Source organism: Novosphingobium sp. Leaf2 (assembly GCF_001421325.1).
In the GTDB taxonomy this organism is placed as follows: domain Bacteria; phylum Pseudomonadota; class Alphaproteobacteria; order Sphingomonadales; family Sphingomonadaceae; genus Novosphingobium.
In genome coordinates this window covers 395,777-451,665 of the sequence record NZ_LMJY01000001.1, presented here as the reverse complement: position 1 = coordinate 451,665, position 55,889 = coordinate 395,777, and the positions used below count along the sequence as shown (strand labels likewise).

General features: G+C 66.1%; 56 protein-coding genes (2 of these 56 running past the window's edge). 30 read left to right on the top strand and 26 right to left on the bottom strand.

The genetic code is table 11. The features are described from left to right. Window positions 1–921: the 5' portion of a L,D-transpeptidase family protein gene (locus ASE49_RS02260; protein ID WP_056768338.1), read on the bottom strand. The gene continues 519 nt to the left of window position 1, outside the view; the window shows 921 of its 1,440 coding nt (coding positions 1–921); it begins with the start codon at window positions 919–921; its stop codon lies beyond the left edge, outside the window. A gap of 207 nt (window positions 922–1,128) precedes the next feature. On the opposite strand from ASE49_RS02260, the gene ASE49_RS02255 reads away from it, so the two are divergent. Together ASE49_RS02255 and acnA are read left to right on the top strand one after the other, a co-directional pair. After that, complete coding sequence (locus ASE49_RS02255) at window positions 1,129–2,019, top strand: DMT family transporter (protein ID WP_056768337.1); 891 nt, start codon at window positions 1,129–1,131, stop codon at window positions 2,017–2,019. A 154-nt stretch (window positions 2,020–2,173) separates the two neighbouring features. Beyond that, window positions 2,174–4,861: an aconitate hydratase AcnA gene (gene acnA, locus ASE49_RS02250; protein ID WP_056768336.1), complete on the top strand. Its 2,688-nt coding sequence runs from the start codon at window positions 2,174–2,176 to the stop codon at window positions 4,859–4,861. Between the two features lie 126 nt (window positions 4,862–4,987). Here the strand turns inward: acnA and ASE49_RS18000 are convergent, their stop codons facing one another. From ASE49_RS18000 to ruvA, 3 genes are all read right to left on the bottom strand, one after another. Beyond that, entirely contained in the window at window positions 4,988–5,965 is a 978-nt protein-coding gene (locus ASE49_RS18000) for a hypothetical protein (RefSeq protein ID WP_056768335.1), read from the bottom strand. Window positions 5,966–6,213: 248 nt separating this feature from the next. Further along, window positions 6,214–7,242, bottom strand: coding sequence for a Holliday junction branch migration DNA helicase RuvB (gene ruvB, locus ASE49_RS02240; protein ID WP_056768334.1), 1,029 nt, complete (start codon window positions 7,240–7,242; stop codon window positions 6,214–6,216). A gap of 3 nt (window positions 7,243–7,245) precedes the next feature. Further along, the gene (ruvA, locus tag ASE49_RS02235; RefSeq protein WP_056768333.1) at window positions 7,246–7,851 is read right to left on the bottom strand and encodes a Holliday junction branch migration protein RuvA; all 606 of its coding nucleotides are present in this window, start codon (window positions 7,849–7,851) and stop codon (window positions 7,246–7,248) included. 103 nt (window positions 7,852–7,954) lie between these two features. Here ruvA and ASE49_RS02230 point away from each other — a divergent pair, with 103 nt between their 5' ends. After that, a complete protein-coding gene (locus ASE49_RS02230; RefSeq protein WP_056768329.1) occupies window positions 7,955–9,439 on the top strand; it encodes a hypothetical protein in 1,485 nt (494 codons plus the stop codon). 17 nt (window positions 9,440–9,456) lie between these two features. Here the strand turns inward: ASE49_RS02230 and ASE49_RS02225 are convergent, their stop codons facing one another. The 4 genes from ASE49_RS02225 to ASE49_RS02210 all read right to left on the bottom strand — a co-directional run bounded on the left by ASE49_RS02225 (window position 9,457) and on the right by ASE49_RS02210 (window position 12,850). Then, window positions 9,457–10,113, bottom strand: a complete 657-nt coding sequence (locus tag ASE49_RS02225) for a VIT1/CCC1 transporter family protein (RefSeq protein ID WP_056768326.1) — start codon at window positions 10,111–10,113, stop codon at window positions 9,457–9,459. A gap of 103 nt (window positions 10,114–10,216) precedes the next feature. After that, on the bottom strand, window positions 10,217–10,804 hold the full coding sequence (locus tag ASE49_RS02220) for a Smr/MutS family protein (RefSeq protein ID WP_056768322.1): 588 nt from the start codon (window positions 10,802–10,804) through the stop codon (window positions 10,217–10,219). Then, entirely contained in the window at window positions 10,801–11,988 is a 1,188-nt protein-coding gene (gene mltA, locus ASE49_RS02215) for a murein transglycosylase A (protein WP_082456276.1), read from the bottom strand. Before mltA ends, ASE49_RS02220 begins: the two co-directional genes overlap by 4 nt. Window positions 11,989–12,163: 175 nt before the next feature. Further along, complete coding sequence (locus ASE49_RS02210) at window positions 12,164–12,850, bottom strand: Tim44/TimA family putative adaptor protein (protein ID WP_056768320.1); 687 nt, start codon at window positions 12,848–12,850, stop codon at window positions 12,164–12,166. Between the two features lie 334 nt (window positions 12,851–13,184). Between ASE49_RS02210 and secB the strand changes: the two genes are divergently transcribed. From secB to trpS, 3 genes are all read left to right on the top strand, one after another. Then, the gene (gene secB / locus ASE49_RS02205) at window positions 13,185–13,697 is read left to right on the top strand and encodes a protein-export chaperone SecB (RefSeq protein ID WP_056768645.1); all 513 of its coding nucleotides are present in this window, start codon (window positions 13,185–13,187) and stop codon (window positions 13,695–13,697) included. Between the two features lie 126 nt (window positions 13,698–13,823). Further along, window positions 13,824–15,392, top strand: coding sequence for a murein biosynthesis integral membrane protein MurJ (murJ, locus tag ASE49_RS02200; protein ID WP_056768317.1), 1,569 nt, complete (start codon window positions 13,824–13,826; stop codon window positions 15,390–15,392). Window positions 15,393–15,414: 22 nt separating this feature from the next. After that, window positions 15,415–16,434: a tryptophan--tRNA ligase gene (gene trpS, locus ASE49_RS02195; protein ID WP_056768308.1), complete on the top strand. Its 1,020-nt coding sequence runs from the start codon at window positions 15,415–15,417 to the stop codon at window positions 16,432–16,434. Between the two features lie 9 nt (window positions 16,435–16,443). On the opposite strand, the gene ASE49_RS02190 is transcribed toward trpS, so the two are convergent. Then, a complete protein-coding gene (locus ASE49_RS02190; RefSeq protein ID WP_056768306.1) occupies window positions 16,444–17,103 on the bottom strand; it encodes an MOSC domain-containing protein in 660 nt (219 codons plus the stop codon). Between the two features lie 213 nt (window positions 17,104–17,316). Here ASE49_RS02190 and ASE49_RS02185 point away from each other — a divergent pair, with 213 nt between their 5' ends. The 4 genes from ASE49_RS02185 to ASE49_RS02170 all read left to right on the top strand — a co-directional run bounded on the left by ASE49_RS02185 (window position 17,317) and on the right by ASE49_RS02170 (window position 18,723). Next, a complete protein-coding gene (locus tag ASE49_RS02185) occupies window positions 17,317–17,991 on the top strand; it encodes a DUF4136 domain-containing protein (RefSeq protein WP_056768304.1) in 675 nt (224 codons plus the stop codon). 140 nt (window positions 17,992–18,131) lie between these two features. Further along, window positions 18,132–18,299 carry a hypothetical protein gene (locus ASE49_RS02180; protein ID WP_235522787.1) on the top strand — a complete coding sequence of 56 codons (168 nt, stop codon included), beginning with the start codon at window positions 18,132–18,134 and terminating at the stop codon, window positions 18,297–18,299. A gap of 41 nt (window positions 18,300–18,340) precedes the next feature. Continuing rightward, entirely contained in the window at window positions 18,341–18,520 is a 180-nt protein-coding gene (locus tag ASE49_RS02175) for a DUF4169 family protein (RefSeq protein WP_056768299.1), read from the top strand. Then, window positions 18,520–18,723: a hypothetical protein gene (locus tag ASE49_RS02170; RefSeq protein ID WP_056768297.1), complete on the top strand. Its 204-nt coding sequence runs from the start codon at window positions 18,520–18,522 to the stop codon at window positions 18,721–18,723. The genes ASE49_RS02175 and ASE49_RS02170 overlap by 1 nt, the downstream gene beginning before the upstream one ends. Before the next feature lie 23 nt (window positions 18,724–18,746). Here ASE49_RS02170 and ASE49_RS02165 read toward each other — a convergent pair whose 3' ends face one another. Further along, the gene (locus ASE49_RS02165) at window positions 18,747–19,781 is read right to left on the bottom strand and encodes a L,D-transpeptidase family protein (protein ID WP_442945932.1); all 1,035 of its coding nucleotides are present in this window, start codon (window positions 19,779–19,781) and stop codon (window positions 18,747–18,749) included. A 169-nt stretch (window positions 19,782–19,950) separates the two neighbouring features. Between ASE49_RS02165 and ASE49_RS02160 the strand changes: the two genes are divergently transcribed. From ASE49_RS02160 to ASE49_RS02140, 5 genes are read left to right on the top strand one after another with little or no spacing between them, the layout of a single operon-like run. Continuing rightward, window positions 19,951–21,114, top strand: coding sequence for an aminotransferase class I/II-fold pyridoxal phosphate-dependent enzyme (locus ASE49_RS02160; RefSeq protein WP_056768294.1), 1,164 nt, complete (start codon window positions 19,951–19,953; stop codon window positions 21,112–21,114). Continuing rightward, a complete protein-coding gene (locus tag ASE49_RS02155; protein ID WP_056768289.1) occupies window positions 21,111–21,737 on the top strand; it encodes an alpha/beta fold hydrolase in 627 nt (208 codons plus the stop codon). Before ASE49_RS02160 ends, ASE49_RS02155 begins: the two co-directional genes overlap by 4 nt. Continuing rightward, window positions 21,734–22,504, top strand: a complete 771-nt coding sequence (locus ASE49_RS02150) for a methyltransferase domain-containing protein (protein ID WP_056768287.1) — start codon at window positions 21,734–21,736, stop codon at window positions 22,502–22,504. Before ASE49_RS02155 ends, ASE49_RS02150 begins: the two co-directional genes overlap by 4 nt. Next, window positions 22,501–23,133, top strand: a complete 633-nt coding sequence (gene bioD / locus ASE49_RS02145) for a dethiobiotin synthase (RefSeq protein WP_056768284.1) — start codon at window positions 22,501–22,503, stop codon at window positions 23,131–23,133. Before ASE49_RS02150 ends, bioD begins: the two co-directional genes overlap by 4 nt. A 2-nt stretch (window positions 23,134–23,135) precedes the next feature. After that, on the top strand, window positions 23,136–24,392 hold the full coding sequence (locus ASE49_RS02140; RefSeq protein WP_056768643.1) for an adenosylmethionine--8-amino-7-oxononanoate transaminase: 1,257 nt from the start codon (window positions 23,136–23,138) through the stop codon (window positions 24,390–24,392). Between the two features lie 38 nt (window positions 24,393–24,430). On the opposite strand, the gene map is transcribed toward ASE49_RS02140, so the two are convergent. Together map and ASE49_RS02130 are read right to left on the bottom strand one after the other, a co-directional pair. Further along, complete coding sequence (gene map, locus ASE49_RS02135; protein WP_056768280.1) at window positions 24,431–25,261, bottom strand: type I methionyl aminopeptidase; 831 nt, start codon at window positions 25,259–25,261, stop codon at window positions 24,431–24,433. Between the two features lie 37 nt (window positions 25,262–25,298). Continuing rightward, window positions 25,299–26,132, bottom strand: a complete 834-nt coding sequence (locus ASE49_RS02130; RefSeq protein ID WP_235522786.1) for a DUF4163 domain-containing protein — start codon at window positions 26,130–26,132, stop codon at window positions 25,299–25,301. Window positions 26,133–26,177: 45 nt separating this feature from the next. On the opposite strand from ASE49_RS02130, the gene ASE49_RS02125 reads away from it, so the two are divergent. From ASE49_RS02125 to ASE49_RS02100, 6 genes are all read left to right on the top strand, one after another. Then, complete coding sequence (locus ASE49_RS02125) at window positions 26,178–27,572, top strand: leucyl aminopeptidase family protein (RefSeq protein ID WP_056768278.1); 1,395 nt, start codon at window positions 26,178–26,180, stop codon at window positions 27,570–27,572. A gap of 117 nt (window positions 27,573–27,689) precedes the next feature. Next, window positions 27,690–27,989, top strand: a complete 300-nt coding sequence (locus tag ASE49_RS02120; RefSeq protein WP_056768642.1) for a hypothetical protein — start codon at window positions 27,690–27,692, stop codon at window positions 27,987–27,989. Then, window positions 27,989–28,912, top strand: a complete 924-nt coding sequence (gene argC, locus ASE49_RS02115) for an N-acetyl-gamma-glutamyl-phosphate reductase (RefSeq protein WP_056768277.1) — start codon at window positions 27,989–27,991, stop codon at window positions 28,910–28,912. The genes ASE49_RS02120 and argC overlap by 1 nt, the downstream gene beginning before the upstream one ends. Window positions 28,913–29,201: 289 nt before the next feature. Then, window positions 29,202–29,540 carry a P-II family nitrogen regulator gene (locus tag ASE49_RS02110; RefSeq protein WP_008832116.1) on the top strand — a complete coding sequence of 113 codons (339 nt, stop codon included), beginning with the start codon at window positions 29,202–29,204 and terminating at the stop codon, window positions 29,538–29,540. A 101-nt stretch (window positions 29,541–29,641) separates the two neighbouring features. Beyond that, window positions 29,642–31,051: a type I glutamate--ammonia ligase gene (gene glnA, locus ASE49_RS02105; protein ID WP_056768275.1), complete on the top strand. Its 1,410-nt coding sequence runs from the start codon at window positions 29,642–29,644 to the stop codon at window positions 31,049–31,051. Window positions 31,052–31,320: 269 nt separating this feature from the next. Next, the gene (locus ASE49_RS02100) at window positions 31,321–31,815 is read left to right on the top strand and encodes a lysozyme (RefSeq protein WP_082456247.1); all 495 of its coding nucleotides are present in this window, start codon (window positions 31,321–31,323) and stop codon (window positions 31,813–31,815) included. Window positions 31,816–31,837: 22 nt separating this feature from the next. Here ASE49_RS02100 and ASE49_RS02095 read toward each other — a convergent pair whose 3' ends face one another. Then, complete coding sequence (locus tag ASE49_RS02095; protein WP_056768270.1) at window positions 31,838–32,671, bottom strand: arginyltransferase; 834 nt, start codon at window positions 32,669–32,671, stop codon at window positions 31,838–31,840. A gap of 200 nt (window positions 32,672–32,871) precedes the next feature. Further along, on the bottom strand, window positions 32,872–34,131 hold the full coding sequence (locus tag ASE49_RS02090) for a threonine ammonia-lyase (RefSeq protein ID WP_056768264.1): 1,260 nt from the start codon (window positions 34,129–34,131) through the stop codon (window positions 32,872–32,874). A 106-nt stretch (window positions 34,132–34,237) separates the two neighbouring features. Between ASE49_RS02090 and ASE49_RS02085 the strand changes: the two genes are divergently transcribed. Both ASE49_RS02085 and ASE49_RS02080 read left to right on the top strand, forming a co-directional pair. Next, a complete protein-coding gene (locus tag ASE49_RS02085) occupies window positions 34,238–35,143 on the top strand; it encodes an NAD(P)-dependent oxidoreductase (RefSeq protein WP_056768261.1) in 906 nt (301 codons plus the stop codon). After that, the gene (locus ASE49_RS02080) at window positions 35,143–36,858 is read left to right on the top strand and encodes an amidohydrolase (protein ID WP_056768258.1); all 1,716 of its coding nucleotides are present in this window, start codon (window positions 35,143–35,145) and stop codon (window positions 36,856–36,858) included. Before ASE49_RS02085 ends, ASE49_RS02080 begins: the two co-directional genes overlap by 1 nt. A gap of 40 nt (window positions 36,859–36,898) precedes the next feature. Here ASE49_RS02080 and tatC read toward each other — a convergent pair whose 3' ends face one another. From tatC to nagZ, 6 genes are all read right to left on the bottom strand, one after another. After that, on the bottom strand, window positions 36,899–37,729 hold the full coding sequence (tatC, locus tag ASE49_RS02075; protein ID WP_056768256.1) for a twin-arginine translocase subunit TatC: 831 nt from the start codon (window positions 37,727–37,729) through the stop codon (window positions 36,899–36,901). Between the two features lie 21 nt (window positions 37,730–37,750). Continuing rightward, on the bottom strand, window positions 37,751–38,197 hold the full coding sequence (gene tatB, locus ASE49_RS02070) for a Sec-independent protein translocase protein TatB (RefSeq protein WP_056768253.1): 447 nt from the start codon (window positions 38,195–38,197) through the stop codon (window positions 37,751–37,753). A gap of 20 nt (window positions 38,198–38,217) precedes the next feature. Next, complete coding sequence (locus ASE49_RS02065; protein ID WP_056768250.1) at window positions 38,218–38,535, bottom strand: twin-arginine translocase TatA/TatE family subunit; 318 nt, start codon at window positions 38,533–38,535, stop codon at window positions 38,218–38,220. Between the two features lie 110 nt (window positions 38,536–38,645). Then, entirely contained in the window at window positions 38,646–39,236 is a 591-nt protein-coding gene (scpB, locus tag ASE49_RS02060) for an SMC-Scp complex subunit ScpB (RefSeq protein ID WP_056768248.1), read from the bottom strand. Continuing rightward, window positions 39,233–40,024, bottom strand: a complete 792-nt coding sequence (locus tag ASE49_RS02055; RefSeq protein WP_056768239.1) for a segregation and condensation protein A — start codon at window positions 40,022–40,024, stop codon at window positions 39,233–39,235. Before ASE49_RS02055 ends, scpB begins: the two co-directional genes overlap by 4 nt. 2 nt (window positions 40,025–40,026) lie before the next feature. After that, the gene (gene nagZ, locus ASE49_RS02050; protein ID WP_056768237.1) at window positions 40,027–41,034 is read right to left on the bottom strand and encodes a beta-N-acetylhexosaminidase; all 1,008 of its coding nucleotides are present in this window, start codon (window positions 41,032–41,034) and stop codon (window positions 40,027–40,029) included. A gap of 92 nt (window positions 41,035–41,126) precedes the next feature. Here nagZ and ASE49_RS02045 point away from each other — a divergent pair, with 92 nt between their 5' ends. After that, the gene (locus ASE49_RS02045; RefSeq protein ID WP_056768235.1) at window positions 41,127–41,531 is read left to right on the top strand and encodes a metallopeptidase family protein; all 405 of its coding nucleotides are present in this window, start codon (window positions 41,127–41,129) and stop codon (window positions 41,529–41,531) included. A gap of 69 nt (window positions 41,532–41,600) precedes the next feature. Continuing rightward, window positions 41,601–43,373, top strand: a complete 1,773-nt coding sequence (locus tag ASE49_RS02040) for a bifunctional metallophosphatase/5'-nucleotidase (protein WP_056768641.1) — start codon at window positions 41,601–41,603, stop codon at window positions 43,371–43,373. 25 nt (window positions 43,374–43,398) lie between these two features. Here ASE49_RS02040 and ASE49_RS02035 read toward each other — a convergent pair whose 3' ends face one another. Genes ASE49_RS02035 through lgt form a run of 3 tightly spaced genes read right to left on the bottom strand, consistent with a single transcriptional unit; the run spans window position 43,399 to window position 45,843 of the window. Beyond that, complete coding sequence (locus tag ASE49_RS02035; RefSeq protein ID WP_056768232.1) at window positions 43,399–43,896, bottom strand: DUF2306 domain-containing protein; 498 nt, start codon at window positions 43,894–43,896, stop codon at window positions 43,399–43,401. Further along, entirely contained in the window at window positions 43,893–44,915 is a 1,023-nt protein-coding gene (locus ASE49_RS02030) for a class I SAM-dependent methyltransferase (RefSeq protein ID WP_235522785.1), read from the bottom strand. Before ASE49_RS02030 ends, ASE49_RS02035 begins: the two co-directional genes overlap by 4 nt. A gap of 31 nt (window positions 44,916–44,946) precedes the next feature. Continuing rightward, entirely contained in the window at window positions 44,947–45,843 is an 897-nt protein-coding gene (gene lgt / locus ASE49_RS02025; protein WP_056768226.1) for a prolipoprotein diacylglyceryl transferase, read from the bottom strand. A 191-nt stretch (window positions 45,844–46,034) separates the two neighbouring features. Here lgt and ASE49_RS02015 point away from each other — a divergent pair, with 191 nt between their 5' ends. The 3 genes from ASE49_RS02015 to ASE49_RS02005 all read left to right on the top strand — a co-directional run bounded on the left by ASE49_RS02015 (window position 46,035) and on the right by ASE49_RS02005 (window position 50,815). Continuing rightward, window positions 46,035–48,782 (top strand): [protein-PII] uridylyltransferase, encoded by a 2,748-nt coding sequence (locus ASE49_RS02015; RefSeq protein ID WP_056768219.1) that lies wholly within the window; start codon window positions 46,035–46,037, stop codon window positions 48,780–48,782. A gap of 90 nt (window positions 48,783–48,872) precedes the next feature. Beyond that, a complete protein-coding gene (locus ASE49_RS02010; protein ID WP_056768640.1) occupies window positions 48,873–50,039 on the top strand; it encodes a DUF3734 domain-containing protein in 1,167 nt (388 codons plus the stop codon). Continuing rightward, window positions 50,036–50,815: a 3-hydroxybutyrate dehydrogenase gene (locus ASE49_RS02005; RefSeq protein WP_056768216.1), complete on the top strand. Its 780-nt coding sequence runs from the start codon at window positions 50,036–50,038 to the stop codon at window positions 50,813–50,815. The genes ASE49_RS02010 and ASE49_RS02005 overlap by 4 nt, the downstream gene beginning before the upstream one ends. Before the next feature lie 42 nt (window positions 50,816–50,857). On the opposite strand, the gene ASE49_RS02000 is transcribed toward ASE49_RS02005, so the two are convergent. The 3 genes from ASE49_RS02000 to ubiA all read right to left on the bottom strand — a co-directional run bounded on the left by ASE49_RS02000 (window position 50,858) and on the right by ubiA (window position 54,466). Beyond that, the gene (locus ASE49_RS02000; protein ID WP_056768213.1) at window positions 50,858–51,886 is read right to left on the bottom strand and encodes an aspartate-semialdehyde dehydrogenase; all 1,029 of its coding nucleotides are present in this window, start codon (window positions 51,884–51,886) and stop codon (window positions 50,858–50,860) included. A 265-nt stretch (window positions 51,887–52,151) separates the two neighbouring features. Continuing rightward, window positions 52,152–53,483: a glutamate--tRNA ligase gene (gene gltX / locus ASE49_RS01995; protein ID WP_056768209.1), complete on the bottom strand. Its 1,332-nt coding sequence runs from the start codon at window positions 53,481–53,483 to the stop codon at window positions 52,152–52,154. Between the two features lie 68 nt (window positions 53,484–53,551). Then, complete coding sequence (ubiA, locus tag ASE49_RS01990) at window positions 53,552–54,466, bottom strand: 4-hydroxybenzoate octaprenyltransferase (RefSeq protein ID WP_056768205.1); 915 nt, start codon at window positions 54,464–54,466, stop codon at window positions 53,552–53,554. Between the two features lie 153 nt (window positions 54,467–54,619). Here ubiA and ASE49_RS01985 point away from each other — a divergent pair, with 153 nt between their 5' ends. Both ASE49_RS01985 and ASE49_RS01980 read left to right on the top strand, forming a co-directional pair. Then, the gene (locus ASE49_RS01985; RefSeq protein WP_056768203.1) at window positions 54,620–55,378 is read left to right on the top strand and encodes a 16S rRNA (uracil(1498)-N(3))-methyltransferase; all 759 of its coding nucleotides are present in this window, start codon (window positions 54,620–54,622) and stop codon (window positions 55,376–55,378) included. A gap of 55 nt (window positions 55,379–55,433) precedes the next feature. Beyond that, a protein-coding gene (locus tag ASE49_RS01980) for a glutamate--cysteine ligase (RefSeq protein ID WP_056768191.1) crosses the window boundary here: on the top strand, window positions 55,434–55,889 show its 5' end (the start). Its footprint extends 918 nt past the window's final position; only the first 456 of its 1,374 coding nucleotides appear in the window; its start codon is at window positions 55,434–55,436; the stop codon falls past the right edge of the window.

The following is a 55,889-nucleotide window of genomic DNA, read 5'->3' as shown; positions in this document are numbered from 1 at the left end:
GGCGCCCAGCCCCTCACCCTTGACGATGGACTGCGGCACCGTCCACGTCGGGTTGAACACCACCGCGCTCACCGTTTCGGCTAGCTGCGGGGTGGCCGTGCGGCCTGGCTTGCCCACCACTGTCTTGTATGTGCGCAGAATCTTGTCCCTGACCACCAGCCGCAGCTGGAATTCGGGCACGTTGGTCATCAGATACACCGTGCCCAGATCCCGTGCGAGCCAGCGCCAGCGGTCCATGTTGGCCTGGATCAGCGCGCGGCGATCCTTGGCGGACGCGGGCGTGATGTTAAGCTCTGCCTTGAGCGCGGCGTAGTCCGGGTTGGTGGGCGCGAGCCTGGCGACAACGCCTGCCACGTCATGTTCCGACAGGGCCTGCGCCATGATCTGCTGCGTGGGCATCACATCCTGATCGGGATCGACCGCGAACCACTGCACGCGCGCGGTCATCGGTGTGCGGCCATCGCGCAGATCCTCGATCAGCCAGCCGAACACCTTGCTGGCCAGCGCGTCGAGCTGGTCGCCCTCGCCGTTTGCAATCGCGGCCTTCAGCGCCGCGGGCTGATAATCGGCCGGGATCAGGCCTTCCTTGCCGATGTAGCCGATGGTGGTCAAAAGCGCCTGTGCGTCGGACAAGGTCCAGGGCATCACCGGCTCCACGACGGTGACTTCCTGCATGACCGGCGCGCCGCTGGTAGTGACAGGGGCCGGAGCCGCCGCCGGAACGCCGGTCGGCGTTACGGTTGGCTGCGGCGTTGGCATGCGCGCGGGACTGGGCGCGGGCACCTTGGCGGAGACTGCGGGCGGCAGCAGGTCCTCCGGCGTTTCGGTCTTGATGCGCTGCGCCTGCGCGGCCTGCGCTCCGAGGGACAGGATCGTCAATACGGAGACAACGCCGGGACCGAACCGCTTGAAACTCGCCATAAAACCTTGAAACCTGCTGTACTGGAGAACGCGGGCCGTCCCTGGCGGACGATCCCTTCTTGAAACATGCGTGATGGGCTGCCGACAACGTCAGTCGCCGGCGCATCTACAAGATGACCGTTTACACGCATTCCTTCAAGGATGCGACCTGTCGGCAACATGAATTGCTTGCGCACAACCTTGCGGCGGGCGACACGCTTGCCCGCCATGTCCGTTGCTGCGCCTCCCGCCGACCGCCCCTCAGCCGGTCCCCTTTGGCCAGTGCTGGCTGTGGTGGCCGGCATCGCCGCGTTCAGTGTGATGGACGCCACGATGAAGGCCGCCGCGCTGGCCGTGGGCGTGGGCACCGCGCTGCTGCTGCGCAACCTGTTCGCCACGGCGCTCAGCATACCAGTGTGGCTTGCCGCCGGGCGGCCTGTGCCTTCGCGCGCAGTTTTCATCCTGCATGTCCAGCGCGCGGCGATAACCACGGTCATGGCCGCACTGTTCTTTCACGGGCTGGTGCGCATCCCGCTGGCCGAGGGGTTGGCGATCTCGTTCTTCGCGCCGATCCTGGCGCTGTATTTCGCCGCGCTGCTGCTGGGTGAGACGATCCGCCCCAACGCGATTCTTGCCGCGCTGCTGGGCCTGGCAGGCATGCTGGTGATCGCCGCCGACCGGTTTGGCAAAGGCGCATACGGCCCAGAGGCGGTGGAAGGCACTATCGCCATCGTGATGTCGGCCGGGTTCTATGCGCTCAACCTCGTGCTCCAGCGCAAGCAGGCAACGCTGGCGAGCCCTGCCGAAATCACCTTGTTCCAGAACATGACCGTGGCAGCGATCCTGCTGGCATGCGCGCCGTTCTACTGGACCACGCCTGACGCTGTCAGCATCGGCTGGACGATCGCGGGCGCTATGCTGGCCACCATCGCCCTGCTGTTCCTGTCATGGGGTTATGCGCGGGCGGAAGCGCAGGTTCTTGTGCCGATCGAATACACCGGTTTTGGCTGGGCGACCCTGATGGGCTGGCTGATGTTCGACGAGGCAGTGGGCATTGGCGTAGTAGCGGGCGCGGCGCTGATCGTGCTGGGATGCTGGATCGGTACGCGAAAGCAATGAAACGTCATCAGACTCAATGCCTCCAGCCCCTTGACCTTGCGGCCCCAAGCGCGCATCGGCGGCGCGACGATTCCGCCTGTCGCACTGCAACACGGTAAAGGAGCGCCGCGGCGCAGTGAGGGGCAGGCTCCACACGAAGGGAAAAACGCCCACCATGACCCAGGTCGGACAGGACACACTCGGCACGCGCAGCCACATGAGCGTCGGCGGCAAGCAGATCGCTTACTACTCGCTGAAGAAAGCATCGGAGAAACTGGGCGACGTTTCGCGCCTGCCCTTCTCGATGAAAGTGCTGCTTGAGAACCTGCTCCGCTTTGAAGATGGCGGCTTCACCGTGGGCACAGACCACATCCAGGCGATCGTGGACTGGCAGAAGAACCCCGCCACCGGCGCGGAAATCCAGTACCGCCCGGCGCGCGTGCTGCTGCAGGACTTCACCGGCGTACCGTGCGTGGTCGATCTGGCCGCGATGCGCGATGCCATCGCCAAGCTGGGCGGCGATACCAGCAAGATCAACCCGCTGGTGCCGGTCAACCTGGTCATCGACCACTCGGTCATGGTGGACGAATTCGGCCACCCCAAGGCGTTCGAGCAGAACGTCGAGATCGAATACCAGCGCAACATGGAGCGCTATGATTTCCTCAAGTGGGGCTCCAAGTCGCTCGACAATTTCTATGCCGTGCCGCCGGGCACTGGCATCTGCCATCAGGTGAACCTGGAAAACATCGCCAAGGCGGTGTGGTCCTCCACCGACCAGAACGGCGAACTGGTGGCCTATCCCGATACCTGCGTCGGCACCGACAGCCACACCACCATGGTCAACGGCCTGGGCGTGCTGGGTTGGGGCGTCGGCGGCATCGAGGCGGAAGCCGCGATGCTGGGCCAACCCGTTTCCATGCTCATCCCCGAAGTCGTCGGCTTCAAGCTGACCGGCGAGCTGCAGGAAGGCGTTACCGCCACCGACCTCGTGCTCACCTGCACCGCGATGCTGCGCAAGCACGGCGTGGTCGGCCGCTTCGTCGAATACTTCGGCCCCGGCCTCGCCTCGCTCAGCCTGGCGGACCGCGCCACGCTGGCCAACATGGCGCCCGAATACGGCGCTACCTGCGGCTTCTTCGGCATCGACGACAAGACGATCGACTATCTGCGCCTTACCGGCCGCGAGGAAGACCAGATCGCCCTGGTCGAAGCCTACGCCAAGGAGCAGGGCTTCTGGATCGAACCCGGCGCCGCCGACCCGATCTTCACCAGCACGCTGGAACTGGACATGGCCTCGGTCGTGCCTTCTCTCGCTGGTCCCAAGCGCCCGCAGGACTGGGTATCGCTGCCCGAGGTGGACGACGTGTTCAACGCCGACATGGCGGCCACGTACAAGAAGACTCCGCAGCGCGTGCCGGTCGAAGGCAAGGACTTCGACATCGGCGATGGCGACGTGATGATCGCGGCGATCACCAGCTGCACCAACACCTCCAACCCCAGCGTGCTGATCGCCGCCGGCCTCGTCGCCAAGAAGGCGGACGCATTCGGCCTCAAGCCCAAGCCCTGGGTCAAGACCAGCCTGGCCCCCGGCTCGCAGGTCGTCACCGATTACCTGATCAAGGCGGGCCTGCAGGATCACCTCGACAACATCGGCTTCAACCTGGTCGGCTACGGCTGCACCACCTGCATCGGCAACTCCGGCCCGCTGGCCGAGCCGATCAGCAAGGCGATCAACGACAACGGCATCGTCGCCAGCGCGGTCATCTCGGGCAACCGCAACTTCGAGGGCCGCGTCTCGCCGGACGTGCGCGCCAACTTCCTGGCCTCGCCGCCGCTAGTCGTCGCCTACGCGCTCAAGGGCACCGTGGTCGAAGATTTCACCACCACCCCGATCGGCATCGCCACCAAGGGTGAGAAAGCCGGCCAGCCGGTGTTCCTCAAGGACATCTGGCCCACAAACCTGGAAGTGTCGGGTACGATGACCGCTGCGGTCGATCGCCAGATGTTCCAGGCCCGCTACGCCGACGTCTACAAGGGCGACGTGCACTGGCAGGCGATCAACGTCGTGGGTTCCGAAACCTACTCGTGGCGCGCCGGCTCGACCTACGTTGCCAACCCGCCCTACTTCGAGGGCATGGAGATGACCCCGGCCCCGGTGAACGACATCATCGAGGCCAAGCCGCTGCTGATCCTGGGCGATTCGATCACCACCGACCACATCTCTCCGGCCGGTTCGATTAAGGCCGACAGCCCGGCGGGCCAGTGGCTGATGGAGCATCAGGTCGCCAAGGCGGACTTCAACTCCTACGGCTCGCGCCGTGGCCACCACGAAGTGATGATGCGCGGCACGTTCGCCAACATCCGCATCCGCAACGAAATGGTCCCCGGCATCGAGGGCGGGATGAGCCGTTATGGCCAGGATGTGGGCGCGGTCTACGACGTGGCGCAAAAGCACAAGGCGGACGGCACCCCCACGGTGGTGATCGCCGGCAAGGAATACGGCACCGGCTCGTCGCGCGACTGGGCGGCCAAGGGCACCAACCTGCTGGGCGTGCGCGCGGTCATCGTCGAAAGCTTCGAGCGCATCCACCGCTCCAACCTGGTCGGCATGGGCGTGCTGCCCCTGCAGTTCAAGGATGGCGAGAGCCGGCACACGCTGGCCCTGAACGGCGACTGCAGCTTCACCATCAAGGGTGTCGCCACGCTCAAGCCGCGCCAGGACGTGGAAGTCGAAGTGACCCGCGCCGATGGCACGACCTTCACCTTCACGGCGCTGTGCCGCATCGATACCGCCAACGAAGTGGAATACTTCAACAACGGCGGCATCCTGCAGTACGTGCTGCGCAACCTCGCGGCATCCTGAGCCGCGACACGCTATTAGCGGACACGAAAAACCCCGCCCGGCACGCGCCGGGCGGGGTTTTTCGTATTCAGGGAGCTAGGCGGGATGCGTCGGGCGTCAGCCCTTGCATCGCCGAAGCAGGAGGCGTCAGGCCGCCTTCTGGCGAACCAGGCGGCGACGACCGACCACGGCGGCTGCAGCCGCGCCGAACAGGATCAGCATCGGAGGTGCCGGCACATCGTGGCCACCGGTGCTGGTGGTGGTCGATCCGCCCGTGCTCGAACTGGTCGATGAGGAGGACGACGACGAAGTCGAGCTGCTGGTCGAGGATGAGCCGGAAGATCCCGAAGAGCCGGAGGATGATCCCGACGATGAACCGGAGGACGACCCGCTGGACGAGCTTCCCGACGAACCATGACCATGCCCGCCACTCGACGAGCTGGAGGAGGACGAGGACGAACTGGACGACGACGAGCTTGAGGACGATGAGGAGCTGCTCGTCGATACGTTGCCCGACGTGGTCGAAGTGGTGGACGTGACGTTTCCGCTGGTCGAAACGTTGCCGCTCGTCGAGACGTTGCCGCTTGTCGACACGTTGCCGCTTGTCGACACGTTGCCGCTTGTCGACACGTTGCCGCTGGTGGTCGACGTGGTGCCGCCGGTGGTCGTGCTTACCCCGCCGCTGGTGGTGGAGGTGATGACCACGTTGCCACCCCCACCGCTGCTGCCACCGCCAAAGAAGCCGCCGAAAAATCCGCCACCGAAGCCGCCGATGGGGCCGCCGCCGATCACCACCGGCGCGCCGCCGCTACCGCCCGCATAGGACGGCGGTGCGGGCGGCAGGTACGGCGCGGGCATTGGCACCACCGCCATCTGCGGCTGGTCGCAGCAGGTGCGGCGAATGATCTTGCGCACCCGCCGGGTGGTGCGCGGCAATTCACGGCGGGCAACGCGGCGCACGGCGCGCTTCTTCACCGGCTCTGCGCGGGCGACCTTGGCCATCTTCAGCTTGTGATAGGCGGTCTGGGCGGACTGGGTTTCCGCGACGTGGACGGCGCCGCCGCCAATGATCGCGCAGCCCGCCGCGCAGGCAGACAATTTCGCAAGGGCCATCCGAACCGACATACACGTTGCTCTCTATAGTTTTCGCGTCGAGCGCGATGGCCTTCGTCTGGCCGTTGCATCCATCTGCCACGAACAACGCAGAGACAGGTTAACGCGGCAACGTCATTCACAGCTAATTCACCGTCCCGATGCGGGAAAAGTGGTTAATTTATCATTCGGCTGCGCGGGTTGTGTCGAAACGGGACTGTCTGGCCAGGGAGGTCAACGCCGCACCGCCCGATCGGCGCACCTATACCATAGATATTCGCTCAGCCGTCCGAATCGAACAGCGCCCCTTGCGGCCCTGTCGGCGGGGTCAGCCCAAGGTGCTGCCAGCCCCGATCGTTAAGGCAGCGCCCGCGCGCGGTGCGCGCTACCAGCCCAAGCTGGATCAGGTACGGCTCGATCACTTCCTCGATCGTGTCGCGTGGCTCGGACAGGCCCGCTGCCAGGGTTTCCACGCCCACCGGGCCGCCTTTGTAGATGTCCGCGATCATGTGAAGATAGCGGCGATCCTGCGAATCCAGCCCGATCGAATCCACCTCCAGCCGGGTCAGTGCATCGTCCGCAATGGCCCTTGTGATCATGTCGGAGCCGGCCACATGGGCGAAATCGCGCACCCGGCGCATCAACCGCCCCGCCACGCGCGGGGTTCCGCGCGCCCGCCGCGCGATCTCGGTGGCGCCGCCCTTGTCCATGCCGATCCCCAGCAAGCCCGCGCCGCGCGTCACCACCTTTTCCAGTTCGGCCACGGTGTAGAACTGCAGCCGCACCGGAATGCCGAAACGGTCGCGCAGCGGCGTCTGTAACAGCCCCTGCCGTGTCGTCGCGCCCACCAGCGTGAAGGGCGGCAGGTCGATCCGCACCGAGCGCGCGGACGGCCCCTCCCCGATGATGAGGTCGAGCGCGCGATCCTCCATGGCGGGATAGAGTACTTCCTCCACCACCGGGTTCAGGCGGTGAATCTCGTCGATGAACAGGACATCGCCCTGCTCCAGATTGGTCAGCAGCGCGGCGAGGTCCCCCGCCTTGGCGATCACCGGCCCGGACGTGGCGCGAAAACCCACGCCCAGTTCGCGCGCGACAATCTGCGCCAGCGTGGTCTTGCCAAGGCCCGGCGGACCGAAGAACAGCACGTGGTCCATCGCCTCTCGCCGCGATTTGGCGCTTTCGATGAAGACGCTCAGGTTATCCTTGGCCGCTGCCTGCCCGACAAATTCAGCCAGCGTCTTGGGCCGCAGCGCCGCGTCCGCGTCTTCCATCTGGCGGTTGGGGGAAATGATGGGATTGTCCGTCATCGCTTATCCCGCCGCCCTTTTTAGCGCCACGCGCACCAGATCGTTGAGCCCGGCATCCTCGCCCAGTTCTTCCACCGCGCGGCCCACCGCAGTGGCGGCGACCGGGGGCTTGAAGCCCAGGTTCTGCAAGGCGGAGACAGCATCGGCGCTGGCGGACCCAGGCGGGGCGGTGATGGTCAGCCCTGGCATTCCGGGCGCAACCGGCAGCGCGCCGGCCTTGTCCTTCAGTTCGTTGACGATGCGGCTGGCAAGCTTTGGTCCCACTCCGTTGGCGCGCGCCACCATCGCCGCATCCCCGCCCGCGCACGCGCGCTGCAGTTCCTCCGTGGTCAAGGCCGACAGGATCGCCAGCGCCACCTTGGAGCCCACCCCCTGGATCGCGGTGAGCAGGCGAAACCAGTTGCGCTCCGCCGCGCTGGCAAAGCCGATCAGCCGCTGGTCGGTTTCCGAAACCTGCATCTCGGTGTGGACCACCACCCGGTCACCGCGGATGCCGAGATGGCCCAGTGTGCGGGCGGAGCACTGCACCAGATAGCCCACGCCGCCCACGTCGATGATCGCCCAGTCCGGGCCGGTATCGTCTAGCAATCCGGTGAGCTTGGCGATCATGCTTTGTTCCCCATGCTTGCCCTATGCACGGCGCCCCGCCGCCCGGCAAGGGGGCAAACCGCGAAGGCGTGACAGGCCTTGGGGTTTGTCTTAGGCCAAGGCGATGACGGGGGTACAGCAGGACACGCCGCGCGGGCGGATGACAGGCGCATGGATTGCGGCGATCGGTGCGATCGTGGCGCTAGCGGTGGGCCTGCGGCTGGCGCAGCTGTCGATCTTCGACATCTCCCATTCCGACGAGCTGATGCAGTATCTTGAGCAGGCGAACCGCATCGCCACCGGGCATGGCATCGTGCCGTGGGAGTGGCGCTTCGGCCTGCGCAACGCTCTGGTGCCGCAGATGCTGAGCGTGCCCTTGGTGATCGGCCACGCGCTGGCGCCGGGCACGCTGCCCGGCGTGTGGGCGGCCCGGCTGCTTTTTGCCACGCTAACCTTGCTGGCTCTGCCTGCTGCGTGGCGGTTAGGCGCGCTGACTGGCCGGGTGCACGCGCTGCTGGCGCTGTTCGTGGTGGGGGTGTGGTGGGAAAGCGTCCTGTATTCCGACCTGCTGCTGTCCGAAAGCCTGGGCGCGGCACTGATGCTGATGGGCGGCGCCCTGCTGCTGGATGCACGCACCCGCACACGGGGACTGGCGCTGGCGGGCTTGCTGGTGGGTCTGGCGGTGCTGGTGCGGCTGCAATATGGGGTGTTCGGCGTCGTGCTGACATGCGGCGCGTTGCGGCTGAATATGGCGCGCTGGCGGCCGTTCCTGGCCGGGGCGCTTGCCGCGGGCGGGATCGGTGCGTTGAGCGATCTTGCCGCCGGGTTGACGCCGTTTTCGTGGATCTGGGTAAATCTGCAGATGAACATCGGCGAGGGCCGGGCCGGACGCTTCGGAACGGCGGGTCCGCTGGCATACCTGGCGATGCTGCGCGATCACCTGTGGCCGTTCATGCCGCTGGTGCTGATCGGCGCGGTGGCAGCGGGCACGCGCTATCGCCCGCTGCTCTACGCCGCGCTGGTCAACGTGGCGGTGCACAGCCTGATCGCGCACAAGGAATATCGGTTCATCTGGATCTCGACGCTGACCTTCCTGCTGCTGGCGGGGATCGGCTCTGCCCATCTGGCGCAGCGGCTGGCGCGCGGTCGCGGCGCTGGGGCGGGCATCGTCGCTGCAATCGCGATGATGCTGGCGTGGGCGGGGATGTCGGCATGGTCCGCGCAGCTGACCGGCGGGGCCAGCGCCTATCGCGGCGGCAGCGCCGTACCGCGCCTTGCCAACCGCGCAGCCGCCGACCCCAAGGTCTGCGCCATCGCGGTGGACTACGAGTACAAGGGCCACATCGTGCCGACCTTGCTTGCGCGCCCTCTGCCGCTGTTGCTCATACCCCGCGCTATTTCGCGCGAAAGCGCCCCGATGCCGCCTGCGCTTGCAGCCTCGGTCAACGCGCTGGTGCTGCAGCGCCTGCCGGCGGGCGCGCAGGGCTATCGCCAGGTCGCGTGCGGGACATTGGGGGACGAGCGCCCATGCCTGTTCGTGCGCGCCGGCATCTGCCGCCCGGATGCACAGTGGGGCTATCAGCAGCAACTCGAAGCCAACGAGTTGTAGTCGCTTGCCTGGCCGCTTTACACCACGGTGCCGAAAAGCCGGCCGATACCCGTCGTGATCGCCATCGCCAGCGCGCCCCACAAAACCACCCTTATCACCGCAGGCCCTTCCGCCGCGCCGCCCGTTCTTGCGCCGAGCGCGCCCAGGATCGCCAGACACAGCAGCGAAATAACGGGTATCGTCCACAAGACATAGGCGGGCGGAACTAGGATCGCGATCAGCAGCGGCGGCAAGGCGCCTGCCGCAAACGACGTCGCCGAAGCGAGCGCCGCCTTCACCGGCTGCGCGGCGGTTTCGTCTGAAAGACCCAGTTCGTCGCGGGCATGAGCACCAAGCGCATCGCGCGCCATAAGCTGCGTGGCGACCTGCACGGCCAGATCCGGGTCAAGGCCGCGCTCCACATAGATGTTTGCCAGTTCGATCTGTTCGGCCTTGGGGGTAGTCCGCAATTCCTCCGCCTCCCGGCGCAGATCGGCGTCTTCCGAATCGCGCTGCGAACTGACCGATACGTATTCGCCCGCCGCCATCGACAAGGCGCCCGAAAATAGAGCGGCAACGCCGGCCACGATGATCGGCGAGCGACCCGTGGACGCCGACGCAACGCCCATGATGAGGCTGGAAGTGGACAGCAAGCCGTCATTCGCGCCCAGAACGGCAGCCCTGAGCCAGCCCATGCGACTGATGAAATGCCGTTCCCCATGACCGCGCGTGCCCACAAACTCTTTTCCTCTCCATAGCGTGCACACGCCGGTCGACCGAACTGTTGCACCGCAGCCTCTAGTGCCGCTTCTTGAGCACCACGTAAATCGCGCCCTGCCCGCCGTGGCGGCGGTGCGCACCGCGAATCGCGACGATCTCAGAGGCATGCCCGCTGGCGGCGAGCCAATCCGAAATCTTGGCGCGGATCGCGCCGCGCGCGGTGCCGCGATCGGCGGCATCGACAGGGCGCGGCTTGCCGGTGACGATCAGCACTACCCGCGCACCCATAGAGCGCGCCTGCGTCAATCCGTGCATCAGCCGCGCATAGGCCTGATCGAGGTTGGAGCCATGCAGGTCGAGGCTGAAATCAGGCACCAGCCCGCCTTTGGCAATGCGGCGCTCCCACGAACCGTCCAGATGCGCCCGCTCGTCAGCCGTGCGCGGCGGGGCTGGAACGGCCTTGGGGGCAGTAGGCGGAGGCGGTACGCGGCCCTTGATGCGCTTGGGTGGCAGGGCTGGTGGAGCAGCCGGCGTAGGCGACGGATCGGCTGTCAGCGCGCCGGGCTCCACCGTGCGGCCGGGGCGGGTCAAGGGCGTCACCGTATTGGCCACTTGCGCCCACAACGCCTTTTCCGCGTCGGTAAGCCTGCGGCCAGGTCGCCTCATCGCAGGCCGAGCCGCGCCAGCGTTCCCTTGGGCACGAGGATCAGCGCGCTGCCGTGCCCGCTCATCCCTCCCGCAGTAACGCGGGCCTGCGCCCCCGATCCCCAGAACGTATCGAACCGGTTGGCGCCCTTGATCGCGCCGCCGGTATCCTGCGCGATCCACATGCCGTTCGCTTCGCGCCGGTCAAGATCGAGCCAGACCGGCGCGCCCAGCGGCACGAAGCGCGGATCGACCGCTACCGAATTGTGCGCCCGCACCGGCACGTTGAGCGCGCCCAGAGGCCCGTCCCCGTTCAGGATCTTGAAGAACACCCAAGAGCGGTTCTGCTCCATCAGCGCGCGGCCCTGCGCCGGGTTGGCGCGGATATATTGCATGATCCCCTGCATCGAGCCTGAATATTGCCCCGGCCCCGATCCGATCAGCCCCTGGCTGCGCATCACGCTGCCAATCCCGGTATAGGGCAAACCATTCTGCCCGGCATAGCCGATGCGGGTGACGGTGCCATCGGGCGCGATCAGCCGGCCCGATCCCTGCACCTGCAGAAAGAAGAACTCCACCGGATCGGCCACCCAGGCGATCTCCAGTCCCTTGCCCGCCAGCGCGCCCGCATCGATCTGCGCCCGGTCGTAATACTGCGTGAACGCGCCGTATTCATCGTACCGGCCGAGCGGCATGCGTCCGTTCGGCAGCGGTGCGGCATCGCCGGGACGGGCGCGGACAAGGTCCGGCGGAAGCGCATAGACCGGCACGTTATAGCCCGCCACGGGATAGCGCGATCCAGCGATTTCGGGCTCATAGTACCCCGTGGCGTAGGCCCTGCCATCGCCCACGCGCACCGTTTCAAAATATTCGGCGAAGAATTGCGCCGGGTTTCCGGCCCAGTTGGCAGCAGCGCTGCAGGCCACCCGCCAGTCATCGGCGCGGGTCAAGCCGCTGGCGTCGGTGCGCGCAGTCAAACGCGGGCAGCTTTCGCGAAACGAGGCGAATGCGCCGCTGGCATCCGTAGCGCCGATGGGCAGCGCGGCGACGGGCGGCCCGGCCTGCACTCCGGCGATCAGCGCGCTTTCGGGCGGCAGCGGCTGCACTACAGGTCCGGTGACCGGACGGGTGGGGGCCGTGGCAGGTGGATAATTCGGGCGCGGTCCTGATGGACGGGGAATAGCGCCACCGCACGCTGCCAGCATGGCGAGCAAGGCGCACACGGCAATGGCGCGGATCGATCGCACGGCATTACGCTGCGGCGCAGCCCCTTGGATTGCCTGGCGCTGCACGATCGTCTTCCCCCACAAAATCAGCGCCCCGCGTACGGAACGCGGAGCGCATCTGGATCGAAGGGCTAGCAGCCCTCGGGTTGCGGGATCAACCTTCGTCAGTCTCTTCCAGCAGCCAGTCGGGATCAGGCGAGTTCAAGGCGCGACCGAACGTCCACACGTCCGTGGCGTCGATGGCATCGTTGAGCGAACCGGCCACCACGACACCGTCGGCGTTGCGCGTAATCGCTGCGACGTCAGCCCGGAAACGCAGCGTGATGCGCGCGTAACCGCCTTCGATTCCGGCCGCGACGAATGCGGTTTCCTCGATCCGGATCAAGCGGTTGTCCAGCGTTTCCCCGGCTTGCGCGCGGGCATCGATGGCGGCGACGAAACCGGCGTAGACGTCTTCGTCACACATCCCGCGCAGCGATGCCTTGTCACCGTTCCAGAACGCCTCCAGAATCATGCGGTAAGCGCCCCGCGCGCCTTCGAGAAAGGCGGCAACATCAAACCGGCGATCGGCCTGGGCGATTTCGGCAAGGCCACGCTCAACCGCAGGCGGTGCGAGCGGGATGGACGGCTGGCGCGCCAGTTCGGCGCGGGCGCGATCCTCACCCTGTTTGTCAAGACGAACGGGGGTGGGCTGGCGAGGGCGACCCTGCTGAGGACGACCACCTTCCAGACGGCCCTGGATCGGCTCTTCCTCGTGCTCCGCACGGCGACCGAGAACGGAATAGAGCCGCAAGCCCAGAAAGGCGGCGATCATGGCCAGGATCACTATTTCCGGTGTCACGTCCCTAAATCCATCCTTTGCGTGCGCCACGTACCGGATCGGCCGGCGGTGAGCGCAAGGTTCCGGCCGCGACCGGTGAGACTCGACCAGCGCAGGCGGCCAAGCATTCGAACATAGACCCAGATAGGTACGCTTGACAAATGAACAACGTATGAGCCGCCATCCGGGGCGTTTTTCGGCCAGACCGCAGCTGCCGCGCCCGACCGTGAGCGCGCTCCCTTCGGTTCGGGGGATAAAACCGTCCGCCGAAAATCCAGTCAGTCAGGTGTTTCACGCAAGGCCAAAATGTTTTACGCGCGCCTTCGAAGATTTCAATTTGGGAAAGATCACCAAGATGGCCGACGAAGGCAACGTCATTTCCGACATGGACCTGGGCAATGAAGATACCGCGCCGATGGCCGGCATCATCTCGCAGTACGTCAAGGATCTGTCGGTAGAAAATCCGAATGCGCCGGAAAGCTTTTCCTGGCAGGACCAGCCGCAGATCGACGTGCAGTTCAACATCGGCGCCCGCGCGATCGAGGGTGAAGTGCACGAAGTCGAACTGAAGATCACCTGCTCGTCCAAGACCGATGCGGGCACCGCCTTCGCCGTGGAACTGAGCTATTGCGCGCTGGTCGGTATGCGCAATCTGGATGAAGGCCAGGGCCATGCGTTCCTGTTCGCCGAAGCCCCCCGCATCCTGTTCCCCTACGCCCGCCGCGTCATTTCCGACGCCGTGCGCGATGCCGGTTTTGCGCCGCTGATGCTCGAGCCGATAGACTTCAACGGGCTGTATGTGCAGCAGCTGCAGTCACAGTCGCAGCAGGCCGAAGCCGGCATGGGCGAGCCCGTCGGCCACGCCTGATCCAGTCCGGCGGCGTATGCTGCACGGATGAGGTGCCTTGCCGCACCGGCGGCGCGGAGCAATTCGCGGATTCCGGCGCGGGCACCGACCGGCGTTGCCTGACCGGGGCCTAATGGGAGTGCGTGGATGAACCTTGCCAAGGCCCTGGCCAGCGTCGGCGGCCTCACCCTCGCCAGTCGTGTGCTGGGGCTGCTGCGTGACAGCCTGTTCGCCCGCTACGTGGGGGCAGGCTTCGCGTCCGATGCGTTCCTGATCGCCTTTCGGCTGCCCAACATGTTCCGCGCGCTGTTCGCCGAAGGCGCTTTCGCGTCCGCTTTCATCCCCATGTTCAACAAGAAGGTGGGGGACAAGAACGGCGCCGGCCTGCCCGCTGGGCTGGCCTTTGCCGAACAAGCGCTGTCCGTGCTGTTGCCGGTGCTGATCGTACTGACGGTGGTGCTAGAAGTGCTGGCATGGCCCGTCACCTTCCTGCTGACGCTGGGCTTTAACGACGTGAACCACGAGCAGTTCGCATTCGCGGTGATGCTCAGCCGGTTCACGATTCCTTATCTGGCGTTCATCAGCCTTGTCTCGCTGCTGGGCGGTATTCTCAACTCGATCAACAAGTTCTGGGTTAACGCCGCCGCGCCGATCCTGCTGAACCTGACACTGATCGTGGCGCTGCTGGGCTTCCATTCCGCCGATCCGCTGGTGACCGCACGTAACCAGGCGATCGGGGTTTCGGTGGCGGGGGCCTTGCAATTGCTGTGGCTGGTGCTGGCCTGCCGCGCCAACGGCGTATCGATGCGCCTGCGCATGCCGGTGTGGAACGCCGATGTGAAGCAGCTGCTCAAACTGATCCTGCCGGCCGCCGCAGGCGCGGGCGCGGTGCAGATCAACCTCGTCATCTCCACCGCGATCGCGGCCAAGCTGCTGGCGCACGGATCGGTAACGTACATCTACATGGCCGATCGCCTGAACCAGCTGCCGCTGGGCCTCATCGGTATCGGCCTTGGCACGGTGCTGCTGCCCACTATCTCGCGCCAGCTTGGCGGCGGGCAGGAGGCCGAGGCGATGGAAACGCAGAACCGCGGGCTGGAGCTGGCGCTGCTGCTGACGCTGCCGGCTGCCGTAGCGCTGATCGTATGTGGCGGGCCGATCGCGGCGGCGCTGTTCGGCTACGGCAAGTTCGATGCGAACGACGTGGCCCGTACGGCGCAGGCGCTGGCCGCGTTTTCAGTGGGCCTGCCCAGCTACATCCTCGTGAAAGTGCTGACCCCGGGCTATTACGCGCGGCAGGACACCCGCACGCCGGTGCGATATGCGATGATCTCAATGGGCGTGAACCTCGTCGCCAACCTGGCGCTGATCGTGCCGTTGCAGCACATGGGGCCGCCGCTGGCCACCGCGCTGGCTTCCACCCTCAACGTCGCCATGCTGTATCGCACGCTGGTGAAGCGCGGCCACTTCGCTATGGACGCGCGGCTCAAGCGGCGCGCACCGCGCCTGGCGCTGGCCGCGATCGCGATGGGCGTGGCCTTGTGGTTCGGGCAGGAACTGATGGCACCGTACGTCCACGGCACCTGGCTGGTGCGCGGCCTGGCGCTGGCGGTGCTGGTTTCGGCCGGCGGGCTCGTCTATGGGCTGGCGACACTTGTTACCGGGGCTTTCACCCGCAATGACCTTGCCTTACTGCGCCGCCGCCGCGCGGCCTGACTTATCCTGAACGGACATTTGCATGCGTATCGTCTCCGGCATCCAGCCCACCGGCAACCTGCATCTCGGCAACTACCTTGGCGCGATCCGCAACTGGGTGGCGATGCAGGACGAGGTGAGTGCACAAGGCGGCCAGTGCCTGTATTTCCTGGCCGACCTGCACGCCATCTCGATGCCGCACACGCCCGCAGACCTTGCCGCCAACACCCGCGAAATGGTGGCCGCGCTGGTCGCCTGCGGGATCGACCCGGACCGTTCCATCCTGTTCAACCAGGCGCAGGTGCCCCAGCACGCCGAACTGCAGTGGCTGCTCAACGGCACAGCGCGGATGGGCTGGCTCAACCGCATGACGCAGTGGAAGGACAAGGCCGGCAAGAACCGCGAAGGCGCCAGCGTGGCGCTGTTCACGTACCCGGTGCTGCAGGCTGCCGACGTGCTGCTGTATGGCGCGACCCACGTGCCGGTGGGCGACGATCAGAAGCAGCACCTGGAACTGGCGCGCGACATCGCGCAGAAGTTCAACAACGACTTTTGCGCGCCCGACGCGCCGCTGTTCACGCTGCCCGCGCCGTTCATCCCGCCCGAAGCCGCACGCATCATGAGCCTGCGCGACGGCACCGCCAAGATGAGCAAGTCCGACCCCTCGGACATGAGCCGGATCAACATGACCGACAGCGCCGACACCATCATGCAGAAGGTGCGCAAGGCCAAGACTGACCCCGAGCCGTTGCCGGCGGACAAGACCGAGCTGGACGCCCGCCCCGAAGCGAAGAACCTCGTCGCCATCTACGCGGCGATGGCCGGAAGCAACGTGGACGGCGTGCTGGCAACGTTCGGCGGCGAAGGCTTCGGCCGGTTCAAGCCGGCACTGGGCGAGCTGCTGGTGGAAAAGCTGGGGCCGATCAATGCCCGCTTCCTGGAACTGCGCGAGGATCGCGAGGCGCTGGATGCGATTCTGCGGCAGGGCTCGGAAAAGGCGCGCGCGCTGGCGGTGCCGATGCTGGGACGGACGTATGCGGCGCTGGGGCTGGTGCGCGGCTGACCGCTAGCTCTATCCGGCCAGCAGTCTGGCGCGCCGCCGTGTCCAGGCCTCCGCCAGTGCGGTGACTTCGCCCAGCGCTTCCAGGCTGCCGCGATGCGCCGCGTGATCGCCGCCGATCAGCAGGCCGAACACCCGCAGCACCGTCCATGACGGGAACGGCCGATCGACCAGTTCCAGCACGTCGCCGGCTTGCACCGCGCCCTCTTCGAGCACCCGGTAATACCAGCCGGCCCGGCGGGATCTGACGCACAAGGCGTTCACCCGGTGCTCGCCGCCAAAGCGATGATCCAGCTTCCAGCATGGCTGCCGGCCCTGGCTCACTTCCAGCAGCGCGGAGCCCAGCCGCCAGCGATCGCCGATACATACCATGTCTTCGGCAAGACCGCGCGTGGATATGTTCTCCCCGAACGCGCCGTAGTCGTCCAGCAAGGGATGGTCCCCGATCGCGGTGCACCACCACGCGTAATGGTCGTGCGGGTAATGATGGATCGCCTTGTCGGGGCCGCCATGGACGGTGAGGTCGGCCTGCGCGTCACCGTCCAGACCCAGCCGATGCACCCGCACGAGGCCGTCGATCGGCCGCTTGGCGATGGCGCTTTTCTCACCCGGCCCGCGAAATGGTGTAACGGTGCCACGCAGCACGGATAAAACCGGGAACGGACTCGTCATTGACGCGCTTTCTTCCTAGATAGCAATCCTGCGATCACGCCGTGGCAAAAAGCGCCCTGCAGGTGGATGGAACATGAACCGGGCCAACGGCCTATCGTGTGCATGATCCCATTCAACCTCCATTCAGCACTTTGATTTCACGACGCGAAAGCAAGCAACGAAGGCCGCGCCGGCATCGGACGAGTAGGCTCTTCGGGTTCGTGGAGCAAAAAGATGAATGAAAATGCCCGTTCCCAGCTCGGCCGGCTAAGATTAGCCGCTGCCGCCGTGCTGCTGATGGCGCTTGCAGCGTGCGCCGCACCCTTCAACGCCAATGTCTCGCGATTCCAGTCGCAGCTGCCGGCCCCTGCGGGCCAGAGCTTCGCCATCGTTGCCGATGATCCCAAGCTTGCCGGCGGCCTTGAATTTTCCCAGTACGCTTCGATCGTTCGCGATCGCATGGCCCGCCTTGGCTACGCCCCGGTCGAAGATCCGGCCCGCGCCACCCTGATCGTCCGCTTCGATTACGGCTTGGACACCGGGCGTGAACGCGTGACCAGCACCGGCATCGGCGCTGCTGGGCCCTGGGGCCCTTGGGGCGGCTACGGTTTCTATGGCCGTCGCGGTGGCTGGGGTGGCTTTGGCTTCGGTGGCCCCTGGCACTATGGCTGGTACGATCCGTTCTTCGATAATTCGATTCAGTCCTACACCGTCTACACCAGCGGTATCAGCCTGAAGATCGACCGCGCCGCCGATGGTCAGCGTCTGTTCGAAGGCAAGGCCGAGGCCGTTTCAACATCCAACCGCCTGCAGTATCTCGTGCCCAATCTGGTCGAGGCGATGTTCACGAATTTCCCCGGGAACTCCGGTGAGACGGTGCGCATTACAGTCGCGCCTGAGAAGAAATGAAGCACTGAGACTGACAGGCTCCCCCCTGCAAAAGAGTGGGAGACACCGAGGGACGGGTCCGCTGAAACATTGCGGGCCCGTTCTTTTGGTATAAGGCGGCCCCTACCCTCGCGGAACGCCTCACGGTAATGCACAATTTCATGACGATCCTGTCACAGCTCTTCTGGGGCGTGACGATCGGCGCACTGAGCGCCGCCTTCGAAACGCTGGCCAAGGGCGCGCTGGTGATCGGCGGACTGGGCGGCGCGGGCTGGTACGGGTTGCAGTGGCGGCGCAACCGTCAGAAGCGCGATCGCGACGATGCGTGAACCGGCTTTTATCGCAGCGTAACCGGCGTTAGAACTTCGGTATGGCCGATATCATCAACCTGCGCCTTGCCCGCAAGGCACGTGAACGCACCGTGAACGCGGCCAAGGCTGCGCAGAGCCGTGTCCGGCACGGATTGACCAAGGCAGAGAAAAGCAGCCTCGATGCCGAGCGCGTGCGGGCAGAACGCCTGCTCGATGGTCTAAAGCGGGAGACCGACTGATGCGCACAACCGCACAGGATGCCAGCGTGCGCCTCTACCACCTCGATGCCGGGCCTGAAGGCGGCGCGGCAATTACGCTGCTATACGGGTCCCTGGCCGACGCGATGGTTCTTGCCGCGCAACAGGACGAGGCGACCCAGGAAGGCCTGTTCATCGCCACCGACAACGACGTCGTCGCCTACCTGGACCTGGTGGACGCGTAAGAGCAGCGGCGGGCCGGCCTCGGTCAGGCCTTGAACAGCACCTTGGTTCCGGCGTGCACCATCTGCGCCAAGCGCGCCGCATCCCAGTTAGTCAACCGCACGCAGCCGTGGCTTTCGCTGCGACCGATCTTGGAGGGTTCGGGCGTGCCGTGAATGCCGTAGTGATCCTTGGACAAATCGATCCATACCACGCCCACCGGGCCATTGGGCCCGGGGGCCAGACGCTTTTCCTTGTCGGTCTTCTTGGCATCCCAGAACAAGTCCGGATCGTATTGATAGTCCGGGTTGCGCGATTCGCCCCGAATGGTCCAGCTTCCCAATGGCAGCGGATCGTGGCTGCTGCCGGTGGTCACCGGAAACTGCGCGATCAGCTTATCCTGCTTGTCGTAGACCTTGAGCACCCCGGCGGACTTGCTGACTTCGATGTGATCCGCCTTGGGCTGGTCGGCGGCGACACCCAGGCTTTGCAGCGTTTGCGCCCAGCCACGCTCGTCCCCTTCGATGGTGGCGAGCGGCGCGTTGGGGATGGCGGGCACCCGCACCGTTGCGCCTGCAGCAAGGCGGGTGCCCGGCCCGTTCAGCGCCACCAGCGCGTCGGGCGTTGTATGAAAGCGTTCGGCCAGCGCTTCGGTAAGGGAACGATAGCCGAGATGATCGAACCCGGCCTGTGCCGAGGTGGAGTGCGGCAGGTTGGGCACCAGCGGCTGGCGCGCGAACGATACCGGGATCATCACCCGGCGCGTTGCGATCATCGGCTTGCCGCCGAACAGCGCCTGTTGGGTCGCCGGGTCCAAATTGCCAGTCTTGGGCAACCCGCGCGCATCCTGAAAGCCCGCCAGCGCCAATTTGTAGGACTGGCCTTCGCGGCCATCGATGACGCCGGGCGAAAAGCCCGCGTGATCAAGCGCGACTTGCGCCTGCAGCACCAGACTGTCCGCCATGCCCGCCTGGTTGCCGCCCGGCGCATCGGCAAAGTCAGCCACGGGCGCTGCGGTTTTGCTGGGCTGGGAGGCTTGATCATGGCGATCGCAAGCGGCCAGAACGGTCAGCAGGGGCAGGCAAAGCAAATAAACGTTTTTCAAGCGACACCCCGTGGGACAGTTCTTTGGCCACTCAACGCGCGGTGGTGACACAAGCTGCGCCGGGCTGATGCGTTTGCATGCGAATGTCCGGCGCGCGCGCCTTGGGCCATTGTGCGAAGGCGCCGGTTGTCATACCGCGCAGGCGATGAGCAGGCTGGACGTTCACCTAGAAGCTGCACTGGATCGGATCACGCGCGCCGGACAGCGGCGCAGCCTGCGCGCGTCCGCGTTGCTGCCGGGCGGCCGGATAGAGCGTGCAGGGCGCACCCTCGTCGATTTTTCGAGCAACGATTACCTTGGGCTGGCGCGCCATCCGCTGCTGGCTGAGCGCGCGGCGGAATGGACGCAGGCGCACGGTGCCGGATCGGGCGCATCGCGGCTCGTAACCGGCACCAGCGAAGCCCACCTGCAGGTTGAGGCAAAGATCGCCGCGTTCAAGCATTGCGAGGCGGCGCTGCTATTCGCCAGCGGCTGGCAGGCGAACGCGGCGGTGATCCCGGCGCTGCTGGCGGCGATGCCCGGCGCGGCGGTGTTCACCGATCGCCTGATCCACGCCAGCATGCACGCGGGGCTAGCGATCGCCGGCACCCGCCAGCACCGCTTCGCGCATAACGACCTCGATCACCTCGAAACCCTGCTGGCGAGCAAGGGCACGGATGCACCAGCGCGGTTGATCCTCACCGAAAGCGTGTTCTCGATGGACGGTGACCGGGTGGACATGGCACGGCTGGTGGCCATCGCCCAACGCCACGATGCCACGCTTTTCGTGGACGAAGCGCATGCAACCGGCGTGCTGGGGCCACAAGGCCGGGGCCTGTCCGCCCTGGTGCCCGGGCAGGTGGACGTGATCATGGGCACGTTCAGCAAGGCGCTGGGCGGGTTCGGCGCCTATATCGCGGGATCGCGCACGCTGATTGACTATCTGCTCAACGCGGCCAGCGGCTTCGTGTTCACCACCGCGCCGCCGCCGGCGGTGCTGGGCGCTATCGATGCGGCACTGGATCTCGTGCCCGGCATGGATGCCCAGCGCAGCCATCTTACGGTGCTGGGCGAACGGCTGCGCGCCGGGCTCGCCGCGCGGAACCTGGACCACGGCGCCTCCTCCACCCAGATCGTGCCCGCGATCATTGGCGCGGAGGATGCCGCGATGGCCTTGTCCGCACGGCTGGAGGAGGCCGGCTTCCTGGTCTCGGCGATACGTCCGCCCACGGTGCCGCCGGGCACCAGCCGCCTGCGCATCGCGCTGCGGGCCGGGCATTCCCTGAACGATGTGGATGCACTGCTGGCTGCAATCGAGGCGCAGCAGTGAAGCTGCTGTTCGTTCATGGCTGGGGGTTCGACCGCCATTTCTGGACGCCGCTGGCCGCGCTGCTGCCCCAGTGGCGGCATGTGATGGACGACCGCGGCTATTTCGGCGCGCCGTGCAACCCCTCGGCTGCCGGTCCGTGCATTGCCGTAACCCACTCGTTCGGCACCATGCGCGTGCTGGCCGCGCCGCCTCTCGGCTTGCGCGGGATCGTGGCGATCAACGGGTTCGATCGGTTCACGGCCCTGCCCGGAAGGCCCGGCGTTCCGATGCGCGTGCTGGACCGCATGCTGCGCCGCTTCGAAACCGATCCGCGCGGCGTGCTTGGCGAATTTCGGCGGACCTGCGGCAGCGCCGAACCGTTCGGGGAGATTGACGCGCCCTTGCTGCAGACGGATCTGCTGCGCCTGCGCGATGCCGCGCCGCCGTTGCCGGACGTGCCGCTGCTCACCCTTCAAGGCGGCGCCGATCCGCTGCTTCCCCCGGCGATGCGCAGCGCCGTGTTCGCCGGCGCCTCTACCGCAGACGTGCGCCGGATCGATCACGCCGCTGGCGGTCATCTGTTGCCGATCCAGGCGCCGCAGCTGTGTGCCGCCGCCGTTCGCGGCATGGCGGAGGCGGCATGATCCGGGCCGACCATGTCCGCCGCGCCTTTGCCGCCGCGCGCGCCTACGATGCGAATGCGAAGGTTCAGCGCGATGTTGCGGACGCCCTTGCCGCGCGCATCGCCGCGCTGGATCTGCCGCGCAGCCCGCGCGTGCTGGAAATCGGCTGCGGCACCGGATTTCTCACCGAGGCGCTGGCGGCCCACAGCATTGGCGGCACATGGCTGGTGACCGACATCGCGCCAGAAATGGTGGATCGCTGCAAGGCCCGCGCTTTGCCCGCCCACCCCGATCGCCAGATCCGCTTTGCCGCTCTGGACGGCGAGCATGGCACCCCGCCCAGCGGTCCATTCGATCTCATCTGCTCCAGCCTGGCGGTGCAGTGGTTCGCCGATGCCCCCGCCGCGCTGGCCCTGCTGGCGCGGCACCTCGCGCCCGGCGGACACTTGGTGATCACCACGCTGGGAGCGGACAGCTTCGCCCAATGGCGCGCGGCGCATGAAGCGCAAGGGCTTTGCGCGGGCACGCCCGCTTTCGTTGCGGCAGACGTGTTCGCATCCCTTCATCCGGCAACACTGCGCGTTGACGCGCACGTCGAGCGTCATCCAAATCCCCGCACGTTCCTGCGCGCCCTGAAGGCCATCGGCGCGGGCACCCCCGCGCCCGATCATCGCCCGCTCACTCCCGCGCAGTTGCGCGCCGTGATGGCGCGTTTCGACCAAAGCGGATGCGAAGTGACGTATCAGGTGGTGACCTGCCACTTGCGCGCCGCTACGGAGCGCGCATGACCACACGCCCCATCGTCGTCACCGGGACGGACACCGGCATTGGCAAAACCGTTTTCGCCGCCGCGCTCGCAGGCGCGCTGGGCGCGCATTACTGGAAGCCGGTGCAGGCCGGCATCGACGAAGACGGCACCGATGCCCAGCGCGTCGCCCATCTGTCTGGCCTGCCGCGCAGCCACGTGCTGGACGAAGCCTATCGCCTGGCCACGCCCTGCTCGCCGCACCTTGCCGCCGAGCTCGACGGCGTGGTGATCGATCCTAACCGGCTGGCGCTGCCGCAGGTGGACGGTCCGTTGGTGGTCGAAGGGGCGGGCGGTGTGCTGGTGCCGATTTCGCGCACCCAAACCTATGCCGACCAGTTCGCCCGCTGGGGCGCGCCCGTGGTACTGGTGGCGCGCACCACGCTCGGCACCATAAACCACACGCTACTGTCTGTGGAAGCCCTGCGCGCCCGCGGCGTGCCAATTCTGGGCGTGGCCTTCGTGGGCGATGCGATGGAGGACAGCGAGGCCACGATCTGCGCGATGAGCGGCGTAAAGCGGCTGGGCCGCCTACCCCGACTCGATCCCCTCGACCCCGAGCCCTTGCGCGCGGCCTTCGCCGCCGCCTTCAATGTTGCGGATTTCGCGTGAGCCTGCCCGCCTCCCCGGTATGGCATCCGTTCACCCAGCACGGGCTGGGTGAGCCGATCCCCAAGGTGACGCATGCCGAAGGAGCGCTGCTGCATACGGCAGAGGGGCGCACGGTGATCGACGCGATCTCGTCATGGTGGGTCACCACCCACGGCCACTGCCATCCGCGCATCATGGCGGCGATTGCGCAGCAGGCGCAAAAGCTGGACCAGCTGATCTTCGCCGGATGGACGCACGAGCCTGCCGAGGACGTTGCCGCCGGGCTGGTCGCCATCATGCCACCTGAACTGACGCGGGTGTTCTTCTCCGATTCCGGGTCCACCAGCGTCGAGGTCGCGCTGAAGATGGCGCTGGGCTACTGGCACGCACGCGGCGAGGCGCGACACCGCATCGTGGTGATGGACCATTCCTATCATGGCGACACCATCGGGGCGATGTCGGTCGGCGCGCGCGGGGTATTCAACCGGCCTTACGAACCGCTGCTGTTCGACGTGGCGCGCATCCCCTTTCCGCCCGCCGGGGCGCAGCAGGCAACGCTCGATGCGCTGGAGGCGGTGTGCCGTCAGGGCGATGCCGCCGCGCTGATTGTTGAGCCGCTGGTGCTGGGTGCGGGCGGCATGCTGTTCTACGGCGCGGATACGCTGAAGGCGATGCGCGAGATTTGCGCACGGTACGGCGTGCTGTTCATTGCCGATGAAGTGATGACCGGCTGGGGCCGCACCGGAACGCTGCTGGCCTGCGAGCAGGCAGAGGTGGTGCCGGATATCCTGTGCCTGTCCAAAGGATTGACCGGCGGCGCCATGCCGCTGGCGGTGACCATGGCGACCGAGCCGATCTTTGCCGCACACTGGTCCACCGACCGGGCGCGGATGTTCTTTCATTCGTCCAGCTACACAGCCAATCCCATTGCCTGCGCGGCAGCGGCAGCAAACCTGGCGATCTGGCGCGAGGAACCGGTGCGCGATCGCGTGGCGGACCTGGCGCGCCGGCAAGCGGCGTGGGTCGAAAAGCTGGGCCGCTTTCGCCATTTCGACAACGGCCGCACCCTGGGCACGATCGCCGCGCTGGACCTGCGCTCAAACGGCGAAAGCGGCTACATGAACGGACTGGCCCCCGAACTCATGGCGTTTTTCCGTGACCGGGACGTGCTGCTACGCCCACTGGGCAGCACCGTTTACGTTATGCCGCCCTACTGCATCACCGACGACCAGCTGGACGCGGTGTGGAACGCCATCGGTGAGGCGGTAATTTCGTTCTGAAGGCGCGTGCGCAGGCGCGGCTCGGCCCCACCCGCCCATCACACGTAAGGTGGCTTGTCACGTCCCATCGGGCTGGTGGTGAAGATCTCGCAGCCGTCTTCGGTGATGCCGATCGAGTGTTCGAACTGCGCCGAAAGCGATTTGTCCCGCGTCACGGCGGTCCAGCCATCGGCCAGCATTTTTACCGGCGGCTTGCCCAGGTTAATCATCGGCTCGATGGTCATGAACATACCGGGCTTCAGTTCCGGCCCGGTCCCGGCGCGGCCCGCGTGCACCACTTCGGGCGCATCGTGGAACAGGCGGCCAAGGCCGTGGCCGCAAAATTCGCGCACCACACCGTAACGATTGGCTTCGGCGTAGGCCTGGATCGCCGCGCCGATATCTCCCACCCGGTTACCCGGCTTGGCCTGCGCGATTCCGATCATCAGGCATTCGTATGTGACATCCACCAGACGGCGCGCCTTCAGTGGCACATCGCCCACCAGGTACATCCGGCTGGAATCGCCATGCCAGCCGTCAAGCAGCGGGGTAACGTCGATATTGACGATGTCGCCGTCCTTCAGCGTCTTTTCGGACGGGATGCCGTGACAAACCACGTGGTTGATCGAAATGCAGCACGAATGCGCATAGCCGCGATAGCCGAGCGTTGCAGGCACCGCGCCGCCATCCAGCGTGAGTTCGCGCACCTTGTCGTCGATGAACGCCGTGGTAACACCGGGCTGCACCAGCGGCGCGATCTCGTCCAGGATCTGCGCGGCGAGGCGTCCGGCGCGGCGCATACCGGCAAAACCGTCAGGGCCGTGCAGCTTGATGGTGCCGTCACGAAGGAGGTCATCCTGGCCCGGCTCTACGATCTGATATTCCGTCATTCACGGTACATAGCGCGCCTGACGCAAAATTGCGAGATCAGGGTTTGATCGAAAAGGCGCTGCGATATTGCGGTTTCAGCGCGGCCATGACCTTGCCCGTGACCGGCAGCGTCACCTCATAGCTGCCTTCCGCATAAGGGCCCGCTTCGTATGGCGCGACGAGCAGGCCGATCCGATCGAACGTCTGCCCGTTGGACGAGCCCAGAATCAGGGTCTGCGCGGTGGGGTCGATGCAGTCGGAGAACATGTCGGCGCTGCCACGGGTGACCGGCTCGCCACGTTTTTTCGCCCGCTCCTTGTCCAGCGCATCGCAGAACGGCCCCTGGATCGCCGACCGCAACATATCCTTGCCGACGAACATATCCAGCGGCTGGCGTGCGGTTTGCGCCCGGCGATCCCACAGCAGCGTATCGAACCCGCTGTTGCCGTGCGCGCCGTTGGAATATTCGTAGAACTCGGCAGAGAGCGATAGCCATTGCGGCAGATCGGCCACGACCTTCCAGGTCGTATCGCGTGAGAACGGGTGATAGGGATACTGGTCCTTGTCGGCATCCGCCTTGCCCTCACGCGCGTCGGCGATCAGCTGCGTTCGGGATTGGTCCAGCCGGTCGTCGAAAATCTTGCGCAGCGGCGCGATGGCCGAGACGGCGGCCGGATAGGCATAGCCGAACTCGTACAGCGCGTTTTCCTGCTTTTCGGTGCGCGCCTTGGCGGGCGGTGCGGGCGGCGGGGCCTGGGTGGAAGATAGCGATGGCGCATCGTCACTGCGCGGCGCAGAGGCGCTCGCCTGCGTCGTTGTGTCCTTGGACCCGCCGCATGCGCCCAAGGCCAGCGCCAGAACCGCAATCGTGCCGCCATACCGCATATGCATTTTCCTCTCGCTCTTGGCCTTGGGACAAGGCTAGAGAATCAGGGCATGAGCGACAAGAACGCATTGATCCAGCCAGACCGCGGCCAGAAGGCCATCGCCATCCACCTCGTGGACAAAAGCGACACCGCGCAAGGGCTGCAAAAATTCCGCACCACCCTGTCGGCGCCACAGCGCGCGGCGCTGGATGCCAACCGGTTCACCGGCGCGGCGGGCGAATACGCGATTGTGCCGGATGGTGACGGCTGGGCGGTGGTGGCAGGCGTGGCCGATGCCGCATCGCTGGGCGCATGGTGCATGGCCAAGCTGGCTGAAAAGCTCCCCGCCGGCACCTATCGGCGGGCCGGCGGCGTGCCCGGCGCCGCGGCGTTCGGCTGGATCACCGGGCAATATGCGTTCGAACGCTACAAGACCGAGAGCGACGAGGATGGGCCGCGCGTGCTGCTGACCGGCGAGCCGGCGCAGATCGACGCGCTCATCGCCGAAGCCGAAGCGGTGATGCTAGTGCGCGATCTGGTCAACACCCCGGCAGAGGACATGGGCCCGGCGCAGCTGGAGGCCGAGGCCGAGGCGCTGCACAAGGCCTTCCGCGCCGAAATCCGGGTCACGCGCGGCGACATGCTGGAGCGCGAATTTCCGATGATCCACGCGGTTGGCCGCGCTGCCGGGCGGGCGCACGCGCCCCGTCTGATCGAGCTGGAATGGGGCAACCCGGCGCACCCGCGCATCGCCGTGGTGGGCAAGGGCGTATGCTTCGATTCCGGCGGGCTGGACATCAAGCCGGGCGCGGGGATGCTGCTGATGAAAAAGGACATGGGCGGCGCCGCGCACGCCCTTGCCCTGGCGCGCCTGATCATGGCCGCCAACCTGCCCGTGCGTTTGCACCTGCTGATACCGGCGGTGGAAAATGCCATCTCGGGCAACGCCTTTCGCCCCGGTGATGTGCTGCACAGCCGCGCCGGAATCTCGGTGGAAATAGGCAACACCGATGCGGAAGGGCGCCTGATATTGGGCGATGCGCTGACCCGCGCCGGAGAGGACAAGCCGGAATTCATCCTCGATTTCGCAACGCTTACCGGCGCCGCGCGCGTGGCGGTGGGGCCGGACCTGCCCGCCCTGTTCACGCGTGAGGATGCCACCGCGCAGGCGCTGATCGCAGCCGGCCAGGCGCATGACGATCCGTGCTGGCGCCTGCCGCTGTTCGAAGGGTACCGTGAATATCTGAAGTCCGACATCGCGGACATCAACAACGCCGGCTCCAGCGGCTTTGCCGGCGCCAGCACGGCAGCGCTGTTCTTGGATCGCTTCGTACCCAAGAACGTAGACTGGGCGCACTTCGACACCTTCGCCTGGCGCCCGGTGGCCAAGTCGGGCCGGCCCAAGGGCGGCGAGGCCCTGGGTCTGCGCGCGGCATGGCATATGCTGCAGGCGCGATATGGCTGAACTTGCGAACGCGCCGTGCATCCGCTAGGCGCGCCCATCCTTGCCTTTGGAGAAGCACCCGCGTTGGCCTTAGTGGATTCGTACACCAGCCCTCCCCTGACGGATGGCACGCTGGCCATGACCGGGCCCAGCGGGAGCGCGGACCCCGGCTGCCTTCCGGTGCGCGGCGACTTGGCACACATCAAGCTGGCCGGGCGCTATTTCGTGCCGCACTATGCGGTGCCGATGCCACACGTCGTGCGTGACGGTGCGGTGCTGCTGGCGAACGGACACAAGGGTGCGGACGTGATCGCGAACCTGCCGGACGGTGCGACCTTCAACGTGCTGGATATCGCGGGCGCGTGGGCTTGGGGCCAGCTTGGAGACGACGGCGTGGTCGGCTACGTCGCGCTCGATCAGCTTGAAGGGGACCGTTGATGACCTTGAGCGTGTTCATCGATGGCGCGGCGGGAACCACCGGCCTGGAGATCGCTGACCGGCTGGCCGGTCGCCCCGAATTCAATCTGGTGGTGCTCGACGAAGCACGGCGCAAGGACGACGCCGCCCGCGCGCAGGCCCTGAACGATGCGGATTTCGTGATCCTGTGCTTGCCTGACGACGCCGCCAAGGCCGCCGTCGGCATGATCCGCAACCCCCGCACCCGCGTGATCGACGCCTCTTCCGCCCACCGGGTCGCGCCCGGCTGGACTTACGGCTTTCCCGAGGTCATCGGCCACGAAGCGATCGCCGGCGCACGGCTGGTCAGCAATCCGGGGTGCTACCCAACCGGCTTCATCGGCCTTGTTGCCCCGCTGGTGCGCGCCGGGCTGCTCCCCGCCGACTGGCCCTATGTGTGCCACGCGGTGTCCGGCTATTCGGGCGGCGGCAAGGCGCTGATCGCCCGTTTCGAGGCGGACGCGGATATCGCCTTTCGCGCTTACGGTCTGGCGCTTGGGCACAAGCACGTTCCCGAAATGCAGGCCCATGCCGGAATCGCGCACGCGCCGGTATTCGCCCCCGCGGTCGTCCCGGCACATCGCGGGATGCTGGTGGAAGTGCCGCTGCACCTGGCGATGATGCCCGACGCTGGATCGCCCGAGGCACTGCGCGCGGCGTTGCATGATTTCTACGCGGACAGCGCCGTGGTCCAGGTCGTTGACGACCAGCCCGACGAACTGCTCCTGCGTGCCTCGATGGCCCCCGTCGACACCCTGACGCTGCGGGTTCTGGCGGCGCAGGACGGTACGCAAGGCCGGCTGATCGCGATCCTCGACAATCTTGGCAAGGGGGCCAGCGGCGCCGCTGTCCAGAACCTCAACATCATGGCGGGCCTGCCCGAAACGGCCGGGCTGCGGCTCTGATCGCGGTGATGCGGCGCAGCCCGAATTTTGCCCATGCACAATTTTCGGGCACCCAATGCCTGAAACTTGAACAGATATTTACGAGACTCGGCCTGCTACTTTTCGGCATATTGTCAGCTGACGGGGCAAATGGTTCAAATGCAGTCTTTTCGCACGCGCACACTGCGCCTATCGTCGGCCACGCCGTATTGGCACGATTCTTGATGGGTAACGCGCGCGAGGCATCTGGTTCCCGGACCGGCTCCCTCTTCAAGACAGTCCGGGTGCAAGTGCAGGGGTCCAGGCAGGCGTGAAGAAAATCGAAGCCATCATCAAGCCGTTCAAGCTCGACGAAGTGAAGGAAGCGCTCCATGAAGTGGGCGTTTCGGGGATAACCGTCACCGAAGCCAAAGGTTTCGGCCGCCAGAAGGGCCACACCGAATTGTATCGCGGGGCCGAATACGTCGTCGATTTCCTGCCCAAGGTTAAGCTCGAAGTCGTCGTTCCCGATGCGCTGGCCGAGCGGGTGGTGGAAGCCATCGCGGACGCCGCGCAGACCGGACGCATTGGCGACGGCAAGATCTTCGTCGTTCCCGTGGAAACCGCCGTGCGGATACGCACCGGCGAACGCGACGACGACGCACTGTAACGCATACGGCCTGCGCGGGCGGGGGCGCCGGCGCAAATCCGCACCATCACCACCCTATCCTTTTCCGCCTGACGGGAAAGAAACGCTGGAGAACCAATACAATGGCAAGTGCAAAGGACGTCCTCAAGAAGATCAAGGACGAAGAGATCGAGTGGGTCGATCTGCGCTTCACCGATCCCAAGGGCAAGTGGCAGCACCTCACCATGGTGTCCACGGTGCTGGGCGAAGACGAGCTGGAAGACGGCCTGATGTTCGACGGCTCGTCGATCGAAGGCTGGAAGGCGATCAACGAATCGGACATGATCCTCAAGCCCGATCTTGACGCGGTATACACCGATCCGTTCTCGGCCACGCCGATGCTGATCGTGTTCTGCGACATCGTCGAGCCTTCGACCGGCGAACTGTACGCCCGCGATCCGCGCTCCACCGCCAAGCGCGCCGAAGCCTTCGTGAAGTCCACCGGCATCGGCGATACCGTGTACGTCGGCCCCGAAGCCGAATTCTTCATGTTCGACGACGTGAAGTTCTACGACGGCTACGATGGCAACGGCTTCAAGATCGACGACATCGAACTGCCGGGCAACACCGACAAGGCGTATGACACCGGCAACCTGGGTCACCGCCCGCGTGCCAAGGGCGGCTACTTCCCCGTCGCCCCCGTCGATTCGGCTGTCGACATCCGCGGCGAAATGGTCACCACCATGCTCGAAATGGGCCTGCCGTGCGACAAGCACCACCACGAAGTGGCTGCCGCGCAGCACGAACTGGGCCTGACGTTCGGCACGCTGGTCACCACCGCCGATCGCATGCAGATCTACAAGTATGTCGTGCACATGGTTGCGCAGGCCTATGGCAAGACCGCCACGTTCATGCCCAAGCCCATCATGAAGGACAACGGATCGGGGATGCACACGCACATCTCGATCTGGGACGGCGGCAAGCCGCTGTTCGCGGGTAACGGCTATGCCGGCCTGTCGGACATGTGCCTGTACTTCATCGGCGGCGTGATCAAGCACGCCAAGTCGCTGAATGCATTCACCAACCCGACCACCAACAGCTACAAGCGCCTGGTACCCGGCTACGAAGCACCGGTGCTGCTGGCCTATTCGGCCCGCAACCGTTCGGCCTCTTGCCGCATCCCCTACGGCGCCGGTGAAAAGGCCAAGCGCGTGGAATTCCGTTTCCCCGACGCGATGGCCAACCCGTACCTGTGCTATGCTGCGCTGCTGATGGCCGGCCTTGATGGGATCAAGAACAAGATCCATCCGGGCGAAGCCATGGACAAGAACCTGTACGATCTGCCGCCGGCCGAACTGGCCGAAGTGCCGACCGTATGCGGCAGCTTGCGTGAAGCGCTGGACAGCCTGACCGCTGATCACGCGTACCTGCTGGAAGGCGGCGTGTTCACGGAAGACCAGATCGAAGCCTACCTCGAACTCAAGTGGCCCGAAGTTCTGCGCTGGGAAACCACGCCGTCGGCTGTTGAATTCGACATGTACTACAGCGCCTGATCCGATAGATCAGGCGGCGACACGTTCGCCGAGAGGGGCGTCCGGAGCAATCCGGGCGCCCTTTCCTTTGTGCGTGGCGGGGCAGGTGCGGCAAACGCATGTACCGCCGTTGCGAGAAACGGCTTTCCTACATACCCGCAAACGGATTATCCGATCTGCAGCGCGCACCCATTGCGCGCGCCATCACTACCGATTGACGAAACGAGACCGCCCGCGCCTGCTTAGGCCGTGGGGCGATCCGCGCGTCTGTGTTCTTGCAAGGAGGCTGCATGTCCGCTCCCGACGCCACCCTGCCGCCCGCCCGCGCCCTTGGCGCAGCAGGCAAGGCGATCATCCAGAAGTGGGAAGGCTGCGCACGCAGGCTGGCGAACGGTGCATTCGCCGCCTACCCCGACCCCGGCAGCGCCGATGGCAAGCCTTGGACCATCGGTTGGGGTTCGACCGGGCCGGATATCACCCAAGGCACCGTGTGGACGCAGGCGCAATGCGACGCCCGCTTCGCTATCGACATTCGCCGCTTCGTGGACGCGGTTGCGCGGTTCGTAGGCGCCAATCCCACCACTCCCAACCAGTTCGATGCGCTGGTTTCGTTCCACTACAATACCGGGGCGATCCGCAACTGCACGCTGGGCCGGTTACACAACCAAGGCCGCTTTGCACGGGCGAAGGAAGAATTCGCAAAATGGATCTATAACGACGGCAAGCCGATGAACGGCCTGAAAGCCCGCCGCGCTGCAGAAGCCCAGTTGTATGGCACGCCATGACGAGGCGCGCGCCGCTAACCGGTTAACCCAGGTTCACAGACGGCATCCCGTCCTTCGATCCGGTTGCATCATCGAGGCGGCGAGGGCTGGCCAAGGCGTCTGCGATAAGGCGGTCCTGCTCCGTCGGATCGATGCGTTCCCAGCCGGCACGGCCCAGCTTGTCCATAGGCCGGTACCGCACCTTGTACTGCATCCGCGCCGACCCTTCGACCCAGTAGCCCAGATACACATACGCCAGGCCCATTTCGTGGGCACGGCGGATGTGATCGAGGATGATGTAGTTGCCCAGGCCCTTGCGATCGCTGGCGGGATCGTAGAACGAATAGATCATCGACAAGCCATCGCCCTGCCGATCGGTGAGGCAGGCGCCGATCAGACGGCCCGGCGCTCCGCCCGCACGGGCCGGTTCGCGGTATTCGATGACGTAGCTGGTGACCGGCGTGTGCTCCACCATGTCAGCGAAATCCACCTCGTCCATCGTGGTCATACCGCCTTCGGGATGGCGGGCCGCAAGGTAGCGCTGCAGCAGATCGAACTGTTCGCTGGTGGACCAGGGGCGGCAGATCGTGGTGACAAGATCAGAGTGGGCATCGAGGGTGCGCTTCTGGGTGCGCGAGGGCGCAAATTCCCCCGCGACGACGCGCACCGAAACGCAGGCGTTGCAGTCTATGCACGAAGGGCGATAGGCCACCGTCTGGCTGCGCCGAAAACCGATCCGGCTGAGCGCATCGTTCAGCGAATCCGCGTGCGGGCCTTTCAGCTCGGTAAACACCTTGCGTTCGCTGCGGCCGGGCAGATACGGACACGGCGCCGGGCTGGTCACGAAAAACCGGGGAAATCGAACCGGGGCCGTCACGTCGGGTTTGGTCTTCCTGTTAGCGGGTCACGGCCAGTTGTCCGGATGCACCATCGAATATGCCTACCCGGCACCACGGTTGCCAGTCTTTTAACGCCGAAATCGCACCTGCTTGCCTGCAATTCGCGCCGGACCGGCGGTATCGGCCCCGCAGCGTGCCAATTCGGGGCGACTGCGGGACCGCAGATTTACCTCCAGCGCTATTCGGTTTCCACCAGTTTGACTTCGTACCCTTCGCGCCGCAGCCCGGCCACCAGCGCTTGCAGCTGCGCGCGGTCTCGCGCCTCGCACTCGATCTCGGTGACCAGCCCCTTGGCGGGCAGGTGGGTGAAGATGCGCTGATGGAATACCTCGATGATGTTCACGTTATGCTCGTGAAACACCTTGGCCACCTTGAACAGCGCCCCGGCGCGATCCTGCAGGCCAATGCGCAGCCGCGCCAGACGGCCCGACCGCGCCAAATCGCGCAACAGCACGTTGGCCAGCAGCCGCGTGTCAATGTTGCCCCCGCACAGCACCAGCCCGACCTTGCGCCCCACGAACAGTTCGCGGTTCGCCAGCACGGCGGCAAGCCCGGTCGCCCCAGCCCCTTCCACCAGCGTCTTTTCGATCTGCAGCAGCAGCGCTAGCGCGCTTTCGATCTGCGGTTCGCTCACCAGCAGGAATTCGTCCAGCAGCGGGCGCAGCACCTTGGACGTCATCTGCCCGGGCGCGATCACCGCGATGCCTTCGGCCAGCGTATCGCCGCCGATCGGCAGGTTGGTGCCCTTGAGCAGGTTGTACATCGAGGGGTACAGCTGCGCTTCGACCGCGATCAGGCGAATGTCCGGGTTGATGTCACGCGCAATGGTGCCCATGCCTGACGACAGCCCGCCGCCACCCACCGGCAGCACCAGCGTGTCGATCTGCGGCACGTCCTCCAGCATTTCGAGCGCCACGGTGCCTTGGCCCGCGGCAACATGCGGATCGTCGAACGGGTGCACATACGTCAGCCCGCGCTCGACCTGCAGCTTGAGGGCATGGGCGGAGGCTTCGTCAAAGCTCTCGCCTTCGAGCACAACTTTGCCGCCCACGCTTTCGGTCTGCATGATCTTCACCGTCGGCGTGGTCTTGGGCATGACGATGGTGACCGGCACGCCAAGGCGGGTGCCGTGATAGCTCAACCCTTGCGCATGATTGCCGGCGGACGCCGCAATTACGCCGCGCGCCTTGCGCTCTTCAGGCAGTTGCAGCAGCGCATTGAGAGCGCCGCGCTCCTTGTAGGCGGCGGTGAACTGCAGGTTCTCGAACTTGAGCCAGATGTCCGCGCCGGTAATCGCGCTCAGCGTCGCGCTGTAGAGCGTGGGGGTGCGCACCACGTTGCCCGCGATGCGCTGCGCAGCGGCGCGAACGTCGGCAGCGGTCAGCGGGGCGTCGCCTGCGGCGGTCCCCGTATCGGTATTGAGCAAGGTCTGGTCCATAGGTCCGCCCGCCTACCCCAAAGCGGCTGCGATAGAAAGCAAAGTCACGCACGCAACGGTGCCGATGGCGGTTTGCTTTCACGCAAAACCCGCTAGAAGCCCAAGCATGAGCGCGCAGACCGACACTCCGCGGAAAGTATCGATGATCGGCCTTGGCACGATGGGCGGCGCTATCGCCCGTCACATCGCTCAGGGCGGCCACGAACTGACGATCTACAACCGCACGCCCGAACGCGCGCGCAAGTGGCGGGACGACAATCCCGGCCTGGCGCACCGAATCGCCGCCAATCCTGCCCACGCCGCGCAGGATGCGGACGTGGTGATCACCTGCGTCGGCAACGACGACGATCTGGCGGACGTGGTGCTGGGGCCCAACGGGGTGTTCCGCATGCTCAAGAAGGGCGGCGTCTTCATCGACCACACGACGGTGTCGGCCCGGATCGCGCGGCAGATCTCGGTCGAGGCGCGCGACCTCAAGATCCATTGCGTCGATGCGCCGATGACCGGCTCGCAGATCGGCGCGGAAAAGGGCACGCTCACGCTGATGTGCGGCGGGCGAGACGATGCGATCGAGGCGGCGCGCCCCATCATGGAAGGCTATTCCAGCCGCATCGTCCATGTCGGCAAGGCCGGCTCGGGCCAGATTGCCAAGATGGCCAACCAGATCTGCATCGCCGGCAACGTGGCGGCGCTGGCCGAAGCGGTGCGCTTCGCGCAGGCATCGCACCTGGACATGGGCAAGGTCTACGAGGCGATCTCGGGCGGCGCGGCCCAGTCCTGGCAGATGGACAACCGCTGGAAAACGATGGACGCAGGCGAATTCGATTTCGGCCTGGCGGTAGATTGGATGCGCAAGGACCTGGGCCTGAGCCTGGAAGAAGGCCGGGGCTTGGGCGTGTCGCTGCCGATCGCAGCGCTGGTGGACCAGTTCTTCTCAGAAATTCAGGCGCAGGGCGGTGGCCGGCTGGACACCAGCGCCATCATCAAGCGCCTGCCGAAAAAGGGTAAATAGTGAAGCATCTCCTTTCGGCCGCCCTTCTGCTGGCCGGCACCGCATTGTCCGCGCCCGCCCGGGCCGACGTGCTGGTTGACAATGTCGAGGGCGTCACCGCCGATGGCGCGGGCGGCGTTGCCCATTTCGAAGGCTTCCTGATCGGCCCGGACGGGCGCATCACCCAGGTGTTCCACCACGGCGACAAGCGCCCGAAGAAAGTGGACTACCAGGTGGATGGCAAAGGCCGGGTGGTGGTGCCCGGCATGATCGACGCGCACGCCCACGTGGTAGAGACCGGCTTTGCCCGCATGACGCTGGACTTGTCGAGCGCGCGCTCGCTTGACGAGGCGTTGTCGCGCGTGCGGGCCTGGGCTGCTGCGCATCCCGAAGCGCCGTGGCTGCTGGGCGGCGGCTGGAACCAGGCGCAATGGGGGCTGGACCGGATGCCCACCGCAGCGGAACTGGATCAGGCGACTGGCGGCAAGCCGGCGTGGCTGATGCGCGTGGATGGTCATGCCGGCTGGGCAAACTCCGCCGCGCTCGCCGCCGCCGGGGTGACCGCCGCGACGCGCGATCCTGCCGGCGGGGAAATCCTGCGGGTGGCCGGCACCAAGGCTCCAGCCGGCGTGCTGATCGATGCCGCCGCCGCGCTGGTCGAGGCCAAGGCGCCCAAGCCCCGCCCCGAGGACCGCGACACTGCACTGGGTGAAGCGCAGCTGCAGTTCCTGGCCGCCGGCGTCACCGCCGTGGCCGACATGGGCACCACCATCGAGGACTGGCAGACCTATCGCCGCGCTGCCGACAAGGGCGACTTGCGCATGCGTATCGTTGCCTACGCCGGCGGGGTCGATGCGATGACCCTTATCGGCGGGCCTGGCCCCACCCAGTGGCTCTATGACGACAAGCTGAAGATGAACGGGGTGAAACTGTACCTCGATGGCGCGCTCGGCTCGCGCGGGGCGTGGCTGAAGGCGCCGTATGCCGACGATCCCAAGACCACCGGCCTGCCGCAGATGAACGAGACGCAGCTGGGCAACCTGATGAGCCGCGCCGCGATCGACGGTTTTCAGATAGCCGTGCATGCGATCGGCGACAAGGCCAACGCCACGCTGCTCGATTCGATCGCGGAACTGTCGCAGACCTACAAGGGTGACCGGCGCTGGCGCATCGAACACGCGCAAGTGGTCGATCCCGCGGACATTCCGCGCTTCGCCAGTTACGGGGTCGTCGCCTCGATGCAGCCGCAGCACGAAGCCTCTGACCGGGGGATGGCGGAGGCGCGGCTGGGTCCGCAGCGGCTGGCCGGCGCCTATGCGTGGAAGTCCATCGCCGCCACCGGCGCGAAGCTGGCGTTCGGCTCCGACACCCCGGTAGAGCCGCCGCGCCCGTTCGAGGGGCTGGCCATCGCGATCACCCGCACCGGCGCGGATGGACAGCCGTTCGGCGGCTGGCAGCCACAGGAAGTGCTGACCCGCGAAGCTGCGCTGTCCGCCTACACCAGCGGCGCGGCATACGCGATGTTCGCTGAAGACCGGCTGGGCCGCATCGCGCCGGGATACCGCGCGGACTTCCTGTTCGTCGATGTCGACCCAATGCTGGCCACGCCCGATCAACTGCGCGCCACGCGCGTGCTGGAAACGTGGATCGGCGGCAAGCTGGCATGGTCCGCTGCGCAGGATGGCGGCAAGGCGGGCGTGCGCCGCGAAATGTCCAATACAACGAACGGACGGTAAAGCAGGCGGACGCGGAAGCGGACGGGCTGCCCGCCGGGGCTTACTCCGCCACGGCCTTGCCCGCTGCCTCGGCGTTTTCGGCGATCGCCTTTTCCTCGGCCGCACGGGCTTTGGCATCGCGCTTTTCGGTGAACCACATCAGCAGCAGCGTGCCTTCGAACAGCAGCAGCAGCGGCACCGCCAGCAACAGCTGCGAGACGACGTCCGGCGGGGTGGCCACGGCGGCGATGATGAAGATGCCCACGATCGCATAACGGCGCGCGTTCACGCACTGGGCGCGGGTGACGATGCCGGCGCGGTTGAGCAACATCAGCAGCACCGGCAACAGGAAGCTGATCCCGAACGCCAGGATGAACTGCATCACCAGCGCCAGGTAGTCCCCGGTTCCCGGCAGCGCCTCCAGCTTGAGGCCACCCTTGGGGCCCTGGAAACCCAGGAAAAAGTGGAACGCGGTGGGCATGACCACGTAATACGCCAGCGCCGCGCCCATCGTGAACAGGATCGGGGTTGCGATCAGGAATGGCAGGAACGCCTTCTTTTCCTTGGCATACAGACCGGGCGCAACGAACAGCCAAATCTGGTTGGCAATCACCGGGAAGCTGACGAAGAACGCTGCGAACATCGCGATCTTCACCTCGACGAAGAACGCCTCGTACAGCTTGGTGTAGATCAGCCGGCCTTGCCCTGGCGGAAACGCTTCGGTGAGCGGGCGCACCAGAAACGAGAAGATATCGCCAGCGAAGTAGAAGCATACCGCGAACGCCACGCCAAACGCCAGAAAAGCGCGCACCAGCCGCGCGCGCAGCTCGACCAGATGTTCGAGCAGCGGCGATTGTGTCTCGTCGATATCGGAAATGCGGAATGGGGGCATGGACGGGCTCGCGCTACCGGATCAGGGCGGGGGTGGCGGCAGGTGAAGTTCGGTCTGCCGGATATCCCGTTCAGCCTCTGGCGGCGGCGATGATCGTTCGCCATCGCTTGATGGTGTCTGCGATTGCGTCTGAACGTATGCGGACGGCTCCTCAGGAACTGATGCGCCGGGTTGCGGCAATGCGTTGACCGGCGGTTGCATGTCGTCCGCCGTGGGATGCAGGGTGGGCAGTTGCGGGCTCGCTTTCATGATCGCCTCGTTCTGCTCACGCCACTTGCGTTCCATTTCCTCAAGCTCGGCCTCGCGCACCATGGCGTCGATCCCGGCACGGAAATGGTTGGACATCTTGCGCATGCGGCCGATCCACCGACCGGCGGTGCGCAGCGCCATCGGCATATCCTTGGGACCGATCACGACAACCGCCACGATGACGATCAGCAGCAGTTCGGACGCGCCGATATCGAACATGGCGTTTCAGACCGATCCGCTCAAAGCTGCTCGGTTTTGGTTTCGCCCGGAGCCGGGGTCGGGGCCACGTGCGGCACTGGTGTGGCGGCGGGCGGCGGCGGGGTGGTAACGGACGCTGGCGGCACGACATCGACAGGGGTGGTGGCGATCTGCGCGGGCGGCGGCGGCGGCGTGGATGCGGCGGCGGCCTTCTTGGCCTCTTCCTCGTTCATGCCGTCCTTGAAGCTTTTGATGCCCTTGCCGAAATCACCCATGATTTCCGACACGCGGCCGCGTCCGAACAGCACGAGCACGATCACCAGAACGATCAGCCAATGCCAGATCGAGAAGCTACCCATAACCTCAACTCCAAAAATCTGCGGCTGAGTCCAGCCGTTGATCGGTCCATCTAGGCACTTTGACGGCAAGTTACCAGCGCGTCATGATTCTGTCCCGTCATGGTCGCAGGTCAGTCAGATACGCGCTTTTGCCCCGCCAGTGTGTCGCCGATCAGATCGTCGTCCACAGGGTCCAGAAGGCCCGCCGCGCGAAGTTCGTCCAGGCCCGGAAGTTCCTTCAGGGATCCGAGACCGAAGTGATCGAGAAACACCGGCGTGGTCGCGTAAATCACCGGGCGCCCCGGCACTTCGCGCCGCCCGGCCACGCGCACCCAGCCCGCTTCCATCAGCACGTCCAGCGTGCCTTTGGCGGTCTGCACGCCGCGAATGGCTTCGATCTCGGCCCGGCTGACGGGCTCGTGATACGCCACGATCGCCAGCACTTCGGTGGCCGCGCGGCTCAAGCGGCGCACGTCCTCCTTTTCGCGGCGCAGCAGGTGCGCAAGATCAGCGGCGGTTTCGAAATGCCAGCGTCCACCGCGCTCGACCAGATGGACGCCGCGCGCGCCGTAATGCGCCTGCAAGTCCGCCAGCGCGCGATCCACCGCGCCGGCCTTGTCGCCCAGCCCGAGATGAACGCCGATCTGCGCGGGTGTCAGCGGCTCGTGGGCGGCGAACACCGTCGCCTCCACGGCCCGCACGATCTCGTCAGGTTCGGTCATCGCGGCGCGGCCCGCAGGCGCAGCGGCCCGAAGGTTTCGTCCTGCGCCAGTTCCAGCTTGCCGGTGCGCGCCAGTTCCAGCGCTGCCACGAAGCTGGACGCCAGCGCGGAGCGGCGCAATTGCGGGTTGGCCCAGGCATCGTGCGCCGGCGGCAGAAACTCGCGAAGTTCCATCCAGTCGATCGCAATACCCAGCATGGCAGAAACCCGCGCGATCGCGCTGTCCAGCGTCATCACCATGCGTTCGCGCACCCTGTGCACGGCCGGCTGCGAACGGACCTTGATGTCGCCATAGGCGCGCACCAGATCGAGCCACGAGCACTGCCAGGCGGATTTGCGATCGACGCGCAACCCTTCCGGTGCGCCGCGCACAAACACATCCCGGCCCAATCGGTCACGCGCCATCAGCCGGGCTGCGGCCTCACGCATCGCGCCCAGCCGCTGAAGCCGCAATTGCAGGCGCAGCGCCAGTTCCTCGGGACTGGGATCTTCCGCCTCGTCACGCGGCAGCAGCAGCGCGGACTTGAGGTATGCCAGCCATGCCGCCATCACCAGATAGTCCGCCGCCAGTTCCAGCCGCAGCGACTTGGCCTCTTCGATATACGTCAGGTACGCATCGACCAGTTCGAGGATTGAAATACCCCGCAAGTCCACTTTCTGCCGCCGCGCCAGATCCAGCAGCAGGTCCAGCGGGCCTTCCCAGCCGTCTATATCGAGATACAGCTTGTCGTCGCTCGCCTCGGTGCGGTCCTCGCCGTCCCAGCCGGCACCGTCGAACAGCGTGGCCACGATCAGGCGGCCTGCAGCGCAAGCAGCGCATCACGCCTGGCCAGCACCGCTGCCTGATCCACGGGCGTTACCAGTGGCAGGTCGAGCGCCCGCTCCAGCCGTGCGGCGGCGTCGGCGCCGATCTGCGGCACGGCGGCGGCGATGCCGATCATGTCATCCATACGGGCCCAGCAGTTCAGCGCGATGTCGCAACCGGCCGCGATCGCGCGCGCGGCGCGCTCTGGCACGGTGCCAGACAGCGCCTCCATATCCAGATCGTCGGTCAGCAGCAGCCCGGAAAAACCGATGCGCTGGCGGATCACGTCGCCCACCACGATGGGCGACAACGTGCCCGGGTTATCCGCGTCCCAGGCGGTATAGCGCACATGCGCGGTCATCCCGATGGGCGCGTGCGCCAGGGTGCGGAACGGCGCCAGGTCGGTTTCCAGATCCTGCGCCGAGGCGGTGACGGTGGGCAGTTCCTTGTGACTGTCGGCCAGCGCGCGCCCGTGGCCGGGGATGTGCTTGATGCAGCCGGCCACTCCGGCGCGGCCAAGACCGTCAAGGATCGCGCGGCCCAGCGCCGCCACCCGCATCGGTTCCGCGCCCAGCGCCCGGTCGCCGATAACGTCATGCGCGCCGGGCTGGCGCACGTCCAGCGAGGGGTGGCAATCCACCGTAATACCCACTTCGGCAAGGTCCAGCCCCAGCGCCTGCGCATTGAGGCGCGCGGCCTCGATCGCGGTGGCGGGGGCCAGATCATACAGCCGGTCGAACGCCTCCCCGGCGGGATAGGCGTTCCATACCGGCGGCTTCATCCGCGCCACGCGGCCACCTTCCTGATCGATGCACACGAACAGCCGGTCCCGACCTTGCAGTGCGCGCAGGTCATCGGTCAGCGCGCGGACCTGCTCGCGCGATTGCACGTTGCGACCGAACAGGATGTACCCCGCCGGATCGGCATCGCGGAAGAACGCGCGCTCGTCATGCGTCAGGGTGAGGCCGCTGAGGCCGAATATCGCCGGAACCATGGCCCATTTGGTCGCAGAAACGGGAAGGTCGCGCAAGGAAGTGCGCCCATCAGCATGTGGATGGCGGGCACGAAAGGTGGCACAAGGCGGTCATGACACGCTCCTTCGCAACGCCCCCGTCGCCTGCGGATTTCGAGGCGCTGGCCCACGCGGCCTTCGCGCGCATCCCCGAACCGTTCGCGCCGCACCTCGATGGCATTACCGTGCATGTCGAGGAGTTCGCCGATGCCGAAACGCTGGATGCACTGGGGATCGCCGACGCATGGGCGCTTACCGGGCTGTATCACGGTCGCTCGATGGACACAGGCTCGCAGTGGATTTCGGGCGAACTGCCGCCTCGCATCACATTGTACCGCCAGCCGCTGCTGGCCGAATGGTGCGAAACCGGCGTTTTGCTGGAGGATCTGGTGACGCACGTGATCGTGCACGAGGTGGGCCACCACTTCGGCCTGTCGGACGCGCAGATGCATGGGCTGGAAGATCAGCCGGACGCGTAACCCCGCCAAAGGCCTCACAAAAAACGTCCTTGGTTCGTCATCGTGCGATGCGATAGAGCCGCCACCATGATGACGCGCAACCCGGTTCGACTCGCTGCCCCCCTTACCTTTGCCGCCCTGCTCGCCGCTTGCGCCACGCAGCCGACAGGGCACCACGCAGCGGCCCCTGTCGCCGCGAGCGCGGGTGGGCCGGTCGAGGTGGGGATCATCGCGATCAACGATTTCCACGGCGCGCTCGAACCGCCCAAGGCCGCCGTCATGGCGCCGGGGCCGGACGGCAAGGCGGTGGCGGTGCCCGCCGGCGGCGCGGCATGGCTGGCCTCGGCGGTGGACGCGCTGAAGGCCGAGCATCCCAACCATGTCGTGGTGGCTGCTGGCGACCTGACCAGCGCCTCGCAGCTGGCCTCCTCGCTGCATCTGGACGAGCCGGCGGTAGGCGTGATGAACCGCATCGGACTGGAATTCAACGCGGTGGGCAACCACGAATTCGATCGCGGCCCCAAGGAACTGCTGCGCCTGCAGAACGGCGGCTGCGAGAAGAATACCCGGCTTGCGCCCTGCACGGTGGAATCGTTCAAAGGCGCGACGTACAAATACCTGTCCGCCAGCACCTTTGGCCCGGACGGCACTACGCTGTTCCCGGCTACCGGGCTCAAGACCTTCGGGCAAGGCGCGCGCAAGGTGACGGTGGGCTTTGTCGGCCTGTCCCTCAAGACCGTGCCGTCACTCGTCTCGCCAAAGCAGCTCACGGGGCTGACGTTCGGGGACGAGGCCGACGCGATCAACAAGGCGATCCCCCTGCTCAAGGCACAGGGCGCCGATGCAGTGGTGGTGCTGATCCACCAGGGCGGCAAGACCACCGAAGGCGATCCCGATACGTGCGATGCACTGACCGGCGACATCAAGCCTATCCTTGACCGGCTGAACCCCGGCGTCGATCTGGTCGTTTCCGGCCACACCCACTGGCAATACGTGTGCCACTATGGCCGCAGCGGCGATGGCACGCCGATCCTGCTGACCAGCGCGGGCGTATATGGCAAACTGGTGACCGACATCACGCTGACCATTGATCCCGCAACTCACAAGGTCATCGCCAAGCGCGCGCACAACGTCATCGTCCAGTCACCCGGTTACACCAGTGCGCGCGGCGATGCGCCCAACACGCCCCTGTATACGCAATTCCAGCCGCGAGCCGACATCGCCGCCTATGTCGGGCGGTACGTACAGGATGCGCAGGGGCTGATTTCCCGGCCCGTAGGCAGGCTGTCGGGCGCGGTCGCCAAGGTTGAGGGCGTGGTCGAGACGGGCGGTACGCTGGGCAATCTCATTGCCGATTCGCAGCTCGCCGCCAGCCGTGATGCGGGCGCGCAGATCGCCTTCACCAATCCGTTCGGCATCCGCACCACGGTCGATCCGGGTCCGGGCGGGGTCGTCACCTTCGGGCAGGTCTATGCGGTGGAGCCGTTCAACAATGAACTGGTGACCATGACGCTGACGGGCGCGCAGTTGCGCTCCGTGATCGAGCAGGGGCTGGATGATACCGGCCAGAAGCAGGGGCTGGCCCCGTCTGCCGGGCTGACCTACAGCTTCGACATGCGCCGCCCGTCGGGCCAGCGGCTGGTGTCTCTCACCTTCAATGGCAAGCCGATCGACCCGGCTGCCCGCTACCGCGTCACCGTGGTCAACTTCCTGGCCGAAGGGGGTGATGATTTCACAATCTTCAAGCAAGGCACCGATACGGTGCGCGGCATGGTGGACAACGAAGCCTTCCAGCAGTGGCTGGGCAGTGTGCCGGTCCGTCAGGTGCCGATGGAAACCCGCTCGGTCCGCTTGGACAAGTAGTCCCGCGCCGCCGGTGGCGGCAGGTTCAACTGAACAGCCAGTGCCCCAGCAGGCGGTTGAACGGAAAGGTGAAGAAGCCCGCGATCAGCAGGGCGCCGATAATCAGCCCGCGCACGGTGCGCCGGTGCCGGGCCACGTTATGGCTGCGCGCGGCCAGCACCAGAACCGGCACCAGCACGATGGTCATCACCGACAGGATGTGGATCGGGCTGAAATGCCCTGGATTGCTGGTGGTGACGAAAAGGCTGTCCACTGCCGTAAGGAACATCGCCCCGCTCCACACATAGCCGAGCGTGCGGTGCGCGGTGGTGCCCCGCTGCCGCCACAGCAGCACCGGGGTAAGGATCAGCGCCAGCATGATCGAAGCGAGGTGCAGCCAGATGCCGGACGGGATGGCCGGCCAGTCCGCGATGCCCTTGAACAAGGCCGCCACGATGAAGGCCAGCATCACCAGCGCCAGCACGCCCAGCGCCTTTTCCAGCCGATCCGGCGCGGTGGAGCGCGCCGCCAGGGCCGCCGTCAAAACGCCGCCCCATCGGGCCAGCCCGGCGCAGCCAGGCCCATCACCTTGAATAATTCCCCCATCTCGTCCCCGTCGATCAATCTGTGCACTGCTGCACGTATCGCAGAAGACTGCGGCGGTGCAACATTGGAAAGCTGTGCGGCGCGCGTCTGGATGCCCAGCGCGCGCAGGAAATCTCCCTGCCCGGTGGTGCCCAGATGCCGCGCGCCGGCAACCGTGGCCACCTCAGCGGCTGCGGCAAAGTCCACCAGGCACGTCAGGTCCGCCTCGCCCGGCGCGGCGAACGGATCCACCTTTTGGTGGGCGCGCACGGCCTGCAGGGTCGATCCGGTCTGCGCGGCGGTATAGCCATAATCGATCAGCAAGCCCGCGCCGCCATGCCGGGCCAGACGGCGCGCGATCTCGTCCACCACGGCGGCGGCGGCGGGGCAGCTTTCGATCACCGTCTGGTCAGGCGCATCGCGCCAGTGCGGCGGCACGGCGGCATCCATCGGGCGGTCTCCCGACACCGGCAGGAAACGGCCGTCCTGCCAGTCCACCATACGTTCGCGCCAGCCTTGCGCGGTCTTCACCATCTGGCGCACCGGCAGCGCATCGAGAAATTCGTTGCCCACCAGCAGCACGGGACCGTCGTCGGGCAAGCTGCCCGGATCGTCGTGCCAGTGCGCGCCGGGCACCGCGCTGGCCTGCAAACGGCGCAGCGCGGCGGAGCCTTCCACGAAGTGCACCGGCGGCTCCAGCCCGTGCCGGCGCATCACCCGCAGGGCATCGCTGGCCAATGTGCCGCGCCCCGGACCCAGTTCCACATAGCGGACCCCGGCAGGCCTTCCCGCGCGGGTCCACATATCAGTCAGCCACACGCCGATCAGTTCGCCGAACATCTGGCTGATTTCAGGCGCGGTCACGAAATCGCCCGCGCTGCCCAGCGGGTCATTGGCGGCGTAGTAGCGGGCGTTCGATTCGCCCATGTAGTGCTGCAGCGTGATCGGCCCGTGGTTGGCGATCAGCCTGCGGAACATGTCCGCAAGCGTTTCCCCTGCTACCATCGGCTCAGGTGATCTCGATCGGGCGGCGGGTCGCCAACTGCGGGCGCGACAGCGCGCGGAGCACCAGCAAAATGCCGAGCAGGATCAGCGGGATCGTCAGCCACTGGCCCATCGACAGGCCGGTGACGCGGGCGAATTCCTGCAACTGCTTGTCCGGTTCACGGAAGAATTCGACCGTGAAGCGCGCCAGCGCGATACCGGCGGTGAATACGCCCACCAGCAGGCCGGGGCGATACCGCGCCCGCGTTTTCCAGAACAGCGGCAGCATGATCGCGATCATCGCCAGGCCTTCCAGACCGGCTTCGTAAAGCTGGCTGGGATGGCGGGGCAGCGGGCCGGCATCGGGAAACACCATGGCCCACGGCAGCGGCCCGCTCACCACCCGGCCCCACAGTTCGCCATTGATGAAGTTGGCGAGCCGGCCAAACAGCATGCCGAACGGCACACATACCGCCACATAGTCCGCCACGCGCAGCAGGTTCAGCTTGTTGCGCCACGATACCCAGGCCAGCGCCAGCAGCACGCCGATCAGCCCGCCATGAAAGCTCATCCCGCCATGCCACAGCTGCACCAGTTCGGTGGGATGCGCCCAAAGGCTGGGAATATCGGATTTGCCTCCGGTGTAGAACGTGGCGTAGCCAAGCCGTCCGCCCAGGATGATGCCGATGGTGCAGTAGAAGAACAGGTCATCGGCATGGCGCTGCGCCATCGGCGCGCCGGGGGCCTTGATCATGCGCGACAAGTGCCAGTATCCCAGCACGATGCCGGCCAGATACGCCAGCGAATACCAGCGCAGCTCGAAAGTGCCGATGCGGAACAGATAGTTCTTGAGGCCCAGGTTGACCCAGTAGATGGGCTCAGGGGCATTCGCCGCAGCGGCGGCAAGCAATGTCAGGGACAACTCGTGGACCTCGCGTATGTCATGTCCGGGCGGGGCCTCATGGCCTGCGTCGGCCGGCCTTCTGGCATAGCCCGGGGTGCGATGGTAGCAGGCATTTCATCTTCCCCTGCCATAATCCGCCCAAGCGCGATCACGACGATCGTCACCAGCGCCTTTTCCCCGGCCCGCACAACGGCTAGATACACAGGTCCATGAACAGCGTAATCCGCATTCCCTCACCGCGCGCCGTCGTCGACCGGCGCGATCTTGTCCTCACCATCGACAAGCTGACGCAGGCCTATGGGGCAACCAAGGCGCGGCCCTTCGTGGTCGAAGTGCTGCGCACGGCGCTGGCTGAGGGGCGTGAGGAGATCGCCCGGCGGCTCATCGCCAAGCCGTCCGCCGGGCACGAAGTCGCCGAAGCGCAGGCTTTCCTGGTGGACCAGCTGATCCGGGTGATTCACGATCACATCGTCAACAACGTCCACCCGGCGGCTGCACGACCCCACGGCGAACGCCTGACGATCATGGCGGTGGGCGGCTATGGCCGGGGCGAGATGGCCCCGCATTCGGACGTCGATATCGCCTTCCTGACCTCGGGCAAGCAGGCCGCCTGGTGCGAGCAGGTCATCGAGGCGATGTTGTATATGCTGTGGGACCTGTCGCTCAAGATCGGCCATTCCAGCCGCTCGCTCGACGACATGGTGCGCATGTCCAAGGCGGACCTGACGATCCGCACCGCGATGCTCGAAGGGCGCTACGTCTGGGGCGATCAGGACTTGTACGAGGAAGCGCGGGTGCGCTTCTTCAAAGACGTGGTGTCCGGCACCGAGCGCCAGTTCGTGATCGAAAAGCTGGCCGAGCGCGAGGAACGCCACAAGCGCATGGGCGACAGCCGCTATGTGGTCGAACCCAATGTGAAGGAAGGCAAGGGCAGCTTGCGCGACCTGCACACCCTCTACTGGATCGGCAAGTATATCCATCAGGTGCGCGCGCCGTCCGAACTGGTGGACGTGGGCCTGCTGACTACCAAGGAATACCGCGCCTTCCGCCGCGCCGAAGCGTTCTTCTGGGCGGTGCGCTGCCACCTGCACACCATCACCAACCGCGCCGAGGACCGGCTGACGTTCGACCTCCAGCGCGAAGTGGCGGCGCGGATGAACTTCTCCGACCGCCCCGGCAAGAGCGCGGTGGAGCGCTTCATGCAGATGTTCTTTCTGCAGGCCAAAGTGGTGGGCAGCCTGACCGGCGTGTTCCTGGCCCAGCTGGACGAGCAGTTCGCCAAACGCCAGCCGCGCGGGCTGCTGGCGGGTTTTCGCGCCAAGCAGCGCCTGCTCAAAGGCTATGTTGTTTTCGGCGGTCGGCTAAAGGCGCCAACCGACGACTGGTTCGCCGCCGATCCCGTACGCATGGTCGAGATCTTCGTGCTGGCTGAGCGCGAGGGGCTGGAAATCCACCCCGAGACGCTGCGCCTGATCGGGCGCGATGCCGTGCTGATCCGCGATGACGTGCGCCGCGACAAGCGCGCCAACGACCTGTTCATGGAACTGCTCACCAGCCGCCGGAACCCGGAGATCGCGCTGCGCAGTTTCAACGAGACGGGCGTGTTCGGGCGCTTCGTCACCGAATTCGGCCGCGTCAACGCGCAGATGCAGTTCGATATGTATCACCACTATACGGTGGACGAGCATACGATCCGCGCCATCGGCCTGGTCTCGCGCATCGAGAAAGGCGAACTGGCCGGTGATCATCCGCTGTCGCAGGATATCATCCACAAGATCCGGTCGCGCCGCGCGCTGTATGTGGCGGTGCTGCTCCACGATATCGCGAAGGGGAGGCAGGGCGACCACTCGGTGCTGGGCGCGGAGATCGCCCGCAAGCTGTGCCCGCGCTTCGGCCTGGATGCGGACGAGACCGAGCTGGTGTCCTGGCTGGTGCGCCATCACCTGCTGCTATCCGCCACCGCCTTCAAGCGCGACTTGTCGGACGGCAAGACCATCGCCGACTTCGTGGAAGTGGTGCAGTCGGTCGATCGCCTGCGCCAGCTGACGATCCTGACCGTGGTGGACATCCGGGCGGTAGGGCCGGGCACCTGGAATTCCTGGAAGCGCCAGTTGATCGCCACACTGTACGGCGCGGCGGAGGAACGCCTGCGGCTGGGCCATGCCGAGTTCGGCAGGCCCAAGCGGGTGGAGGCCAAGAAGGCCGCCGTCGCCGCGCTGAGCAGCAGCCTCGCCGCGTTGATAGACGATATCGGCCCGATCATGGGCGACGCCTACTGGATCGCCGAGCCCGAGGACGTGATCGCCCGCAATCTGGTGCAAATCGTCGCCTCCAAGGACGACCCGCTTTCCATCTTTACCGAATACTATCCGGCGCGCGGGGCCACGCTGGTGACCGTGATCGCATCGGACCATCCCGGCCTGTTCTACCGCATTGCCGGCGGCATCCATCTGGCCGGCGGCAACATCATCGACGCGCGCATCCACACCACCCGCACCGGGCGCGCAGTCGATAACTTCCTGATCCAGGATCCGCTGGGCCGCCCATTCATGGAAGAATCCCAGCTTACCCGGTTGGCGCATTCGATCGAAAGCGCGCTGGCGAACCGGATCAAGATCCTGCCGCAGCTGGTGGCCCGCCCCGATGCCCGGCCCCGCGCCGATGCCTTCGACGTGCGCCCGCGCGTGGTGTTCGACAACAAGGCCTCAAACCGCTTCACCGTGGTCGAGGTCAATGCGCGGGATCGCCCCGCGCTGCTCAACCGGCTGGCGCATGGCCTGTTCGAATCCAAGCTGATGGTCCATTCCGCGCATATCGCCACCTATGGCGAGCGCGCCGCGGATACGTTCTACGTCACCGACCTGCTAGGCGAAAAGTTGACCGCGCCGGCCAGGCTGAAAACCCTGGAACGGCGGCTGATCGAGGCGACCACGGAGCCGGAAATGGAAACGGCATAGGCCAGCGCGTGCGATGAACGGGCTTGCAGGCAGTCCAGCGCGCCTCTATTTGCTGCAATGCAGCATACCTCTGATCGGTTGGACCGTACGATGAACACGCCTGATCCTGACCCGCAATCCGTCCTCGTGCTTCAGGGCGGCGGCGCGCTGGGAGCCTACCAGGCCGGCGTGTACGAAGTGCTGGAAGCACACGACATCGCGATCGACTGGGTCGCGGGCATCTCCATCGGTGCCATCAACGCGGCGATCATCGCCGGCAACGCGCCCGGCGACCGTCTGCCGGCGATGCGCCGGTTCTGGGATATGGTCTCGCGCGAACTGCAATACCGGGTGGACGGCCCTGCCGGCTTCGCCCGGCGCGCGATGAACGAATTTGCCGCGGGTTACACCGCCATGTTCGGCGCGCCGGGGTTCTTCACGCCGCGCTTTCCGATCCCGCTGCCCGAATGGCCGAACGACCTTTCGCGGCTGAGCTATTATGACACCACGCCGCTGCGCGCCACGCTGCTGGAACTGGTCGATTTCGACCGGCTCAACCGGGCGGATGTGCGTTTCAGCGTGGGCGCGGTCAACATGCTGGACGGCAACTTCGCATATTTCGATAATACCGAACGCACCATCGGGCCCGAACACATCATGGCCAGCGGCGCGCTGCCGCCCGGTTTTCCGCCGGTGGAGATCGACGGCGAGTGGTATTGGGACGGCGGTCTGGTGTCCAATACCCCGCTGCAATACATTCTGGACAATCGTTCCCCGCGGGAGATGAACGTATACCAGGTGGACCTGTTTTCCTCACGCGGGATCGTGCCCACCACGATGGCGGACGTGGCACAGCGCGAAAAGGACATCCGGTTTTCCAGCCGCACCCGCTTCAACACCGACATGTCGCAGGAACTGCAAAAGATGCGCGCGGCGGCCAAGCGCCTGCGCCGCAAGCTGCCCGCGGAATTGCGTGACGATCCCGATCTCGTCCGCCTGCTCCATGCCCGCTCCGCCGGCGCGGTGGCGGTGATGCACCTCATCAACCGGGCGCGCGGGTACGAGACGAACAGCAAGGACTACGAATTTTCACGCAGGACGGTGAACGAGCACTGGGCATGCGGCCAGCATGACGCGCAGCGCTCGCTGTCCCACCCCGAATGGATCAACCGTGATGTCAGCCCGGACGAGATCGTGACGTTCGATCTGGCCGGGGATCACGACGGGGATCGCCTGCAGCACCCCCTTGACGTCCCGCACGATGGAGAAGCAGCATGAAACTGAACGACAAGGTCTGCGTCGTAACCGGCGCCGCCAGCGGCATCGGCAAGGCCATCGCACAAATTTATGCGGCAAACGGCGCGCGCGTGGTGATCGCCGATCTTAACCTTGATGCGGCCAGCAAGGCGGCGGAAGACATCACGGCCAGCGGCGGCACCGCAATGGCGGTGGCGATGGACGTTACCAGCGAGGAGCAGGTGAACGACGGCGTCGCCAAAGTGATCGCGGCCTGGGGGCAGGTGGATGTGCTGGTGTCCAACGCCGGCATCCAGATCGTCAACCCGGTCGAAAACTATGCCTATGCCGACTGGAAAAAGATGCTGGCCATCCATCTGGACGGCGCATTCCTGACATCCAAGGCGGTGCTGCCACACATGTATGCCGCCGGGTCCGGGTCGATCATCTTCATGGGTTCGGTGCACTCCAAGGAGGCCAGCCCGCTCAAAAGCGCCTACGTCACGGCCAAGCACGGCCTGCTGGGCCTGTCGCGCGTGATCGCCAAGGAGGGCGGCAAGAAGGGCGTGCGCACCAACGTGATCTGCCCCGGGTTCGTGCGCACCCCGCTGGTGGACAAGCAGATCCCCGAACAGGCGAAGGAGCTGAACATCTCCGAAGACGAAGTGGTGAAGCGCGTAATGCTGGGCCAGACGGTGGACGGGGAGTTCACGACAGTAGAGGACATTGCCGAAGTGGCGCTGTTCTTCGCCGCCTTCCCCACCAACGCGCTCACCGGCCAGTCGCTGGTGGCCAGCCACGGCTGGTTCATGGAATAAAGGGGGCGGCCAGCACGCCACCCCCTTCTCCACCGTCGCCAATCAGCCGATCAGCGCTTCGGCGATCTGCACCGCGTTGAGCGCTGCACCTTTGCGCAAGTTGTCGCTGGCAACGAACAGCGCCAGGCCATGCGCAACGGTAGGATCGCGGCGCACACGGCCCACGAACACCGGGTCCTGGCCGGTCGCCTCCAGCGGGTTGGGCACTTCGCTGACGACGACGCCCGGCGCATCGCCCAGTAGTTCGAGCGCGCGCTCGACGCTGATCGGGCGCTCGAACTCGGCGTTGATCGACAGCGAGTGGCCGGTGAACACCGGTACGCGCACGCAGGTGCCCGAGACCGGCAGGTCCGGGATACCCAGGATCTTGCGGCTTTCGTCGCGCAGCTTGATTTCTTCCTCGGTGTACCCGTCCTCGGCGTAGACGTAGTTCAGCGGCACCACGTTGTGCGCGATGGGCACCGCCCACTTCTCCGCTTCGGGCAACACGGCGGCGGCATCCCCGCGCGCCAGTTCGCGCGCCTTGTCACCCACGTGGGCAAGCTGGCGGGCCAGCACGTCGATGCCTTCAAGGCCGCCGCCCGACACCGCCTGATAGGTGGACACGGTCAGCCGCTTGAGCCTGGCTTCCTCATGCAGCGGGCGCAGCACCGGCATCGCGGCCATGGTGGTGCAGTTGGGATTCGCCACGATGCCCTTGGGCAGATCCGCCAGCGCCTGCGGGTTCACTTCGGCCACCACCAGCGGCACTTGCGGGTCGGACCGGAAGGCGGACGAATTGTCGATCACTACCGCGCCTGCTGCCGCCACCTTGGGGGCCAGCGCCTTTGCCGTCGAGCCCCCGGCGGAGAACAGCACCACGTCCAGCCCGGCATAATCGGCGGTCGCCGCGTCCTCGATCACCACGCCGTCCACGCTTTTGCCGGCTGAGCGCGCCGAGGCGAACAGACGCAGCGTGCCGACCGGGAAGCCGCGCTCCTTCAGCATTTCGCGGATCATCGTGCCGACCAGACCGGTGGCGCCGACAACGCCGACGTTGAGTTGCTGACCGGGCGAGAATGTGTGTGCCATGACCTATGCGTCTCCTACTTCAAGCTGAAGCAGAACGAGGGTCCAGATTTTTCCGTGAAGAGGAACCCCGCCTGCTGGATGCGGGGTGAGTGTCCGTGCGTGCCTGCCTAAACCATGCACACCGCCGACGCCCACCGCGCAAACGCGGTCGGTTTCGGGGTGGTAATAATGATCGGCTGTACGGACATGTCGGCGCCACTAGCGGGACGCGAATGCCATGTAAACAGATATTATGTTGCGCCGCGCAAACCGTGATGCGCGCCAATCATCCCGCTGCGCGCAATCGCTCCAGCGCGGCATCGCGCCCGATCAGCGGCAGCAACGCGGCCATATCCGGCCCGTGATCCATGCCGGTCAGGGCTTGGCGCAGCGGCAGGAACAGCGCCTTGCCCTTGCGCCCGGTCGCCTCCTTGAGCGCGCCGGTCAGCGCCTTCCACACGTCCGTGTCCCACGGCAGCGTCGCCAGCACGTCAGCCGCCTGAAGGGCATATGCACGGTCCTCCGCTGGCAGTACATGAGTGATCGGCCCGGTAACCACGCCCCACCAGTCCTGCGCCTCGGCAACGCGGGTCAGGTTGGGGCGAATCGTCTCCCACGCCTCTGTGCTCATGCCGTCCGGCAGGCGCGGCGCTGCCGCCGCGAACGGCATCGCGTGGACCACCGCGGCGTTCACCCGCTCCAGATCCGCCTCGTCGAAGCGTGCCGGAGCGCGGCCGAAGTGGGCCAGATCGAAGCTAGCGGCCAGTTCGTGCAAACCAAGCGCGGGGTCCACCGGGTCGCTGGTGCCCAGCCGGGCCAGCAGCGCCACCACCGCCTGCGGCTCGATCCCTGCCTCGCGGAAATGCGCCACACCCAGTGACCCCAGCCGCTTCGACAACTTGCCCTCCGCCCCGACCAGCAGCGCCTCGTGCGCAAAGGCCGGCATCGGTGCGCCAAGCGCGGTGAACATCTGTACCTGGGTGGCGGTGTTCGGCACGTGATCCTCGCCGCGCAGGATCTGCGTGATCCCCATCTCCACATCGTCGATCACGGACGGCAGCATATACAGCCACGATCCGTCCGCGCGGCGCACCACCGGGTCGCTCATCTGGGCGGGATCGAACTTCTGGGGCCCGCGAATCCCGTCCTGCCATGCGATCGGTTCGTCATGGTCCAGCAGGAAGCGCCAGTGCGGCAGGTCGCCCGCAGCGATGCGCGCCGCTTTGTCCTGCGCCGTAAGTTTCAGCGCGGCCCGGTCGTAGATGGGCGGCAACCCGCGCCCCAGCAGCACCTTGCGGCGCAAGTCCAGTTCTTGCGGCGTCTCCCAGCACGGATAGACACGGCCCGCCGCCTCCAGCCGCGCGAAAGCAGCCTCGTAGATCGCAAAGCGTGCGGACTGGCGCTCCTGCGCGTCCCAGTCGAGCCCCAGCCACGCAAGATCGGCGCGGATGGCATCGACATACGCCTCCTCGCTGCGCGCCGCGTCGGTATCGTCGATCCGCAGCACGAACCGACCGCCGGCCTGCCGGGCCAGCAGGAAGTTGTGCAGGGCAGCGCGGATGTTGCCGACGTGGAGGTGCCCGGTGGGCGACGGTGCGAAGCGGGTGACGGTGGTCATGGGCGGCGATTACGGCCCGCTGCCGCGCAGGTCAAATGCGGTGCCGCTCAGGTCAAACGCCGGGCCCCTCACACGACGCCGGCGTTGCCCACCACCCAGCACGCCAGCGCCATCACCAGCCCGGCATCACGGTTGGAGCGGAAGCGATCCAGTGCATTGCCGCCATCGGCAGGCTCAAGCGTGAGCACCTGATAGCCCATGTGCAGCGCCATCGGCACCAGCGCCGCCACCCCCACCCAATCGGGCCGCATGGTCCAGAATGCCAGCGCCCACAGCACCAGCGCGAGGGCATAGAAGCCGGCGACCCCGCGCTTCACGTGCGCGCCCATCCGCAAGGCGGACGAGCGGATACCGACCAGCGCATCGTCCTCCCTGTCCTGCAGGGCGTAAATCGTGTCATAGCCGATGCACCAAGCGATAGAGCCGGCGTACAGCGCGGCGAGCGAGGCCAGATGATCGCCGCGAATCTCGATCCAGCCCACCGGCGCGCCCCACGTGAACACAAGGCCCAGCCATGCCTGCGGCCACCACGTGATCCGCTTCATGAAGGGATAGGCGGCCACCAATGCCACGCTGCCCAGCGCGACAAGCTGGGCCTGCCAGCGCAACTGCAGCAGCACGAGCAGCCCAACCAGGCACAGGACCAGCAGCCACGCCCACGCCGCGCCCTTGCTAACCCGGCCGCTGGCGACCGGACGCAGGGCCGTGCGCGCCACCTTGCGGTCAAGATCGGCATCGACGATGTCATTGTACACACAGCCTGCGCCGCGCATCGCGATCGCGCCCAACAGCAGCCACGCGATCAGGTCCCAGCGGCTTTCCCCTCCGGCCAGCATCACTCCCCAGGCACATGGCCAGAACAGCAGCCACCAGCCAATCGGGCGGTCAAACCGCGCCAGCATGGCATAATCGCGCAAGGGCTGCGGCAGCAGCGAGACCAGCCCTCGGTGCTGGCTGTCGGGAACAAGCGAAGGGTCGATCACGCGCGACGATTAGGGCATCCCCCGAGTGCTGTCATGATCAAACGTTACCAGTGCACGTAGTAGATGCGGCGCGGGACGTCTCTGCCGCCATTGCGCCGGCTGCGGGTTCGGGCGAAAAGAGCCGCCCGCCGCCTGCACAGGATCCGCCCCGCCATGCCCGCAACCCCTGCCTGGCCGCCCCGCTCGGCCCCGCGCCTGTTCGTCCCCGGCCCACTTTCCGTTGGCGCCGAAGTAATCCTGGACGGGGGACAGGCCCATTACCTGGGCAAAGTCATGCGCGTGGCGCCGGGCGATGCCGTCATCGTGTGCGACGATTTGACCGGCGAGTGGGCGTGCGCGGTAGCAAGCGCAGGCAAGCGCGATGTAGTGCTGACCGTGCGCGAACAGCTGCGTGTGCGCGAGGCGGTGCCCGACTTCGTGCTGTGCGCCGCGCTCTTGAAAAAGCCGAACTTCGATCTCGTGCTGGAAAAGGCGACCGAGCTTGGCGTCGCCACTATCCGGCCGCTCGTTACCCGGCGCTGCGTGGCGGACAAGCTGAACCCCGAGCGTGCTCTGACCATCGTCACCGAGGCGGCAGAACAGTGTGCGCGCACGGCCCTGCCCCGCGTGGAAGTCCCGGTGAAGCTCGACGCGCTGCTGCGCGACTGGCCTCAGGATCGCACCCTGTTCTTCGCGGACGAACAGGGCGGTGCGCCCGCCCACACCGCATTCGCCGCGCATGGCGGGACGGGGGCGCTGCTGGTCGGCCCGGAGGGCGGCTTCGACGAGGAGGAGCGGGCGCTGGTGCGCAGCCATCCCCAGACCGTGGCGATCACGCTAGGCCCGCGCATCCTGCGGGCCGAAACGGCCTGCATCGCAGCCACCGCGCTATGGATGGCGACTGCGGGCGACTGGTCTTTTCAAGATTCGTAACCGATCGGTACAAAAAGTTGTGGCGTGCGGCGGCGCGGCGCACTAATTCGCCAGCATGAGCACCCGTGACGCCTCGGATCAGCACGATCCGGTGATCGAATCCCTGGATCAACTTGCCGCGCCGATGGCTGCGGGCGAAAAGCCGCGTGAGGCGTGGCGGATCGGGACGGAGCACGAAAAGTTCGTCTACGACATCGCCGATCACCACGCCCCGTCCTATAACGAGCCCGGCGGCATCCGCGATCTGCTCAGCGAACTGACCGCCTTCGGGTGGGAGCCCATCGTGGAAGGTGGCAACGTCATCGCGCTCAAGGGCGCGGATGGCAACGTCAGCCTGGAGCCTGCCGGACAGCTGGAGCTTTCCGGCGCGCCCTTGGAAAACCTGCACCAGACCTGCGCGGAAACCGGGCGTCACCTGACCCAGGTGAAAGCCATCGGCGAGAGGCTGGGCAAAGGCTACCTAGGCGTCGGCATGTGGCCTGACAAGACGCGTGACGTGCTGCCGATCATG

Excerpts from the sequence above, each read along its gene's own strand:
- ASE49_RS02255 (WP_056768337.1), top strand. The coding sequence starts at position 1,129 with ATGTCCGTTGCTGCGCCTCCCGCCGACCGCCCCTCAGCCGGTCCCCTT.
- acnA (WP_056768336.1), top strand. The coding sequence starts at position 2,174 with ATGACCCAGGTCGGACAGGACACACTCGGCACGCGCAGCCACATGAGC.
- ASE49_RS18000 (WP_056768335.1), bottom strand. The coding sequence starts at position 5,965 with ATGTCGGTTCGGATGGCCCTTGCGAAATTGTCTGCCTGCGCGGCGGGC.
- ruvB (WP_056768334.1), bottom strand. The coding sequence starts at position 7,242 with ATGACGGACAATCCCATCATTTCCCCCAACCGCCAGATGGAAGACGCG.
- ruvA (WP_056768333.1), bottom strand. The coding sequence starts at position 7,851 with ATGATCGCCAAGCTCACCGGATTGCTAGACGATACCGGCCCGGACTGG.
- ASE49_RS02230 (WP_056768329.1), top strand. The coding sequence starts at position 7,955 with ATGACGGGGGTACAGCAGGACACGCCGCGCGGGCGGATGACAGGCGCA.
- ASE49_RS02225 (WP_056768326.1), bottom strand. The coding sequence starts at position 10,113 with ATGGGCTGGCTCAGGGCTGCCGTTCTGGGCGCGAATGACGGCTTGCTG.
- ASE49_RS02220 (WP_056768322.1), bottom strand. The coding sequence starts at position 10,804 with ATGAGGCGACCTGGCCGCAGGCTTACCGACGCGGAAAAGGCGTTGTGG.
- mltA (WP_082456276.1), bottom strand. The coding sequence starts at position 11,988 with ATGCTGGCAGCGTGCGGTGGCGCTATTCCCCGTCCATCAGGACCGCGC.
- secB (WP_056768645.1), top strand. The coding sequence starts at position 13,185 with ATGGCCGACGAAGGCAACGTCATTTCCGACATGGACCTGGGCAATGAA.
- murJ (WP_056768317.1), top strand. The coding sequence starts at position 13,824 with ATGAACCTTGCCAAGGCCCTGGCCAGCGTCGGCGGCCTCACCCTCGCC.
- trpS (WP_056768308.1), top strand. The coding sequence starts at position 15,415 with ATGCGTATCGTCTCCGGCATCCAGCCCACCGGCAACCTGCATCTCGGC.
- ASE49_RS02190 (WP_056768306.1), bottom strand. The coding sequence starts at position 17,103 with ATGACGAGTCCGTTCCCGGTTTTATCCGTGCTGCGTGGCACCGTTACA.
- ASE49_RS02185 (WP_056768304.1), top strand. The coding sequence starts at position 17,317 with ATGAATGAAAATGCCCGTTCCCAGCTCGGCCGGCTAAGATTAGCCGCT.
- ASE49_RS02180 (WP_235522787.1), top strand. The coding sequence starts at position 18,132 with ATGACGATCCTGTCACAGCTCTTCTGGGGCGTGACGATCGGCGCACTG.
- ASE49_RS02175 (WP_056768299.1), top strand. The coding sequence starts at position 18,341 with ATGGCCGATATCATCAACCTGCGCCTTGCCCGCAAGGCACGTGAACGC.
- ASE49_RS02170 (WP_056768297.1), top strand. The coding sequence starts at position 18,520 with ATGCGCACAACCGCACAGGATGCCAGCGTGCGCCTCTACCACCTCGAT.
- ASE49_RS02160 (WP_056768294.1), top strand. The coding sequence starts at position 19,951 with ATGAGCAGGCTGGACGTTCACCTAGAAGCTGCACTGGATCGGATCACG.
- ASE49_RS02150 (WP_056768287.1), top strand. The coding sequence starts at position 21,734 with ATGATCCGGGCCGACCATGTCCGCCGCGCCTTTGCCGCCGCGCGCGCC.
- bioD (WP_056768284.1), top strand. The coding sequence starts at position 22,501 with ATGACCACACGCCCCATCGTCGTCACCGGGACGGACACCGGCATTGGC.
- map (WP_056768280.1), bottom strand. The coding sequence starts at position 25,261 with ATGACGGAATATCAGATCGTAGAGCCGGGCCAGGATGACCTCCTTCGT.
- ASE49_RS02130 (WP_235522786.1), bottom strand. The coding sequence starts at position 26,132 with ATGCATATGCGGTATGGCGGCACGATTGCGGTTCTGGCGCTGGCCTTG.
- ASE49_RS02125 (WP_056768278.1), top strand. The coding sequence starts at position 26,178 with ATGAGCGACAAGAACGCATTGATCCAGCCAGACCGCGGCCAGAAGGCC.
- ASE49_RS02120 (WP_056768642.1), top strand. The coding sequence starts at position 27,690 with ATGACCGGGCCCAGCGGGAGCGCGGACCCCGGCTGCCTTCCGGTGCGC.
- argC (WP_056768277.1), top strand. The coding sequence starts at position 27,989 with ATGACCTTGAGCGTGTTCATCGATGGCGCGGCGGGAACCACCGGCCTG.
- glnA (WP_056768275.1), top strand. The coding sequence starts at position 29,642 with ATGGCAAGTGCAAAGGACGTCCTCAAGAAGATCAAGGACGAAGAGATC.
- ASE49_RS02100 (WP_082456247.1), top strand. The coding sequence starts at position 31,321 with ATGTCCGCTCCCGACGCCACCCTGCCGCCCGCCCGCGCCCTTGGCGCA.
- ASE49_RS02090 (WP_056768264.1), bottom strand. The coding sequence starts at position 34,131 with ATGGACCAGACCTTGCTCAATACCGATACGGGGACCGCCGCAGGCGAC.
- ASE49_RS02085 (WP_056768261.1), top strand. The coding sequence starts at position 34,238 with ATGAGCGCGCAGACCGACACTCCGCGGAAAGTATCGATGATCGGCCTT.
- tatC (WP_056768256.1), bottom strand. The coding sequence starts at position 37,729 with ATGCCCCCATTCCGCATTTCCGATATCGACGAGACACAATCGCCGCTG.
- tatB (WP_056768253.1), bottom strand. The coding sequence starts at position 38,197 with ATGTTCGATATCGGCGCGTCCGAACTGCTGCTGATCGTCATCGTGGCG.
- ASE49_RS02065 (WP_056768250.1), bottom strand. The coding sequence starts at position 38,535 with ATGGGTAGCTTCTCGATCTGGCATTGGCTGATCGTTCTGGTGATCGTG.
- scpB (WP_056768248.1), bottom strand. The coding sequence starts at position 39,236 with ATGACCGAACCTGACGAGATCGTGCGGGCCGTGGAGGCGACGGTGTTC.
- nagZ (WP_056768237.1), bottom strand. The coding sequence starts at position 41,034 with ATGGTTCCGGCGATATTCGGCCTCAGCGGCCTCACCCTGACGCATGAC.
- ASE49_RS02045 (WP_056768235.1), top strand. The coding sequence starts at position 41,127 with ATGACACGCTCCTTCGCAACGCCCCCGTCGCCTGCGGATTTCGAGGCG.
- ASE49_RS02040 (WP_056768641.1), top strand. The coding sequence starts at position 41,601 with ATGACGCGCAACCCGGTTCGACTCGCTGCCCCCCTTACCTTTGCCGCC.
- ASE49_RS02030 (WP_235522785.1), bottom strand. The coding sequence starts at position 44,915 with ATGTTCCGCAGGCTGATCGCCAACCACGGGCCGATCACGCTGCAGCAC.
- ASE49_RS02015 (WP_056768219.1), top strand. The coding sequence starts at position 46,035 with ATGAACAGCGTAATCCGCATTCCCTCACCGCGCGCCGTCGTCGACCGG.
- ASE49_RS02010 (WP_056768640.1), top strand. The coding sequence starts at position 48,873 with ATGAACACGCCTGATCCTGACCCGCAATCCGTCCTCGTGCTTCAGGGC.
- ASE49_RS02005 (WP_056768216.1), top strand. The coding sequence starts at position 50,036 with ATGAAACTGAACGACAAGGTCTGCGTCGTAACCGGCGCCGCCAGCGGC.
- ASE49_RS02000 (WP_056768213.1), bottom strand. The coding sequence starts at position 51,886 with ATGGCACACACATTCTCGCCCGGTCAGCAACTCAACGTCGGCGTTGTC.
- gltX (WP_056768209.1), bottom strand. The coding sequence starts at position 53,483 with ATGACCACCGTCACCCGCTTCGCACCGTCGCCCACCGGGCACCTCCAC.
- ASE49_RS01985 (WP_056768203.1), top strand. The coding sequence starts at position 54,620 with ATGCCCGCAACCCCTGCCTGGCCGCCCCGCTCGGCCCCGCGCCTGTTC.